Here is a 57,671-nt window from a genome sequence, read left to right as displayed (position 1 = left end):
TCTTGCCAGTATTTCCAGAAGGAACAACCGCTAGATGCGGTAGCTGTAGTAGGTGATGCTTATCTATCCCAGGATGATATCGCAAACTTATTACCAGAAGATTATACTAAACAAGATTCTACACTCATCGTTTCTAGATACATAAACAACTGGGCTACGGAGCGTTTATTAATGCAAAATGCCCGCAAAAACATCCCTCTAGATAAACAAGATCAAATGGATGTGCTTATTGAGAAATATAAAGTAGAGCTGTATTCACAAGCCTATAAGCAAGAACTCACTAAACAAAATTTAGATACCTTAATTCCAGAGCAAAGTATTCTAACCTACTTTAAAGAACATAAAAAGGACTTTAAACTTAATGAAGATTTAGTGCAGTTCCGTTATATACAGCTGGATCCATCTTATACCAGTTTTGATGAAGTTAACAGTCTATTTAAGAAAGGTGACTCCATATCTTTGAGGCAACTCGATAGTCTTCACCTGGGTTTTAAAAACATGTTTCTTAATGATAACATTTGGGTAAAAAAGAAAACCGTATTTGATCGGGTGACTGCCATAACTCCTGGAAATGAAAACTGGTATATAAAAGATAAGAAATATTGGAAATTAGAAGATAGCGTTGGTGTATATTTGGTGCGATTCAATAATGTATTGCGTCGTGGTGATAACGCACCATTATCTTACATAAGGCCTACTATTAAACAAATATTGCTTAACAGGCGCAAGCTCAATTACATAAAGAAATTAGAAAAAGAATTATTAGATGATGCTATCAAGAGTAAAAAATTTCAAGTTAAATCATAAATACCTGTTGGTTATTTTGTGTTGCGCTTTCGCGAAAGCGTCTCTGGCACAAACAGATACACTTCAAGTAACAGATGAGCAAGTAAAAGAAGAGGTTTTGCTAGCCATGAAAAAACAAGACTCTGTAAAACCAGTGGTTCAGGTAAGAGAATTAATAGATGGAGTCTCAGGAGTTGTGGGAGATTATGTAATTCTTAATTCTGATATTAAGAAACAATTACTAGATATTCAAGGAGATCAAGATCTAGGTGAACTAACAGACTGTCAGTTAATAGAAAGTATTTTACGTGAGAAAATGTTTGCTCATCATGCTGTTCAAGACAGTATTACAGTTAGTGATCAAGAAGTATCTGGAGAGGCTGAACAGCGTCTGGCATATTTAAGAACCGGTTTTGAATCTGAAGAGGCATTACTTACAAAATATCAAAAAAGCAGCATAGCAGAATTACGCACAGCACTAGAAAGAATTACTAGAGATATAAAACTAGCGCAGCGCATGCAACAGCGCATTACAGAAGGTGTAGAGATCACACCAGAAGAAGTTCGTGCTTTTTTCTATGGTTTACCTGAAGAGGCAAGACCTCTTTTTAATACAGAAGTTGAAATAGCGCAAATAGTAGTGAAACCTAAGCCTAGTGAAGACGCAGTAGCTGAAGTAGTAAACAAGCTTAATGAGTATAGAACAGATGTGTTAGAAAACGGAGCAAGTTTTGCCGCAAAAGCAGCTCTTTTTTCTGAAGATATTGCCACTGAAAGACAAGGTGGAGTTATAAGCTTAAAAAGAGGAGACTCATTTGTAAAAGAGTTTAAAGAAGCAGCTTTTTCACTTACAGAAGGTGAAGTAAGTGAGCCTTTTGAAACCCTATTTGGATGGCATATCTTACAGGTAGATAAAATTAGAGGTCAGGTGAGAGATGTAAGACATATATTATTATATCCTTATATATCAGTTGCGCAAGTAAATAAAGCAAAAGCTGATCTCGATGAAATGAGAGATAAGATTATTATGGGAGAAATAACCTTTGATCAAGCAGCCAGAGAAATGAGTGATGAAGAAGAAACTGCAAAAAATGGTGGTAAACTCATTAACCCTAATACTGGTGAGGCACGACTAGATCTTACCAGACTATCAGAAGATTTAACAAGACAAATTGTGTTCCTAGAAAAAGGAGATGTGAGCGGTATTATAGATGAAAAGGATCAAGTAGGTCGTACCACTTTTAAAATCATTCATGTGATTAATAAAATTAAGGATCACAAAGCAGATTATGCACTCGATTTTCTTAAGATTAAGGACATCGCCTTAAAAGATAAACAAGTAAAAGCCATTAGAGAATGGCAAGCTGAAAAACTGAAAGATACCTATATAAAAATAGGACCTGAGTTTAAAGATTGCGATTTTGAGAATCAATGGAATAAATAATAAAACAACAACATGTCTGATGTAGCTGCTATAGATAACTTGGTGAAAAAAAACCAAGAACTTAAAAAAGAAATTGCCAAAGTAATCATAGGCCAAGAAGATGTCATAGATCAGATTTTAATCTCTGTTTTTGCTGGAGGACACGCACTTTTAGTAGGAGTTCCTGGACTTGCTAAAACCCTTATGGTAAACACCATTTCACAAGCTTTGGGGTTACAGTTTAAACGTATTCAGTTTACACCAGATTTAATGCCTAGTGATATTTTAGGAAGTGAAATACTAGATGAAAATAGAACCTTTAAGTTTTTAAAAGGACCTATCTTCTCAAACATCATCCTAGCTGATGAGATTAACCGTACTCCACCTAAAACTCAAGCAGCTTTACTAGAAGCTATGCAAGAGAAATCTGTTACCGTTGCAGGACATAATTATCAACTAGAGAAACCTTACTTTGTACTAGCAACACAGAACCCTATTGAACAAGAAGGAACCTATCCTTTACCAGAGGCACAACTGGATCGCTTTATGTTCTCCATAAACTTACAGTATCCATCTTTTCAGGAAGAAGTAGATGTGGTAAAATCTACCACTAGTGACCATAAACCAGTGATCAACTCATTATTTACAGCCCAAGAAATTGTAGATTTTCAGCAGTTAGTACGTCGCATTCCAGTAGCAGATAATGTGATAGAATATGCCGTAGCACTAGTAGGTAAAACCAGACCTAAGACTGACGCTGCACCTGATATCGTTAAAGAATATATCGATTGGGGCGCAGGACCACGTGCCTCTCAAAATCTAATATTAGCTGCCAAAACTCACGCTGCAGTAAATGGTAAGTATAGTCCAGATATTGAGGACGTTAAAGCCGTTGCGACTGGAATATTACGTCATCGTATTATTAAAAATTATAAGGCAGAGGCTGAAGGTTATACTGAGGATAATATTATCGCAAAAATTTTGTAATTAACAGCCGTTAATTTTCCATTAATAAGTGCTCAATTTTTCTTTTAAAGATATTCTTTAGGGAATCTCTACTATAGATGTATCTATCAATCATCCCTTAAGTGATAAATGTTTTATACCGATTTACATTCCTAATGTCGCATATGATTCGTTTCTTTTTTGCCTATATTTCAAAATAAAATGAAACTGTAGCGTAGGCTATGCTTTAATTTTCTTTATCATCTAGTCAAAAAATAATTTAAATTAAGAATACGGCATTAGAAACATAAATTGGTATTATAATGAGCTGTGATGCGATTATAGCTGCTCTGTATGTTGATAAAATGCTCAAAAATGTAATTATAAAAGAGTTTTAAGTCATTTCTTCTTAGCTTTCGCGAAAGCGTGATTATTAAATCGATAATTTTAACATAATAATTTTATCAATTCCATATATTTTTATAGTTGTTTTACTCTTTTTACAGAGAATATGGCAAAGAACTAGATGGTTTACTGCTTATTTTAAAAAATGACTGCTTTTTCGTAACTTCGCAATCCTTAAAAACAAACATTATATAGACTATGGCTTTTGATATAGAGATGATTAAAAAGGTGTATGCTGAGATGCCAGCTCGTGTGAATAAAGCACGTGAGCTTACTGGTAAACCACTTACGCTTGCTGAGAAGATTTTATACTCACACCTTTGGGATGGAACACCTGGTAAAACTTTTACTAGAGGTAAAGACTATGTAGATTTTGCACCAGATCGTGTGGCGTGTCAGGATGCAACTGCTCAAATGGCGCTTTTACAATTCATGCAAGCTGGAAAAGATAAGGTTGCAGTTCCTACTACAGTGCACTGTGATCACTTGATCCAGGCTAAGACTGGAGCTTCAGCGGATTTACAAAGTGCATTAAACACCAGTAATGAGGTGTTTAACTTCTTAGAATCTGTGTCAAATAAATATGGTATCGGTTTCTGGAAACCAGGAGCTGGTATTATTCACCAAGTAGTTCTTGAAAATTATGCCTTCCCAGGAGGAATGATGATAGGAACTGATTCTCACACTGTAAATGCCGGTGGATTAGGAATGGTTGCCATAGGAGTAGGTGGAGCAGATGCTGTAGATGTCATGGCAGGAATGGCTTGGGAATTAAAATTCCCTAAATTAATAGGTGTAAAATTAACAGGTAAACTATCAGGATGGACAGCACCTAAAGACGTGATCCTTAAAGTAGCAGAGATCCTTACCGTAAAAGGTGGAACTGGAGCGATTGTAGAGTATTTTGGTGATGGAGCCTTAAACTTATCTTGTACCGGTAAAGGAACTATTTGTAACATGGGAGCAGAGATAGGAGCTACGACTTCTACATTTGGGTATGATGACGCTATGGAGCGTTATTTACGTGCTACAGAAAGAGCTGATATTGCTGATGCTGCAAACGAAGTGCGCGAGCACTTAACTGGTGATGCTGAGGTTTATGCAAATCCTGAACAGTACTTTGATCAAGTTATTGAAATAAACTTAGATACATTAATGCCTCACATAAACGGACCTTTTACTCCAGATCTAGCGACTGAAGTAGGTTCTATGAATGAAAAGGCGACTAGTAACGACTGGCCACTTAAGGTAGAATGGGGACTTATAGGTTCTTGTACAAACTCTTCTTATGAAGATCTTTCTCGTGCAAGTTCTATTGCTCAACAGGCGATTGATAAGAAATTAAAAACTAAAGCAGAGTTTGGTATCAATCCAGGTTCTGAAAAAGTACGTTATACTACAGAACGCGATGGAATTCTAGGCGTATTTGAAGATGTAAATGCTAAAATCTTTACTAATGCTTGTGGACCTTGTATAGGTCAGTGGGCACGTTATAGCGATCCTAAAAACGCACCTAAGAATTCAATCATTCACTCTTTTAATAGAAACTTTGCAAAACGTGCTGATGGTAACCCTAACACGCACGCCTTTGTAGCATCACCAGAAATGGTTGCCGCGATAGCCATTGCTGGTCGTCTAGATTTCAACCCTATTACTGATAAGTTGATAAATGAAGATGGTGAAGAAGTAATGCTGGACGAGCCTACAGGATGGGAATTACCTCCTAAAGGTTTTGAAGTAAAAGATGATGGTTACCTAGCTCCAGAGGCTGATGGTAGTCATGTTCAAGTTAAAGTTTCAGATGAGTCTGAACGTTTACAGTTATTAAGTCCGTTTACTCCTATAGGTAGAGAAATTAAAGGTGCTAAGTTGTTAGTTAAAGCTTTTGGTAAGTGTACAACAGATCACATATCTATGGCTGGACCATGGTTGCGCTATAGAGGTCACTTAGATAATATTGCAAATAATACCTTAATAGGTGCGGTTAATGCCTTTAATAAGCAAACTAACTTTGTTAAGAACCAGTTAGATAGTGAGTATGGAGCAGTTCCAGATACGGCTAGAGCTTATAAAGCAGCTGGAATCCCATCTATAGTAATAGGAGATCATAACTATGGAGAAGGTTCTTCTCGTGAGCATGCGGCAATGCAGCCACGTCACCTTGGAGTAGTTGCTGTGATTGTAAAATCATTTGCTCGTATTCATGAAACTAATTTAAAGAAGCAAGGTATGCTAGGTCTTACATTTGCTAATGAGGCAGATTATGACTTAATACAAGAAGATGATACTTTCAACTTTTTAGACCTAGATCAATTTGCGGCAGATAAGCCTCTAACTATAGAAGCTGTTCATGCAGATGGTTCTAAAGATACCTTTAAAGTAAACCACACTTATAATGATGCTCAAATCAAGTGGTATGATAAAGGTAGTGCCTTAAACTTAATTAAAGAAGAAAGCGCTAAGAACGCATAGCCTTCAGTTTAAATACATTTCACAAAAACCTCTTGATATTTCAAGAGGTTTTTTTGTGGGTTTAAAAAAAGTGGTTTAAAGAATATGTTTCGTTATTTTTAATAAATCGTGATCGCTGGAATATAATCCATACCAGTTTGGATTTATGAAGATTTTATAAATTCAATTTGGTTTAAATGATGAATTGGTATAACCAAACAAAGTAAGTATTTCAACTGGACCGATATTCTCAAAAAGCTCATAAGCCTCTTTAACTATGATGCTTTTAGAAAAGTTTTTTGCCACTTCTTTCTAGACTGTAATATTTGAAAAATAAAAAACGTCTTAGTTATTGCTAAGACGTTTTAGAATACTACAAGTATGATGCTTAAAAGTTAATGACTTCTAAGATCCTGGAGTTGACTCAGATTCTTTAGGTTTATCAATCTTTATTTTTAATTCTCCAGACTCTTTATCTAAATCCATGAATATAGCATCTCCTTCTTTAAGTTCACTATTCACTATAGCTTCTGCGAGAGCGTCTTCTATATATTTTTGAATAGCTCTGTTTAAAGGTCTAGCCCCATATTGCTTATCAAAACCTTTGTCTGCTATATAGTCTTTGGCTTTTTCACTTAATGTAAGGTCGTATCCTAGACCATTAATGCGTTCATATAGTTTAACAAGTTCAATATCAATGATTTTATGGATATCTTCTCTTTCAAGAGCGTTAAAAACAATAACGTCATCTATTCTATTTAAGAATTCTGGAGCAAAGGTTTTCTTTAATGCTGCTTCAATAACACCGCGAGCATTATCATCTTCGGCATTTTTACGTGCTGCGGTTCCAAACCCTACACCTGAGCCAAAATCTTTTAATTTACGCGCTCCTACATTAGAAGTCATAATAATTATCGTGTTTCTAAAGTCTATTTTACGTCCTAGACTGTCTGTTAGATAACCATCATCCAGCACTTGAAGTAACATATTAAAAACATCTGGATGCGCTTTTTCAATTTCATCGAGTAAAATCACAGCATAAGGTTTACGTCTCACTTTTTCAGTGAGCTGTCCACCTTCTTCATAGCCTACGTAGCCTGGAGGCGCACCTATCAATCTTGAAATCGCAAATTTCTCCATGTACTCACTCATATCTATACGTATCAATGAGTTTGTAGAGTCAAAGAGTTCACTTGCAATAACCTTTGCTAGTTGTGTTTTACCTACACCGGTCTGTCCTAAGAATATAAAAGAACCGATTGGTTTGTTAGGATCTTTTAATCCAGCACGGTTACGTTGAATAGCTTTGACTACTTGTTTTACCGCTTTATCTTGACCTATGACTCTGTTTTTAATGGAGTCTCCTAGATTAAAAAGTTTCTTCATTTCCTTGGTAGCGATACGATTTACAGGTATCCCTGTCATCATACTTACCACTTCGGCTACGTTTTCTTCAGTTACGGTGTCTTTATGTAGTTTGGAAGATTCTTCCCAAGTTTCTTGAGCTTCAGTGAGTGCTTTTTCTAGTTTTTTCTCATCATCACGCAGTTTAGCAGCTTGTTCATACTTCTGTTTTTTAACTACGGCCGTTTTTTCTTCCTTAACTTCTTCAAGTTGTTTTTCTAAGTCTAGAATTTGTTGAGGAACTTCTATGTTAGTAATATGAATACGAGAACCAGCCTCATCCAGTGCATCAATAGCTTTGTCTGGTAGGAAACGGTCTGTCATATATCTATTAGTAAGCTTCACACAAGCTTCTATAGCACCATCTGTATAAGATACATTATGGTGTTCTTCATATTTTTCTTTAATATTATTAAGAATGGTGATGGTTTCTTCTACGCTCGTAGGTTCTACCATAACTTTCTGGAAACGACGTTCTAGCGCACCATCTTTTTCTATACTATTGCGGTATTCATCTAGTGTTGTTGCTCCTATACATTGAATTTCGCCTCGAGCGAGAGCAGGCTTGAACATATTACTCGCATCTAACGATCCTGCAGCGCCACCAGCACCTACTATGGTATGAATTTCATCTATGAAAAGTATAATGTTATCATTCTTCTCTAATTCATTCATGACCGCTTTCATGCGTTCTTCAAACTGACCTCTGTATTTTGTTCCTGCCACTAGACTAGCTAGGTCTAGGGTAATGACTCTTTTATCATAGAGTATACGAGATACCTTGCGTTCTACTATGCGTAGGGCAAGACCTTCGGCTATAGCGCTTTTACCTACTCCAGCTTCTCCTATTAATAATGGGTTATTCTTTTTACGGCGGCTCAAAATTTGAGAGACACGCTGTATCTCTTCTACACGGCCTACCACTGGATCTAGTTTTCCATCTTCAGCAGCTTTAGTTAAATCTCTACCGAAGTTATCCAGAACAGGCGTTTTACTTTTTTTATTACCTTTTGAGCTACTACTGCTACTAGGAGAGAATAAATTCTCTTTATCATCTCCAGCAAGATCATCTCCAGAGTCATTACCATCATTAAAAGCGCCTTCTATAGGATCTTCAGTAAAGCCATCTTCTTGAGATAATAAGCTCTTAAATTCTTCTTTAACGCCGTCATAATCTACTTTAAGTTTATTAAGTAATTTAGTGGTAGGGTCATTTTCATTACGCAAAATGCATAATAATAAATGAGCGGTATTAATCGAGGAGCTTTGAAAAAGTTTTGCTTCTAGAAAAGTAGTTTTTAATGCGCGCTCAGCCTGTCTGGTGAGGTGCAGGTTTTTCTTTTCGTTTGCAGCTACTTGTGTATTAGGGTTTGCGGGGCTTAGAATTTCCACCTTGCGGCGCAAGTGATCTAAGTCTACCGTTAAATTATTAAGAATATCGATTGCTTTACCATCTCCATCTCTCAACAATCCCAGCATTAAATGTTCTGTTCCTATAAAATCGTGTCCTAGCCTTAGCGCTTCTTCTTTGCTGTAAGCTATCACGTCTTTGACTCTCGGTGAAAAATTATCGTCCATATTACTTCTTTGAGTTAAATGTAATGAATTCTATGTGTTCAATAGGTATACCATTTTGTTAAATGATGGTTTTTTAGATCTCGCTTTCGCGAAAGCGAGTCATAAACAGTCACTTAGTCATCTATTTAATACAGCATTAAACTTATCCACATAATAGTAGAAGATATGTTAATAAAAACAACTCAAAATGGCTGTCAAAGCCTTATTAAGACTAGGTTTTTCATTAAATTGCTTGCATATTATTAAAAAAGATAAATTAAACGATATTTTATATGGCAGATGGAGAAAAGTTAATCCCGATTAATATCGAGGATGAAATGAAGTCAGCATACATCGATTACTCGATGTCAGTCATAGTGTCACGAGCACTGCCAGATGTGCGAGATGGATTAAAACCAGTACATAGACGTGTTCTTTATGGAATGTATGAATTAGGCGTACTGTCTAATAGAGGTTATAAAAAGAGTGCAAGAATCGTAGGAGAGGTACTCGGTAAGTATCACCCACATGGTGATACATCTGTATATGATACTATGGTGCGTATGGCTCAAGAGTGGTCTCTGCGTTATATGCTCGTGGATGGTCAAGGGAATTTTGGTAGTGTAGATGGTGATCCACCTGCTGCCATGCGTTATACAGAGGCTAGAATGCGTAAAATCTCTGAAGAAATCCTTGCCGATATTGATAAAGAAACTGTAGATACACAACTCAACTTTGACGATACGTTAAATGAGCCTACTGTTATGCCTACTCGTATTCCTAACTTGCTTGTTAATGGAGCTTCAGGGATTGCTGTAGGTATGGCGACTAATATGCCTCCACATAACTTAACAGAAGTTATAGATGGAACGGTTGCCTATATAGATAATAATGACATAGAGATTGATGAGTTAATGACTCATGTAAAAGCTCCAGATTTCCCTACAGGTGGAATTATTTATGGGTATGATGGCGTTAAAGATGCCATGCATACTGGTCGTGGTCGTGTAAAAATACGTGGTCGCGTTAGATTAGAAGAGGTGAAAGGTCGTGAGTGTATTATCGTAGATGAATTACCGTATCAGGTAAATAAAGCCGATATGATTAAGAAAACGGCAGACCTTATTAACGAGAAAAAGTTAGAAGGGATCTCTATGATCAGAGATGAGTCTGACCGTAAGGGAATGCGTATTGTTTATATTCTCAAGAGAGATGCAATCCCTAACATTGTTATTAATAAACTCTATAAGCATACAGCTTTACAGTCTTCTTTTAGCGTTAATAATATTGCTTTAGTAGATGGTCGCCCTCAACTACTTAATGTTAAGGAGATGATTCACTACTTTGTGGAACACAGACATGATGTAGTCGTAAGACGTACTAATTTTGAATTGCGCAAAGCAGAGGAAAGAGCACATATATTAGAAGGTTTAATTATCGCATCAGATAATATTGATGAGGTAATCGCCTTAATAAGAAGTAGTAAAAATGGAGAGGAAGCTCGTCAGAAATTAATTGAGCGTTTTGAGCTTTCTGAAATTCAGGCTCGTGCGATCGTAGAAATGCGATTGAGACAGCTTACAGGACTAGAGCAAGATAAACTGCGTTCTGAATATGAAGACCTCGTTGCTACTATTGCAGACCTAAAAGACATTCTTGCAAAGAAAGAACGTCGTATGGAAATCATCAAAGAAGAACTTGTAGAAATTAAAGAGAAATATGGCGATGAGCGAAGATCTCAAATAGAATATGCTGGTGGTGATCTTTCTATTGAAGACATGATTGCTGATGAGCAAGTGGTGATTACCATATCTCATGCAGGTTATATTAAAAGAACACCTATAACTGAGTATAAAACACAGAATAGAGGTGGAGTAGGACAGAAGGCAAGTACTACAAGAGATGAAGATTTCCTAGAAGACATATTTGTAGGTACTAATCACCAGTATATGCTATTCTTTACAGAAAAAGGAAAATGTTTCTGGATGCGTGTTTATGAAATTCCTGAAGGAAGTCGTACCTCTAAAGGACGTGCTATCCAAAACTTAATTAACATTGAGCCAGATGATAAAGTAAAAGCGGTTATTTGTACGCAAGATATTAAGGATGAGGAATATATTAATAGTCACTATGTGATTATGTGTACTAAGAAAGGTGTAGTTAAGAAAACATCTTTAGAACAATATTCTAGACCACGTACTAATGGTATTAACGCGATTACCGTGCGTCAAGGAGATACGCTGTTAGAGGCAAAACTAACAACGGGTGATAGCCACGTGATGCTCGGACTTAAGAGTGGAAAAGCGATACGTTTTGACGAAGCTAAAACTCGTGCTATGGGTAGAAATGCCAGTGGTGTACGTGGAATAAGACTTGCCGATGATAATGATGAAGTAATAGGAATGGTAGCCGTAAATGATATGGAATCTAACATTCTTGTAGTATCTGAAAAAGGATATGGTAAACGCTCCAGTCTTGAGGACTATAGAGAAACCAATCGTGGTGGAAAAGGTGTAAAAACCATTTCGGTTACAGAAAAGACAGGTGGACTAGTAGCTCTTAAAAATGTTACTGATGATGATGGATTGATGATTATTAATAAATCAGGAGTTGCTATACGTATAGATGTAAAGGACTTAAGAGTTATGGGACGTGCTACGCAAGGTGTACGTTTAATTAACTTAAAAGGAAACGATTCTATTGCCGCTGTTGCTAAGGTTGCTCAAGAAGATGATGCTGACGATGAAACTTTAATTGAAGGTGAAGATGCTGGCGCGACTGTTGCAAATGATGATAGCGAAGAATAATTTTTTAAAAATATATAACAATGAAAATTAGATTAACAATTCTATTTCTTGCTATAACTGCTTTAGGTTTTGCGCAGAAAAGAGAAATGAAGAAAATAGAAAAAGCTGTAGAGGTAGGAGACATACCTAAGGCTATGGAGATTTTTAAATCTATTAATGAAAGCGACTTAGAAGAAAAGTATAAAGGTCAATATAGTTTCTATAAAGCTGCATATTTGATAGATGTTACTGGAGCCCAGAAGCCTAGTTTAGAAGACGCTTATTCAGCCCGCGAAGAATTTAATAAGGCTATGGATTTAGGGTATAAAAATCCTATATTAACGGAACAGGTTAGTAATTATATCAATCAAAGTTTTTTACAAATTGCAAATGAAAAACTTGTAGAAGATCCTGGTATCGCTTTAGATATAGTAAAAACATTAGTAAAAGACTCGCCAGAGGATATGGCTATGTTGTATAGCTTAGCTGTTCTGTCATATCAAACAGGTAATTTTGATATCGCCAAGGATTCATTTCAAAAGCTTCTAGATAAAGGTTACACAGGTCAGAAAACTACTTTTATTGCTGTTAATAAAGAAACAAATCAAGAGGAAGTTTTTCCTTCTGAAACACTTAGAAATGTTTCTATTCAAACAGGTAGTCATTTGAAACCTACACAATCTAAAACTCCTTCTTTATTAGGAATGGTAGTGTCAAATTTAGTTTGGCTTCAAAAAGAGTCTGGTAACTTAGAAAAAGCGAAAGAAACTTACAATGGTGCGATTTCAAAATATCCTAATGACATGTCTTTAATAGCTGCTAAGGCTGATATTTTTTTAACCTTAGGTATGATGGACGATTATGAGAAAGCTGTTAGAAGTTTATCAGAAGATATAGACGATCCTAAGGTGTTAAATAACCTCGCCCAGGCTGCCATTGATAAAAAGGAATATGATAAAGCGATCCGTTACTATAAATCAAGTATTGAATTAGATCCTAATAACTTTGTATCTAAAGCAAACTTAGGATTGGCTTACATTGAGAAAGGTAACGCCAAAGAAATAACTTATGACGAGCAGCAGTCTTTTTATAACAAAGCTACAGAGTCTTATGAAGGTGCTCATGAATTAAAACCTGAAAATAAACCTATAATAAATACTTTAATTAGTTTATATGGAGCTTTAAATATGGATGAAAAGCTAGCTGCTATGAAGGCTAAGCTCTAAGTTAAAATGATGAACGAAACAAAAAAAAACCTGCAATCTGCAGGTTTTTTTTGTTACATAATCTTCTTAATCACTCTCAATTTATGGGTGTGTAAATGTCTTTCTACATTAAAAATACCACTTTGATCGAGTCGATCAATTCTAACTTTACCATGAGCGTGAATGATGTAGTTATCTCTCATGATTAGACCTACATGAGTGATGATACCTTCATTGTTGTCAAAAAAAGCAAGATCACCTTCTTCTGCCTCTTCTATGAAGCTTAATACTTCACCTTGAGTAGCCTGTTGACTAGCATCTCTTAGAAGTTTAAATCCACTTAATCTATAGATTAATTGTGTAAAACCACTACAATCTATCCCTAATGGAGTTCTTCCTCCCCATAAATAAGGAGTGTTAAGTAACAATAAAGCATTATTAATCAAGTCAGCTTTATCTGTTCCTGAAGTACTCTCTAGCTGATAAGTGTCTGCTATAACTCGTGCTGTAGAAACTTGAGCACCCAGAGTTATGGTACTTAATGATTCGTTGTGATGAGTAATATGACTTATTAAATCTTTAGCATAATGCTGTTCAGACTCATCAATTTGATGATATAACTCAGATTCAATTTCAAAAACCTGTTTAACATCTACCCAGCCTTCATAGGAATCATGTGCAAGTCTGATTTTGACCCATTTTTTACGTTCTTCGATGATTTTAAAATATTCACCATAAAGAACTTGAGAAACCATTTCACTGGTATCCTTAGCCTCTAGACGCATTGGCGCCACCGAAATAGGGCAAATCCCGTACTTCATTTAATTGAGTTATACTTTTTTAATTATTATCGCACTAGCTCCACCGCCACCATTACAAATAGCTGCAGCGCCTATAGTTCCATTCTCTTGATCTAAGACACTTAATAATGTGGTTACAATTCTGGCACCACTACAACCTAAAGGATGACCCAATGAAACAGCACCACCATAAACGTTAACATTATCATCTTGAAGCCCTAAGATTTTCATATTTGCTAGCCCCACCACAGAGAAAGCTTCGTTAAACTCAAAATAATCAACATCATCTTGAGAAATTCCAGCTTTACTTAATGCAAGTGGAAGAGCTTTTGCAGGAGCTGTAGTAAACCATTTAGGTTCTTGAGCTGCATCTGCATAACCTATGATTTCTGCGATTGGATTTAATCCTAATTCTTTGGCTTTATTTTCGCTCATGAGTACGAGGGCAGCAGCTCCATCATTTATTGTAGAGGCATTTGCAGCAGTAACAGTACCATCTTTAGTAAAAGCAGCCCTAAGAGAAGGGATTTTTTCCATTCTTACATTAGAATACTCCTCATCATGATCCACTATGATTGCCTCACCACGTCTTTGTGGTACAGCAACCGGCACAACTTCTTTATGGAACTTTCCATCCTTCCAAGCTTGAGCAGATCGTTCGTACGATTGCACCGCAAAAGCATCTTGATCTTCTCTGCTAAACTCATACTCTTTAGCACACATATCTGCGCAAACTCCCATAGCATTTTGGTCATAAGCATCTACAAGGCCATCTTTTTGCATGCCGTCGATTAGTTCAGCGGGACCAAATTTCTGTCCAGTTCTCATGTGCACGTAATGTGGAATCATGCTCATGTTTTCCATTCCTCCAGCAACCACGATGTCTTTATCATCACAAGCTATTGCCTGAGCAGCCATCATGATCGTTTTCATACCACTAGCACAAACTTTATTAACGGTTGTACAAGGAACGTTTTCTGATAACCCAGCGCCTAGTGCCGCTTGTCTTGCCGGAGCTTGGCCAGTTCCTGCTTGAACTACGTTACCCATAAGAACTTCCTCCACTAAAGATGGATTTAATGAGATTCTCTCTAACGCTCCTTTAATAGCAGTACTTCCTAATGTAGTGGCAGGAACTGTTGATAATTTACCCATAAAACTTCCTATGGGCGTTCTTGCATATGAAACGATTACTACTTTCTTCATCAAATTCTATTTGGCAGCGAAAATAAACAATAATCAGCGTATAAAATCCACAGAAACATACAATGTTGAGATGTCTATCATGGTTCTTCTTAAATTTATAGTTTACTTTTATGGTAACTCATTAGTAAATTGTTAATTTGTAATTAATGCAAAAAAAGCTATTTCTTTATAAGAATCAAGACGTTCTAATTCGCATACTATTTGTCCTCTTAGCAACTATTCTTACCATATATCTCTTTCCTAAAAATGATCGTTTCAAATACGATTTTAAGCAGGGTGAGCCGTGGCAGTATGAAACGTTATATGCTCCGTTTCCCTTTCCCATTAAAAAAAGTCAGCAAGCCATTAATGTTGAAATTCAGGCCATTAAAAATAATGCGGCTAATTATTTCGATTTTGATTCTGATATTTCTTCTCGTGTTTATGAATCTATTGTCCTTGAATATACCTCAGTTTCAAAGGACTCTGTAAATAAAGTTGCGCAAGAAAAAGATCTGTTGATTATAAATAAGGTAATAAATGATTTTTACAAGAAATTTTACACAGAAAGTCGATTAAATATTAGCTCTTCACAGCAAATCTTCATTCAGATGGATGATGGGTTTCAAGAAGTCTCTTATCAGGATGTATTGTTCCCTAAGAATCTTAATAGCTATATCACTGAGCTAGTTGATTATTCTTCATTCAGTAATACTTATTGGCTGGAAAAAACACTACTTAAAAATCTTAAACCTAACATTTCCTATAATGAAATACTTACTAGTAATATTATAGATGATGAGGTGAGTAAAGTGCTTCCTACAAGAGGATTTGTGCCATTAGGTTCTAGGATTATAGCTCAAGGCGAAATCGTGGAAGGAGAAAGTTATCAGGTATTAATGACTCTAAATGAAACATATCAGTCTCAAACATGGACAGATTCTCAGTACTACTGGAGATTGATGGGGTACACAATTCTGGTGGCGTTAAGCTTTTTAATTTTATCCTTATTTTTATATAGATATCGTCCAAGTATTTATCATAATAACAGAAAATTACTTTTTGTATTCTTTAATGTTTTGTCGATCATTCTATTAACCACTCTGTTAATCAATTTAGACACTTCTTACACTTATATAGTTCCTGTTTGTATGCTTCCATTAATTTTGAAAGCTTTTTTTGATGCTAGGGTAGGTTTGTTCACTCATGTAATTACTGTTTTAATTTTAAGCTTCATTGTTCCTTATGCAGAGGAATACTTATTCCTTCAAATAATTGCTGGAATTGTAACTATTCTTTCCAGTTCTGAAATTTATAAAAGAGCTAATTTATTTATAACAGTAGGTCAGATAGTACTCATATATATAATTGCATACTTCGCTTTTTATGCGATCAATCAAGGAGGAGTCACAGGTTGGGAATGGCAAAAAATTAGTTACTTTATTCTATGTGGATTAGCCATGCTATTTGTTTGGCCTTTAATATATTTATATGAAAAGGTTTTTGGTTTAGTTAGTGATGTGTCTTTATTGGAACTGTCAGACACAAATTCTAAACTTCTTAAAGAACTTTCAAACAAAGCTCCTGGTACATTTCATCATTCTCTCAATGTTGCAAATATTGCTGAATCAGCTGCAAATGCTATTGGTGCAAATGCGATGTTAACAAGAGTAGGAGCCTTGTATCATGATGTTGGTAAAATGGTGAATCCTACTTACTTTACAGAAAATCAAGGTAGCGGTATTAATCCTCATGATGATTTAGATCCTGAAGAAAGTGCAGCTATTATAATCAACCACACTATCAAAGGGATTGAAATAGCAAAAAAAAATAAAATACCAGATAGAATAATTGATTTTATAAGAACGCATCATGGTAACTCGGTAGTTTATTTTTTTTATAAGAAAGCTCAACTTAATAATCCAGATATAGATATTGTAAATTATCAATATCCTGGTCCTAAACCATTTAGTCCAGAAACTGCCATTCTTATGATTGCAGATAGTGTAGAAGCAGCCTCAAAAAGCTTAAAATCGCCTACCTCCATTACTATAGATAATTTAGTGGATAAAATTATAAACAAACAAGTTGATGAAAAGCAATTCATTAATGCTGATATTACTTTTAAACAAATTGAAATCATCAAGTCCGTGATTAAAAAGAAGTTAGCAAGTATATATCATTTGAGGATAGAATACCCTGAATAAAAGATGGAAAAAACAGTAAATTTTGTTTGTAGTAATTAAAAGAAGGTTTACATTTGCATCCGCTTTTGGAAACAAGGGCTCAGTTCTTTTTATTTAGGAGAGGTGCCAGAGTGGTAATGGAGCAGATTGCTAATCTGTCGACGGGCAACCGTCGCCAGGGTTCGAGTCCCTGTCTCTCCGCAATTTTCTAAATAATAGATGATCTATTTCGGGGTGTAGCGTAGCCCGGTCATCGCGCCTGCTTTGGGAGCAGGAGGTCGCAGGTTCGAATCCTGCCACCCCGACAAAAAGCCTTACTACTTTTGTAGTGAGGCTTTTTTTATTAAATTTCAACTATGAAAATAGGGTTAGCGCTTTCAGGTGGCGGTGCAAAAGGAATTGCTCACGCTGGAGTTATTAAAGCATTAAAGGAAAGGAATATTCAAATTTCTAAAATCTCTGGAACAAGTGCCGGCGCTTTAATAGGTGTGCTTTATGCAGCTGGTTTAGAAGATGAGGTTATTTATGATTTTTTTAAATCTTCAAACCTTTTTTCGCCTAGTAAATTTGCTTTTGGTCAGCCAGGATTTATAAAATCAAATGTTTTTATGAATCATTTGAATTCCTTTATTCCACAGGATTCTTTTGAGTCACTAAGTATTCCACTAGTAGTTACCGCAACAGATCTAAATAATGCTAGCTCTAAAGTGTTTGATAAAGGTGAGCTATATCTACCTATTCTGGCCAGTGCTGCTTTTCCTGGAGTTTTTACTCCTGTGAACATTGGTAATAACACTTATGTAGATGGTGGAGTGCTTAATAATTTCCCTATAGATTTATTAGACGATTGTGATTTTAAAATAGGTAGCTATGTGAATAAAATAGAAATCTTAGATAGAAAAATGAAGCACTCTTATGATGTGGCAGGACGTGCTTATTCTATTAATCAGTATCATCGCGATGCTGCAAAGTTTCATCAAGCTGACCTGTTGATCGAACCTGATAATCTCCATAAATACGGCTTATTTAGTCTAAGGTCTCTTCGTGAAATATTTACTATTGGGTATGACACCGCTTGTAAAGTTTTAGATCAAAGCTCTTTGATAAAATAGGTTTTCCATTTCAATGTAATTGATACCTGATTTTTGACATATCTTTAATCTTTATCATTTAAATGTAATTTCATTTTGCCGTAAATTGCAGTAAACATTTTATATGCAAAGGGATTTACATTATTTAAGGAAAAACTACGAAAAAGGAGCTCTGGATAAAGAGCAACTTCCTTCTAACCCTTATGAATTGTTCGATATATGGTTTACAGAGGCTAGAGAACATGTGTCAGTTGATGAAGTAAATGCAATGGGGATTTCTGCGATAGGTACAGACGGCTTTCCTAAAACTCTAATCGTTTTACTCAAAGAGATAGATCATGGCAGTTTTATTTTCTATTCTAATTATAATTCTGAAAAGGGTAAGGCCATGGAGATGAATAATAAAGTTTCATTACATTTCTTCTGGCCAGCTTTAGAAAGGCAAGTTATAATTAAAGGTTTAGTCTCTAAGGTCTCCAGAGAAAAATCTTTAGCTTATTTTAAACAGCGCCCCAGAGGTAGCCAGTTAGGAGCTTGGGCAAGTGACCAGAGTTCATCTGTGCCTTCTAGAGCTTATTTAGAACAGCGATTGAAGTCTTTTGAAGAAAAGTTCAAGGATCAAGAAATTCCTTTGCCAGATCATTGGGGTGGATATAGCGTATCACCGGTTTCCGTAGAGTTTTGGCAAGGCAGGCCTAATAGGTTACATGACAGGTACACTTATGAAATAAAGGATAGTGCATGGAAGATAACTAGACTAGCACCTTAATCCATGAAAAAATTACTTTTAGTTAGACATGGTAAATCTAGTTGGGATTTAAAAGTAAGAGATCACGATCGTGTGCTACTGGAACGCGGTATAAATGATGCTCATTTAATAGGTTGTGCATTAAGTGAAATGGGATTGTCTTATGATGCAATATGGTCCAGCACCGCTGCCCGAGCCTTACAGACGGCCACTATTATTTCAGAATATGTAGATTATTCTTTATCAAATTTTCAACTTAAACGCGAGTTATATACATTTGATGGAGATGATCTTCTTCAATCTATTATTAATTGTCCTAATGAAGTGGATACATTAATGCTTTTTTCACATAACCATGGTCTTACGGATCTAGTAAATAAACTAGGTAATCAGTATTTTAATAATGTACCTACCACAGGAGTAGTTATCATAGAGTTTAATTCAGATAACTGGATGGATATTAAAAAAGGGCAAACAATTTCTCACTTATTTCCTAAAAAATTAAAATGAGTCAAAAATATTTCAATAGAGAATTAAGCTGGTTAAGGTTTAATAATAGAGTTTTACAAGAAGCTTCAGATAAGAACGTACCATTAATTGAACGACTTAGGTTTCTCGGTATTTTTTCAAACAATCTAGATGAATTCTTTAGAGTACGCTATGCGACTATAAAACGTATTTTAAGAGCTGGAAAAAATGCAAAAAAATCTCTAGGAGGAATAGCAGCAGCAAATTTACTTGAAAAAATTACCGCTGAGGTGATTGTGGATCAAGGAAGAAGTTTTGAAATCTTGAACCAATTAGAAGAAGAGCTTAAAAATGAGAATATTATTATAGTAGATGAAACAGAAATTCTACCAGAACATGAAGATTTTATAAGAAGCTATTTTAACCACGAAGTAAGTCCTGCACTAGCTACTATAATGCTTAATGAAGATACTGAATTTCCTAGCTTAAGAGATGGACTAGGTTACCTAGCAGTGCGCATGGTGATGAAAGATAAAACCTTACCTGTAAAACATGCCCTTATAGAAATTCCTAAATCACTTAGTAGATTTATAGAATTACCAGCAATAGAAAATGACCATAAACAGTATATTATCCTCTTAGATGATCTGATCAGGGATAGAATGCATTACATCTTTAACATCTTTGACTATGATCATCTTGAAGCTCACATGATTAAGGTGACACTAGATGCTGAACTAGATATAGATATAGATCTTAAAAAGAGCCTAATAGAAAAGATAAGTAGAAGTGTTAAAGACCGTAAAGACGGTGATCCCGTAAGATTTGTTTATGATAAATCTATTCATCAAGATACACTTCGTTTTATAATGAGTAAAGTAGAAATAGACGACTCAGACTCTATAATCCCTGGTGGAAGATATCATAATAGAAGAGACTATTTAAAATTCCCATCTTTAGGTAGAAAAGATCTACTTTATGAAAAGAAAACACCGCTTCCTATTAAGGGAATTTCCATGAGAGGTAGTTTACTGGAGATGATTTCTCGACAAGATATTCTACAATATGCTCCATACCATACTTTTTCAAATACTATTAAATTTTTGAGAGAAGCTGCTCTTGACCCTAAAGTGCAGGATATAAAAATTACTATTTATAGACTTGCTGAAGTTTCCCAAATAGCTGCCTCACTCATTAATGCAGCAAAAAACGGTAAGAAAGTCACAGTCTCTATTGAATTACAAGCACGTTTTGACGAGCAAGCAAATATCAATTATGCAGAGTTAATGCAAGAAGAAGGCGTTAAGCTCATATTTGGCGTTCCAGGTCTTAAAGTACACTGTAAAGCCTGCTTAATTTCTAGAGAAGAGAAAGGTAAAATGATACGGTACGGCTTCATTTCTACGGGTAATTTTAATGAAGCAACAGCAGGAATCTACACAGACTATACCTTGTTTACAGCAAATAAAAAGATCCTTAAAGAAGTCGATAAGGTATTTGATTTCTTTGAGGTGAACTATAAAATATATAGATATAAACATTTATTAGTTTCTCCTCATACCTTGAGAAATGGTATTGAGAGTAGGGTTCGTCGTGAGATCGCTTTCGCGAAAGCGGGCAAAAAAGCACATCTAAGAATGAAACTGAATAGCTTTTCTGACTTTAAAATGATTGATCTATTTTATCAGGCCTCAAACGCAGGTGTACAAATAGAACTTATAGTGCGTGGAATATGCTGTCTTATTCCTGGAGTAGAAGGAATGAGTGAAAATATAAGAGTCATAAGTATAGACGATAAATATTTAGAACACCCTAGAGTTTATCAATTTAATAACGGTGGAGCTATTGAAGTTTTTATTTCCAGTGCAGATATGATGGGACGTAATCTAGATAATCGTGTGGAGGTTGCCTGTCCTATTTATGATGAAAACGTAAAGAAAGAGATTCTGGAAACACTAGATATATGCTGGGCTGATAATGTAAAAGCTCGCGAAATTTGTTCAAATCAACTTAATAATTATGTACCTAAAACTAAGGAACAAATCAGGTCTCAATTTGCTACTTATGAGTACTATAAAAATCAATTATAAGTATGAGCTTTAAAATTCATAAATATGCCGCTATTGATATAGGTTCTAATGCTATAAGACTATTAGTAGCCTCTGTAAAATTATTTGAAAATGAACCACCGGTTTTTAAAAAAACGAGTTTAGTTAGAGTGCCTATACGGTTAGGTCAGGACGTTTTTACTACCCAGAACATAGGTCAAGTAAATATAGACCGTATGTTACAAAGTATGCAATCTTACTCCTTATTAATGGATGTGCATAAGGTAGAGAAGTATAAAGCTTATGCAACAAGTGCCATGAGAGAAGCACAAAACGGTAAAGAAGTAGCGCAACTCATTAGGAAGAAAACAGGAATAGAAATTGAAATCATAGACGGCTCTCATGAAGCAGCTATAATAGCTATGACTAACTTACACTCTATCATAGATGATCGTAAGGTGTACTTATATGTAGATGTAGGTGGTGGTAGTACAGAGTTCACTCTTTTTGCAAATGGAGTTGAGCAAGCATCGCGTTCCTTTAAAATAGGAACAGTAAGATTGCTTAATGATATGGTAAGTAAAAAATTATGGTCAGGGGCTGAAAACTGGATTAAAGAAATTAGCGCACCTTTTACTAAAATTGAACTTATAGGTTCTGGTGGTAACATTAATAACATCTATAAATCAAGTGAAAAGTCATCTGGTAAACCATTATCTTATCTATACCTTTCTAGTTATTATGAAAAGTTACAATCATATACTTATGAAGAACGTATTTATCATTTAAACTTAAATCAAGATCGGGCAGATGTTATTATACCAGCTTGTCGCATTTATCTGAGTGCCATGAAATGGAGTCGAGCAAAGAATATTTATGTTCCTAAAATAGGGCTCGCTGATGGTATCATTAAATCTATATTTAATGCTGATCATCGATAATAATAGAAGTCTGATTAACTTTTGAATAAGATATGAATGAGTAATTTAAATTTGTATAATTAATTATAATGAAAATGAAAAAACTTATACTTTTAGTTGCCTTAATAGCAATGCCATTATTGTCTTATGCACAATCACCTGTTAATTACGGTTTTAGAATAGGTATGAACTATTCTTCTTTAGAAGGTGATGATATAGATCTTGATAATCGTTTTGGTTTTCATGCAAACTTCTTTGCAGACATACAGTTGAATAATACATTTAGCCTTTCTCCAGAAATTGGTCTTTCTGCACTTGGTGCAAAGGCTGATGACATAGAGCTTGAATCTGGTGATTATGTAGAAATAAAAACAAACTGGTTACAGGTAGGTCTTCTTACAAAAATTAATCTAGGTGAAAAATTGTTTTTAAAATTAGGACCACAGGTAGGTGTTAATGTAGGTCAAAAAGATAATAATGATTATTATAACTATGACTTTGCAGCAGTAGGTGGTTTAGGGTATAACTTTTCACAGAATTTTTCTGTAGACGTGAGATATGGTTATGGATTATCTAACGTTTTTGATAGAGCATTTGGTGAAAATAATGAGGCTAATAATAGATATTTTCAGCTAGGTGTAGCTTACAAGATGTAACTTGAAGTTCATAGCATAAAAAAAAGACCTCAAATGAGGTTTTTTTTTATGGTGTGCTATTTTGTTTTTTTAATCCTGTAGATAAATTCAATTTGGTATTACATGTGTTACTTGAATGATAAGTAGGTATTATAACTCTAAATCAAAGCTCCTACGTAATAGATCTATCGCAGGATTTTTGTCCACTAGTTTTAGGAACTTCTCATGATCTGTATAGGCATATTTTTTTTCAACTGTCTTATCTACATGAATTTCTAATTCAATATTATAGTTGTTCAGCGCTGCTTTAACATATTCTAAGACTTGACCTTGTGCTTTTTCTAAATCTTCCTTCATCGATAGGTTAGGGTAGCGCAATACTAGTTTGTTACCTTTTAATTTAGGAGTGTCTGCCTCCATTATTGAAGCTAGGATAAGCTGACCACGTTCCTGTAAATGCACTGCATAAGAAGCCCATGTTTCTTGAGCACTTTCTTCTGTAAACGGTTCTTCAGGTAAAGCATCTTCTTGCACCTGATCTGGAGTAGTTTTTATTACATGAGCTTTTTTTGCACTAATAGCTTTTAAAGAAAGACCACTTACTTTATTCTTGTTGCGATCTAGTAACTTCTTACGAGCTTCTTCTAATGATTTCTTTGGAGCATTCGTTGCATCCATAGGGTTGCCACCTTCCTTTGTGGATTCTTGAGTGACATTAGATGGTGCTGTCACTTCTGGTGTTTCTTCAACCTGTATGAATTTAACCTTTTCTTTTACAGGTGGTTGGTTGAGTTCAGTAGCTGTGGTCTCAGGTTCTACAGATTTGGGTTCTGGTGTAGTAACTTTTTGAGGTTTGTGGTCTAGAGACTGTTGTTCAGTAGTTGTAGCTTGCTTAGTAAACTGCGCAGCTGGAATGATGTAGTTTACATCATTTTTTTTTTCTCCATCTGTTAAGATGGAGGCTAGTTGCATGAGACATAACTCTATATGAAGTCGTGGATTGCGACTGCTACGATATTTAAAATCTGCATCATTACTTAGGTTGATAGCTTCTCTTAAAAACTTTAAGTCTACTTTGCGAGATTGCTCTGCATATTTCACCTTAACCTTATCAGACACGTCCAGTAAATGCAATGTACGTTCATCTTTACACACCATTAAATCTCTTAAATGAGAGGCAAGACCAGCTATAAAATGATGACCGTCAAAACCCTTAGACATAATCACATCATAATCTACCAGTAACTGTGGTATGTTGCTTTCTATGATAAGATCAGTCATCTTAAAATAAGTATCTCTATCGAGCACATTTAAATTTTCTGTTACCGCTTGAACGGTTAGATTCTTACCAGAAAAACTGACCACTCTATCAAAAATAGAAAGGGAATCTCTTAAAGCACCATCTGCCTTTTGAGCTATAATGTGAAGTGCTTCATCATCAGCAGTGATACCTTCTATTTCAGCAATACGTTTTAAGTGGTTGCGCATATCAGAAATAGTAATGCGCTTAAAGTCAAAAATCTGACACCTAGATAAAATAGTAGGTATGATTTTATGTTTTTCAGTAGTGGCTAGTATAAAAATAGCATGAGCAGGTGGCTCTTCAAGCGTTTTAAGAAAAGCGTTAAATGCAGCAGTAGACAGCATGTGAACCTCATCTATAATATACACCTTAAAACTTCCTACTTGCGGTGGTATGCGCACCTGTTCTGTAAGACTACGTATATCATCTACAGAGTTGTTTGAGGCCGCATCTAGTTCAAAAATATTAAAAGCAAAATCCTCATTAGGGTCTACTTCTTCATTTTGTTGATTGATTTTTTTGGCTAGAATACGAGCACAAGTCGTTTTACCTACACCACGAGGACCAGTAAATAGTAAGGCTTGTGCCAGGTGATTACTCGCTATAGCGTTCTCAAGTGTTTTAGTAATAGAGCTTTGTCCTACTACGTCTTCAAAAGTCTCGGGTCTATATTTTCTTGCAGATACTATAAATGGCTCCATTGATTCAAAGATAATAGCCTGTCATATTTTGACTCATCATTATAAGAGATTATTTCACAGATTTATCAACAGCTATCTCATAAAATAAAGTAATTTTGTGGTAGCAGGTCGCTCTATCGCCTCGATAAAGTCGAGGAGGAAAGTCCGGACACCATAGGATAGTATAACGGTTAACGACCGTCGTTGTGTTTTCGCTTTCGCGAAAGCGTAATAGGACTAGTGCAACAGAAAGAATGTACAGGTTAAGCTGTAGTGAAACCAGGTAAACTCTATACGGTGAAATGTTGCGTATATCAGAGCTTGAGTGCGATCCGTGCGATTCTGAAGGGTAAACAGATAGAGGTTACAAGCAATTGTAATCCTAGATAAATGATAGAGAATCTCGATAATATCGGGTGAACAGAATCCGGCTTATAGACCTGCTTTTTTTTAATTCCAATCAAAAATCAAAAATCGCTATAAGTCACAAACTATTTATGAAGACTTTATAAATTCAATATGTAATAATCTCTTTCATATGATGTCTCGGAGCATAGTGGTCTTATTCCTATGTAATTTTTTCATATTCACTTTAGATTTTAATCCATTAGTGTCCGATTAAAGTTTTATCTATACTATAAGATCTACTGATAGCATCGCTTCATAAGATTTTTTAAAAAGTACACCTTGCTATTGAAAAGCAAAAATGATACGTTATATATGAAATTTTAAAACTTATAAAGCACTGCAATTCAAACTCCTTAATAATGTCTTTCTTCTTTAGTCTATCAGCGACAGCGATCTTTTGTCTTAGTCGGGCACGACTAATTTTAATCTATAATTAATTTAAAATTGTAATTAACCCTACTTTTGCCACCGCAAAAACAATATCATGATTACCGTAGAAAATATAGCCGTAGAATTTAGTGGAACTACACTTTTTAGTGACGTTTCATTTGTCATTAACCCAACAGATAAAATAGCACTAATGGGTAAAAATGGAGCTGGTAAATCTACCATGATGAAAATTATCGCTGGTGAGCAAAAAGCCACTCGTGGTCATGTAAGAACTCCTGGAGATACGGTCATAGCATACTTACCACAACACTTGCTTACTGAAGATGATTGTACCGTTTTTGAAGAAACGGCCAAAGCTTTCAAACACATCACTTCCATGAAACAAGAAATGGATGAGTTGAATGAAGCATTAACTACTCGCACAGATTATGAAAGTGCTGAGTATATGGGCATCATAGAAAAGGTGACAGAACTAGGAGAAAAATTCTATGCGCTAGAAGAGGTAAATTATGATGCCGAAGTAGAGAAAGCGCTTAAAGGTCTAGGTTTTAAACAAGAAGATTTTACCAGACAGACCAGTGAATTCAGTGGTGGATGGCGCATGAGAATCGAACTAGCAAAAATTCTACTTCAAAAACCAGATTTAATATTACTTGATGAGCCTACGAATCATATCGATATAGAATCTGTGATTTGGTTAGAAGATTTCCTTGTTAATAAGGCAAATGCTGTAATGGTCATCTCACATGATAAAGCCTTTATAGATAATATTACAAACCGTACCATAGAAGTAACCATGGGACAAATCCATGATTATAAAGCTACTTATTCTCATTACCTAGTCTTGAGAGCAGACCGCCGTGCGCATCAAATAAAAGCTTATCAAGAGCAACAAAAGTTCATTGCAGACACTAAAGCATTTATTGAACGTTTTAAGGGAACTTATTCTAAGACTAATCAAGTAAATTCTCGTGAGAAGATGCTTGAAAAATTACAAATTATTGAAATTGATGAGGTAGATACATCTGCCTTAAAATTACGTTTCCCACCATCACCACGTTCTGGTGATTATCCTGTAACGGTAAAAGAGGTGTCTAAATCTTATGGGGATAAGGTGGTTTTTGAAAATGCTAGTATGTCTATCGCTCGAGGCGAAAAGGTATCCTTTGTAGGTCGTAATGGTGAGGGAAAATCTACCATGATTAAAGCAATTCTAGGAGAAATAGATGTAGAAGGAAACTGTCAACTAGGTCACAATGTTAAAGTAGGTTACTTTGCTCAAAACCAAGCGGCCTTACTAGATAATGAGTTAACGATATGGCAAACTGTTGATGAAGTAGCCCAAGGTGATGTGCGCACGCAGCTTAAAAATATTTTAGGTAGGTTTATGTTTAGCGGTGATGATCTGGAGAAAAAAGTAGGTGTACTTTCTGGTGGAGAGAAAACCAGACTTGCCATGGTGAAGTTACTGCTGGAACCTGTAAACTTATTGATTCTAGATGAACCTACTAATCACCTTGATATTAAATCTAAAGATGTCTTAAAAGAAGCACTTTCTACTTATGACGGAACACTTATTCTCGTTTCTCACGATAGAGATTTCTTGCAAGGCTTATCTGAGAAAGTATTTGAGTTTAAAGATCAGCGTGTGATTGAACACTTTGAAACCATTGATGCCTTCCTAGAAAGAAATAGAATTAAAAATATTGCCGATATTAATTTGATGGGGTAGAGTATATATTAACTATAAATTTTACTTTTTAATAAAGTCTATTTTCTAGAGTCTTTAAACGTAGCGATCTATTTTCTCAACTTATTCCTCTTCATCTGGGTTTTCAAAGAAACTAAAAACAGTACCACCATATCTACGAGAACTTTCTAACCATGAATGGCTTGAAAGATCTGTGTGCTTAGAATGTTCCATGATGAATATTCCACCTGGAGCAAGTAATTCTTGCTCTTGCACCATAGTGGCTATAGTATGGAACTGTGCTTCATCTAGTCCGTAAGGTGGATCTGCAAAGATGAGATCATAGTTACCTTTGTGTTTTTCTAGGAAACTAAAAACATCGGCTTTATTAGTGTCTATAGGTAACTCTAATGAAGAAGCTGTTTTTTTTATAAAGTCTAAACAAGCTTTGTGCTGGTCTACCGCCAGAATACTTGCGGCACCACGACTACCAAATTCATAACTCATATTCCCGCTACCAGCAAATAACTCTAGTACTCGAGAACCTGGAATGTGTGTGCGATGTCTCAATATATTGAATAAGGCTTCTTTAGACATATCTGTAGTAGGTCTTACGGGAAGATTTTTAGGCGCTTGGATGCGTCTGCCTTTGTGTATTCCTGATATTATACGCATAAGATTTTTTCTAGATATGAAGTAGCATCTGTGACATAGCTTACCTGGCGCACATAAGTATATAGCAAATCGTAGAGTGTTTTTTCTTTTGTGTTTGCAAGGATTTTAAGCTCCATGGTTTCAGGATCTAATTGATTATGCTGTGCAGTAAACAAGGTGTAGTATAGTATGTCTTCAATAGCTTGTTGAGGATAGCAGTTATGTAATCTTAAATTGCCATTTACAAAGATGCTTATGTAAAAATGAGACTCTTTAAGGTCTAGGATGATGATTGAGTTATTTTTTTGCGCAAGCGATATATGTTGCTTTAATGCTAAAGTGGTGTAGTGGTAATAATCAAAGTCACCATATTTATCAAAGAAGTAATTATTAATATTACTGTATGCGATGTAAATCGTTTTATAATCTAGAGATTGTACAGCATCATCATTACTAATGATATCTGTCTCTAGGATTCTGGTATTATACTTTAAATAATCTGATTCATGATCTTCATGATAAATGGATACCGGAACTCCTGTAAAAATAGGGTGATGATAGATTAAGCTTACTTGTTCAAATAGTTGATTGAGTAACTCTTCATTTTGATAAGCTGTTTCTATTTCTCGTAGTATTTCTATGGGATTAGACTCGTGTTTAAAAGATTTAGAAATTAAATCTTGTACACCACTTGAGGAATAGATATAAAAAGAAAGTCCATCTTGATGAATCAAGACGGACATTTTTTTAAGTTCTTCAGACATGTTACTTTTCGTTTGAAGCATATTGTCTAGGCCAGTTACCACTGGTAGTAACTTCTGTTAAACTACCTACTACTATATTCTCACCTGTAACACCTTCTACAGCTTTGGTTCTTAGTTCTTGTTCTAAAAGTCTTTCTGGCTGGTCAAATAAGATATCTTTCTTTTGAGCAATAGCTTCAAAAACACTAATAGGATTATCATCATCAAAGAAAATACCCGTTTCTAAAGATATTTTTCCTGGAGCATCTACTTTTTTACCTTCAACAGAGAAATCATAATCTAATAATGTTGTTATTTCTACATTTTGGAATAAAGAGTCTTTTACTGATTTATATCCTAAGGTATCTGTGATCACAATTTCTTTATAGTAACCACCGCTATCTGCATCTAAACCAAATCTTTTGTTCTTCTCGCGGTCTGCTACAGAACTATCTCTGCGCTCTAAAAGAGCAAATTGAGCGGTGTCTACAAACTGGGCTAACTTATTAATGTCATCTGTGTATTTACCAGTGATGGTTTTATGAGCGTTTTGTGCCTCACGTAATTTTATGAGTTGTGAGATGACTTGCTTGTATCGTTCTTCTTTAACTTTTTCAAACTTTACAGGTGCTGCAATAGAATTATAAAGCTTGTAACCAAAAAAAGCAATAAGGACTAATAGTACACCTACAATAATGATATGGAATTTTCGTGGAATTTTATTGATTAATATGGCAAGGCCTATTAAAACGATTATTCCTAATATAATTGCAACGATCATGTGAAATAAATTATTAAATGAGTTTTCAAAGCTAACAAATCTACAATATTTTTTGGCTCTTCCTAATGTCAGATTTTAAATTTGCCTTAAGTTTATCATCAGGTTTTCACCAATGATTCATGACGGCAGCAGCATATTATAAAATTATACTCAAAGATTTTCCTTTTCAACCTACGGTTGAGCAAGATAGAGCGCTGGAAAAGCTCTCTTCTTTTGTAATAGATAAAGATAAGAACACCTTGTTTTTATTAAAGGGATATGCTGGGACAGGTAAAACCACGCTCATAAGCGCTATCGTTAAGAATATATGGAAGGCAAAAATGACTTGTGTTCTTCTGGCGCCTACTGGTAGAGCCGCAAAAGTAATAAGCAGTTATAGTAATAAAACGGCTAGTACCATTCATAGAGAAATCTATTATCCTAAGGCTCAGGGAAAAGGTGGTAACGTAGAATTTACCTTAAAACAAAACAAACGGCGCAACGCACTGTTTATAGTAGATGAATCTTCTATGATACCTGATGTGGCGAGTGAGAATAAAATGTTTGGTGGTAATGGTTCTTTACTAGATGATTTAATAGAATTTGTTTATTCTGGTGTGAATTGTGTGCTTTTAATAGTAGGTGATACGGCACAATTACCACCAGTAAAATTAGATGTTTCACCAGCACTGGAGCCAGATCTACTTGAGAGACGTTATTTAAAACAGGTTACTTGTGTAGAGCTTGATGAAGTAAAAAGACAGGAAAAAGATTCTGGAATTTTATTAAATGCTACACGCATCAGAAATCATATTGAGGAACTGGATTATGATTTTAAATTTGATGTAGATCCATTTATTGATATTAATAGATTGATCGATGGGCATGAGATTATGGAAGCGATTCAAACGGCTTATGATACTCAAGGTCACGAGGAAACGGCTATCATAGTAAGGTCTAATAAACGAGCAAATTTATATAACCAGCAAATTAGGTCGCGTATTCTTTTTCGCGAAAGCGAGCTTGCCTCAGGAGATTATCTCATGGTGGTAAAAAATAATTATCACTGGTTAAAACCTAATAGTGCCGCTGGTTTTATAGCAAATGGTGATATCGTAGAAATCCTAGAGATTTTTAATTTTAAAAATATTTATGGCTTTAAATTTGCTGAGGTTAAGGTGCGTATGGTAGATTATCCAAAAGAAAAACCCTTTGAAACAGTATTATTGCTAGACACGCTCGAGTCTGAGTCGCCGTCACTTACTTATGAGGAGTCTAATAAACTCTATCAAGAAGTGCGCATGGATTATCTTAAATTGCCTAAGTGGAAACAGTACAAGGAGATTAAAGCAAATCCGTTTTTTAACGCACTACAGGTTAAGTTTTCTTATGCTATTACCTGTCATAAATCACAAGGTGGACAGTGGGAAAATGTGATTGTAGAGCAACCTTACCTGCCAGATGGACCTTCTAAAGATTATTTGAGATGGCTGTACACAGCGGTAACGCGTGCCAAAACAAATTTGTATCTTATAGGCTTCAATAAAGACTTTTTTATAGAATAATATGGAATGGATCACTTCAAATTTTGAAATATTTGTCAGTATTTGTCTAGGGATAGGCCTCTCAGCCAGTGCTGGTTTTAGAGTCTTTGTTCCTTTACTTTTCTTGAGTATAGCAGCTTATATAGGTGTGGTGCCACTTAATGCAGACTGGGCATGGGCAGGTAGCTTAACAGCTGTTATTATTTTAGGTGTGGCTGCGTTTGTAGAACTGGTCGCATACTATATTCCTTATGTAGATAATTTACTGGACACGATTACAGTTCCTCTAGCAGCCATAGCTGGAACAGCAGTTATGGTAAGTGTGGTGGGTGATTTAGATCCAGTTTACACATGGACACTCGCTATTATTGCTGGTGGAGGAACAGCTGCAGGCGTAGCGAGTACCGCTGGTGCAGCTCGATTAACCAGTACAACAACTACTGGCGGTCTTGCAAACCCAGTCATAAGTACTGCTGAGGCTGGTGTGAGCAGTATTTTAAGTATTCTTTCTTTAATTGCGCCTGTTTTTGCGGCCATAATCGTGGTCATGATTTTTCTGGCGATTAGGAAATTATATAAAAAGCTGTTTAAGAAAAAAACGCTTTCGCGAAAGCAGATAGAGTAAAACCAAGAGGTTATGTCATTCTTTCCAGGTAGAAAAACATCGCAATTATCTATAGATGATGCCACAAATGAGTTGGTGATTATAGATAATGCTTCATATTATCGATTGATACAAATGTTTATAGTTGTAGTAGCTCCATTATCGTCGGTTTTATTATTGCAAACATCTTTTGAAACGCAAGGCTGGATTTCTATTCTTAAAGGATTTTTGATTGGATCTTTTAGTGTTGCGGTGCCGTTTCTTCTTTTTTGCTACTTTTTTAAAAGTAGTGCAGCCTATAGAATTAGGCTAAATTCTATTGAAGAATTACTCGTTTTTAAAACGCTAGTCACTAAAGAAGACCGATTAAGTGTAAAGCTTAAAAACGGAAAATACCGCAACCTCATTCTTAATCCATATGAAACTTCTGATTCTATGATTGCATATTTTGAAGGACTAAATGTTCCCGTAAATCGAAGAGAGAACTATAGTTTTTTACCACTCAATTATTAAGAGATTATGAGTAGTTTTTCATTTAAAAAACGTTTTGAAAATAAGAGCTCTGTTGTTACTTATGACGAGCAGGAAAACATGTTTTTAATAGATGATAATGCAAAGTCTCAAGTATGGCTTTTGAATATTATTATGTTTTGCAATTTCATTATTATGACTGTTTTTTATTTAAAATCAGATAAGGATGGATTTGCGTTTTTCTTTTTAGTTTTTGGAATACTATGTTTGGTGGTTTTTTTCCTGAGTTTATATAAAGGAACGGCAATTCCACAAATTAATAAAGATAATATTAAGGAAGTAAATGCAAAAGTCAGTCGCAACTCTATAGTCATCAAATTAAAAAACGGTAAACGTAGAAATCTGTATCTTTTTCAAAGACCAGCGGCTCAGGTGATTGTAGATTTATTTAAAGAAAAACAGGTCACAGTACTAGAGAATTGATTAATCTTGTAACTAATTCTTAAAACAACCCTATTGAAAGTAATAGCCGTCATTCCTGCACGATATGAAGCCAGTCGTTTTCCTGCAAAACTCCTGCAAGATCTTTGTGGTAAACCAGTTATTGTGAGAACTTATGAAGCCACTGTAGAAACGGGCCTGTTTGATCAAGTTCTAGTGGCTACAGATAGTGAGATTATTTATAAAGAAATAGTCGCTCATGGTGGTGAAGCTGTTATGAGTAAAAAAGAACACGACTGTGGCAGTGATCGCATTGCAGAGGCTGTGGAACATATAGAAGCAGATATCATAATTAATGTACAAGGAGATGAACCTTTTACAAATCAAGTAGACTTAGAGAAATTACTAGAGGTCTTTAAGAATGATACCAAAGAATCTATTGCGCTAGCATCACTCATGCATGAGATAAAACAAGAACAAGAAATACAAAACCCTAATAATGTTAAGGTCATTACAGATTTAAGAGGAAATGCTATTTATTTTTCTCGCAGTCCGCTACCTTATAGAAGATCACAAGAAGTAGCGGTACCTATTTATAAGCACATAGGGATCTACGCTTTTAGAAAAGAAGCTTTACTCGATTTTTATAACTCTGATGCTACTCCACTAGAATTAAAGGAGAAAATAGAATGTTTACGTTACATAGAACATGGTAAAAAAATAAGCATGATCGTTACAGATCAGGCTAGTATAGGTATAGATACTCCAGCAGACTTAGATGCTGCTCGAGAACTGTGGAATAAGAATAATTAAATATTAAATACTGATTCCTACGGGAAGTAACTCTTTGAATTCGTTTCGGTTTTTGCGCACAAAACCAGCGATCTTAGGATGCGTGGGAACAACTTTAATTTCTTTTTCGTCTCTTATGTTGATAAAGACAGCTCTTAAGAATTTGTTTTTAAAATCAGCATCATCCTCTAGAGATTCAGGGATAATAAATTTAGTTAAAAATATTTTGCGTTCTTGTTGTGAATATTCAATTTTTGCAAGCTGACCATCTTTTACACACTCATACTGGCGTAAAAAAGTATTATCAGTAATTTCAATTGTTGTCGTTGTTTCCATGTCCATTCTTTTTAACACCTAAAAATGCATTAGGTTCCTTCACTAAAGGTTTAAGTTTGTTACAACTTTGAGGTTAATTAGTGAAAGCGTAAAAATTACTCTTTATAACTTTGCAAATATAACTTATTATTATTTTCATTAGAATATGTCATTTGTTAAAACATTGATACTAAATATATTCTTGAAATGACTCCTGTTTATTTCATGCCTGGAATGGCAGCCTCTGATTTAATTTTTGAACATATAAAATTAAATGAAGAGCTGTTTGAAGTTCATTATATGCACTGGCTTATTCCAGAAAAAAAAGAGCCATTACCTGTTTATGTATCGCGTTTAATTACTCAAATACACCATGAAAACCCAGTGATTATAGGCGTTTCCTTCGGTGGTGTTATCGTTCAAGAAATTGCAAAGCAAATCTCTGTTCAAAAAACTATTATTATTTCAAGTGTGAAAAATAATAAAGAGTTCCCTAGAAGAATGCACTTTAGTAGAAAAACGGGAATTCATAAAATATTACCTACTCGTCTATTTGAGAACATAGAAACTTTAATGAAGTACAGTTTTGGGCTTGCTCCTAAAAGGCTGGATCTTTATAAAAAATACCTAGATGTAAATGATAGTAGATATTTAGATTGGGCACTACACACTATTGTGAACTGGGATCAAGAAGAAACCCCAGAAAACATTATACATATACACGGTGATAGCGATCTTATTTTTCCCATAAAATATATTAATGATGCCATCATTGTTCCTGGCGGCACACATATTATGATTATTAATAGATTCCGCTGGTTTAATGATAACTTAGCTCAAATCATTTCAGAATAACCCTTATAGAATCAGTACTATTCCTTTATATTTAACCCAAATATAAAACGCATGAAAAAGATATTAATAGGAGCAGGAATTGTAGTCGTTTTATTGCTAGGCGTGAGTGCTGTGCAACAAAGTTCAGGACCTTCAGAGGTTGAACCACAATCTGTTTCAGAGCTTAAAGAATCTTCTCGAGTAGGTGATTATGGAGTATATGCCTTACAGTTACCTAAAACCCTAGACTTTGCAGGAGAAACAGTACCACTTCACAATCCAGATATTAAAGAACGAGCAGATCGTGAGTTCTTAGTAAATACCTACTGGCAATCTAATGGGATTATGCTCATTAAAAAGTCTAAAAAGTACTTTCCCATCATAGAACCGATTCTCGCAGAAGAAGGAATTCCAGACGATTTTAAATACCTCGCTGTTATAGAAAGTGGTTTGAATAATGTCGTGTCACCAGCAGGCGCTAGTGGTTTCTGGCAAATTATGAGTACTACGGGAAAGGAACTCGGTCTAGAAGTAAACTCAAATGTAGATGAGCGTTACCACCTTGAAAAAGCTACACGTGCTGCTTGTAAATATCTTAAAGATAGTAAAGAACGCATGGGATCATGGACACTAGCTGCAGCAGCTTATAATGCAGGAAATGCTGGAGTTAATAGAGAGCTGGAACGCCAGCAGGTTACAGACTACTACGACTTATTACTCAATCAAGAAACGGGTCGTTATATGTTTAGAATTCTAGCCTTAAAAGAAATTTTAAAAGCTCCACAGAGTTTTGGTTTCCATATAGAGCCAGAGCAGTACTATTATCAAGTGCCTACTAGAAAGATTAAAGTAGATTATGAGATTGATGATTTAGCCGCTTTCGCGAAAGCGAATAACATCAACTATAAGATATTAAAAATCCATAATCCGTGGTTAAGAGAGAGTCAACTTAATAATAAGTCTAAAAAACTCTATGAAATTGAAATTCCCGAAGCTGGTTACTACGATTAAATATGCTGGACTGGATACTCAATAACTGGTTTTTGAGTTTACTTATCGCAAATTATATAGTTGCCATAAGTGCCGCATTTTTCTTGATACGTAGTAATCAAAATCCGCGTAAAACGGTATCATCATTACTGTTTCTGGTGGCTTTACCTTTTTTAGGTTTAGGGATTTATTACTTTTTTGGTCTGGATTACCGCAAGTCCAAAATTTTTAAACGCAAAGATCTCAATGCAAACGAGCTGATCCATAACTGGAACAAGCGCCTGCACATCTCAGATGATGATCTGGATAAATATGAAGAAACCTTCCTGATAGACCGGCTTAAAATGGTCAAGCTCCTGCGACATAATCAAGCAGCGCCACTCACGCTGAGCAATAATTTACAAGTGCTTATTAATGGTCGAGCAAAATTCAACCAGTTATTTAAAGACATAAAAAAAGCTAAGCATCATATCCATCTCGAGTACTTTATTATATGTGACGACCATATAGGAAATGAAGTCATAGACGCATTAATAAAGGCGTCTCATAGAGGAGTAGAAGTTAAAATGATCTATGATTCTGTAGGAAGTGATATTTCCCGTGCGGCTAGGAATAAAATGACTGCTGCTGGTATTGAGCATGCGGCTTTTATGCCAGTGCTTTTCTCAAAATTCACAAGAAAAGCAAACTACCGTAACCATCGCAAAATTTTTATTATAGATGGTAGTATAGGCTATATAGGTGGCGTGAATATAAGTGATGATTATGTAAATGAACCTATTAATTATAACGGTAACTACTGGCGCGACACGCATTTGCGCATAGAAGGGCATGCAGTTAAAAGTTTACAAGCCCAGTGGTTGCTTAATTGGTTTTTTATTAAAGAACAAGAAGATCAGTACCATATTCACAAAGATTATTTTCCTGAGATAACTTTACCAGAGAATAAAGCCGTTCAAATAGCCGCTAGTGGTCCAGACACAGACTGGGCAAATATCATGGAAGCACTCTTCATAGCCATTAATACTGCAGAGGAAACGGTATATATTACAACTCCATATTTTATTCCTAATGAGGCGATACTCACCAGTTTAAAAAGCGCGGCGCGTAGTGGTGTAGAAATTCATATTATGGTTCCTAAAAAAGGAGACAGCTGGGCAGCACGATATGCGTCACGATCTTATTTTGAAGATTTGCTAGAAAGCGGTATACACGTTCACTGGTACCATCGCGGCATGTTACATGCTAAAACGATGGTCGTAGATGGGCTGTTTGCTACCATAGGAACATCAAATATGGATTATCGCAGTTTTGATATTAATTTTGAGATTAATGCATTAATCTATGATCATGAAATCGCTGAGCAACTTAATAATCAGTTCTTAATCGATCTTGAATATTGTGAAGAAGTACATTTAGATCTTTGGATTAAACGAGATAAAATGAACAAATTTAAAGAGTCTTTTTGTAGATTGTGGGCTCCTTTATTATAACTATGAAATCTAAGAAAATGACTTTAGAAACTATAATTCTTTTAGTAATATTAGGACTACTTGCTGGATTTTTGAGTGGTAGTATAGGAATAGGCGGTGGCGTGATTATGGTGCCACTAGCCATATGGTTTCTAGGCTATAGTCAGCATCAAGCACAAGGAATGAGCCTAGCTGTGCTGGCTGTTCCAGTTACTTTACTTGCGGCATATACCTATCACAAGAATGGACATGAGCTAGACTGGCGTTACGTTCCTTTTATTGCTATAGCTTTTATTATAGGTGGTTACTTTGGCTCTAAAGTAGCTATAAGTTTGAATCAACAGTTGCTTAAGAAAGTTTTTGGTATCATACTTATAATTGTTGCTGTTAAAATGATTTTCTTCTCTAGTGCCAAAGCTTAATTCCTTTTTTAACAGTCTTCAGTTATTATGAAAATGATAACAAATAGAGTCTCTGAAAAGCTGTTATTTTACCATTCATAAATTAAATTCTATATCATGAAATACACATTACTTGCATTTATGTCATTATTTGTAACTACAATAGTTGCAGCACAAATAGACGCTCCACAACCTAGCCCAAGCGCAATGGTGAAACAAACCGTAGGACTTACAGAGGTTACTCTAGAGTATTCAAGACCTGCGATGAGAGATCGCGATATTTTTGGAAACCTTGTCCCTTTTGATAAAATGTGGAGAACTGGTGCAAATGCAAACTCTACCATTACATTTTCTGATGATGTTCAATTTGCGGGAACAGATGTTAAAGCTGGTTCTTATGCGGTTTTTACAAAACCTGGAAAAAAAGACTGGAAGATCATGCTTTATAATGATACGTCTAATTGGGGAACACCTAGAAACTGGGATGATTCTAAAGTAGTAGTAACAGCAACAGTGCCGGTTAACAAACTTAAAAACGCTCAAGAAAGCTTTACTATGGCAATTAATGAGCTAACTATGGACAGTGCACATTTACAAATCATGTGGGAGAATACAATGGTAGCGATTCCGTTTACGGTTCCTACAGAGACTAAGACCCAAGCCAGTATAGATAAAGTAATGGCAGGTCCTGGTGCAAACGATTATTACCAGGCGGCTTCTTTTTACTTAGACGCAGGAAAAGACCTTGAAAAAGCACACGACTGGATTACTAAGGCTACAGAAATGAACCCTAAAGCGTTCTGGATGTTCCGCAAGAAATCATTGATAGAGGCAAAAATGGGAAATACAACAGCAGCCATAACAACAGCTAAACAATCTCTAGAAAAAGCTAAAGCAGCTGGTAATGATGACTATGTTAAAATGAACATGGATAGCCTTAAAGAATGGGGCGTTAAGATGTAATGATCTCTTTATATTAACGCTTTCGCAGAAGCGTAACTATCAAAACCACTTAGGAAACTAGGTGGTTTTTTGTGCACTAAAACGAAAAAGTCATCAATTGAACAGCACCATAAACAAAACGTAAGGTGAGAATTGCAGCTATAATAATACCGATAATTTTTAAAGTTCTATTTTGAATAGACAGCGCAATCATTACAGGCAAAACAGCAGTTAATAAATTGATAACGCCCATAATAACATATTCTGTTTTTATACCAGATGAAATGGAATCTCTAAAAATGAAACTTACTATTAAGTTTAAAACAAGACTGGTAACCCAAATGATTAGAACGGTAAGAAGTAATTGATCGCGTTTTGAATTTTCAGGGGCTTCTTTTTTATAATAATGGGTTTGCTGGTATTTAGTCTTTTGAACAGGTGCAGGAGCTTTGAATAACGATTCTAATTCAGGTATATTGGACGCTAATTCAGTAAATGAAATGGCGTCAACTCTTATTTTAAAATCAGGACGCAGTCTTTTAGTCTTTAACTCCGTTAAGGTAAATGGACCAAACTCACTAATGCCGTCTGAGTAATAATAATGTTTCATTAAAAAAATTATTTTATAAACCTCTGTTATACGAGACCTCTTTGTTAGGAGATGATTTATTTCCAGTCTCAATCAACCAAGATAGCCCAACCGTCAACAAAGCACCTAATGGATTCAACCATAAAAATGGTAATGTACTCACGCCAGGAACAAATTCATCTACGCAATAACAAATGATCACAACCGCTTCTGAAATACAAGCTGCAATAAATATCGCACGACCTTTTACCTTCTTAAAGTAGAATGCTACTAGGAATATTCCTAGAATAGTCCCATAGAAAAGTGATCCTATAATATTTACCAGTTGGATCAAGTTGTCAAATAATGATACCACACTGGCAAATCCTATCGCGATAATTCCCCACATCAACGTGAACCATTTACTCATACGCACATAATGATCATCATCCTTATCAGGTGAATGTTTAAAACGCTTGTAGATATCTACTGCTGTAGTGCTGGAAAGCGCATTGAGTTCACTAGCGGTAGAACTCATCGCGGCGCTTAAAATGACGGCAAGTAGTAATCCTATTAATCCTTTGGGTAAATGATGGAGTATAAAATGAATGAAGACAAAGTCCTTATCATTAGTCTCAATACCATCATCTGCTTTTTGAATTAACTGGCGTGCTGCTTCTCGATTTTGCTCTTCATTGATTCTAAAAAAGGCTAAACGACGTTCTAGTTTATCTTCAGGAGCGATGAATTGACCGTTAAGTTTCTTAGCATAATCTCGTTGCATGGCTTGCTTTTCAGCAAGAATAGAGTAGTGTTGTTCTTGTAATTCTTGATATTCTGCGGCATATTGACTTTCTAGTACGGCCTTTTCTGCCGCAGGATTAAAGTTTAATGGTGTGTTGTTAAATTGATAGAATACAAAAACCATCACACCTACCATAAGAATAAAGAACTGCATAGGCACTTTTAGCAATCCATTAAATAATAAACCGATGCGCATTTGGGAAACAGATTTCCCAGACAAGTAACGCTGTACTTGTGATTGATCTGTTCCAAAATAACTTAACATTAAAAACGTAGCTCCAAAAATCGCACTCCATACATTATAACGATCCTCTAGCGAGAAGTCAAAATCTAAAATCTGCATCTTATCTGCACTACCAGCCATGGTTAAGGCATTGTCAAAGGTCACATTATCTGGCAACTGTGTTACGATCAATACAAATGCAGTAATCATTCCCGCCATGATCACGATCATTTGTTGTTTTTGGGTAACGTTTACCGCTTTAGTACCACCAGAAACCGTATAAATAATTACTAAAACTCCTATGATAATATTCAAGTATTTCAATTCCCAATCCAGTACAGCACTCAGTATAATTGCTGGTGCATAAATGGTGATTCCTGCGGCTAGTCCACGCTGAATTAAAAATAATATAGCGGCTAGTGATCTGGTTTTTAAGTCAAACCGTTTTTCTAGAAATTCATAAGCGGTATAAACTTTCAGCTTATGATAAATAGGAATAAAGGTCACACAAATGATGATGATTGCTATAGGCAACCCAAAATAAAACTGAACAAATTCTAATCCATCGGTGTACGCTTGTCCTGGCGTACTTAAAAACGTAATCGCGCTGGCTTGCGTTGCCATTACAGATAATCCTACGGTCCACCAGCGTGCATCGCCACCTTTTATATATTGTTCACTAGATTGTTTACCACGTGTTTTATACACACCGTAAAGTACGATGAATGCTAGTGTAGAGCTCAGTATGAGCCAATCAATGAGTTCCATAAACGGCAGTTATGATGTAAAAAATGACTGCAAACATTAGATTTGCAGCTATAACGATGATGTACCACTTATTCCAGCGTTTAGAATCGCTGTTCTTCTGTGGTGTTGATTCTTGTTCCATGCGATCCTAAACTTATCATATTAGCCAGTAAACGGTAAGCACCGCTTACTCCAGCTGGTAATTCTCTAAATAGTGATAATCCTGTGTAAACTACGTGACCTTTCCCGTAATTTGCGACGATTAAACTTCCTTTGGTCATTTCTTCGCCTTTATCGTTCATTCCTAACAGCGGTGTGAAGGCGCTGTCCCATTCCGTAGGGAAATACAATCCACGTTCTTGTACCCAATTTTCAAAATCAGCAGCTGTGATTTGATTAGGTGTGCTCAATAGTGGATGTTTAGGATTTAGGATGGTTACAGCAGCGTTTTCATCGGTAACTCGCTTTCGCGAAAGCGTAATAGACAATGGCCCTAATGCATCTGGGCTTATCCTGCGATTGGTATTGTACTGCATGATGAGTGTACCGCCATTTTTTACGTATCCATCTAGCGATTGTTGCAGTGCTGCCATTGCTGTAGGAGCGACGTTATAGGCTCTGATTCCTACCATTACAGCATCGTATTTAGATAAATCTGCAGGAACTTCGTCAGGATTAAAACGGAATACCTTGCTGCCTATCGCCTCAATGGCAGTGGCAACATCATCACCTGCGCCGTTGATATACGCAACGGTTTGGGCAGTATTTTCTAATCCAGGTTGGACGACTTGCGCTTCATTATTACGCACCAGTTGCTGGTCTGGAATATGATCGTAATCTATAGAAATTACTTCTTTTGTATAGCTTTCACCACCTATTTTAACCAGTCCAGAAACTAAACCACGAGCAGCACCATCTGGTGGCGTTACTTTAAAGTTATAGGTTGCGACTTCGCCCTTTTTCATAGCAGGCAAGTTCATAGTTGTAGGTGTGATGTTCCATTCGTTAGGACCACATAATTCAACCGTTCCAGCAGTCGTATTCTCATTTGCCTTTACAGTTACAGGAATTTTTTGTGATTCACTATTCTTAAAAATATATACTGGATTTTGAACACTTACCGCAACCGCAGGAACAATATGGAGCGGTTCGTGAATCTCACCACGTACTGGATCTGTGGTTTTAAAATGTACCGTAAATTCCTTTTGAATTACTAATCCGTCGCCTACATCAATACGAGCATAACCGCCAAACTGTAAAGGCAGTTCAGGATAACCTATTTGCATATGATCGCTCACGGCATACATTCCTAAAGTTCCTTTCTTGACTAGGTAATATGGAGTAGTGGCATAAGCTTCTTCAGGAATACTAAATGGAGTGTTGATCTGTTCAGATGTTTTAGCATCTATGGTACGTTTTGTTTTTTCTACATGAAGATTTGCGTTCCAGACAAATTCTACATCCATATCTATGCAGGATCTGTTTGTAAATTCTATACTCACAGGAACCGATTGACCAGCAGTTACTTGTTGTGAATTTGTAGTTGCTGATAAGTAAACTCCATTGATGTCTAAAATAATTTGTTCAAGCTCTGCCAGTTTAATAGGTTTCCAATGCTTGTCATCCAGTGCGCTGATCATTTTATGCAGTTTGATCAACTGTGGTAAGCTAGCTTCTGGATCATAAAAATCATACTGACTAATTACTTTAGTGAGTTGGTCTTGAATTTTATCACCACCTTTTACGCGTGACCATGTCGTATTGATTCCAGAGAATAGGTCTTCTTTATCATCTGGAAATGATCCTTTTAAGTATTCTAAGTATTCCGTTTGTGAATCGCGAGAACCACTACTACCAAAACCTTGTGATTTATGCTCACTACGACTCAACGCTGCAATTTCACCATTAGATTTCCCAATCCATGAATAAAATTCGCCGCTTGTTATTTCTAAAAGGTTTGTTTTGTCCGCTTTCGCGAAAGCGTCACGACTACCATAAAACCACCAACTCGTATTAAAGAATAAACGATCTGTTTTCCATGGTGCTAAGTTTAAACCAGGAACTTTATAATTAGAAGCCGCTTTATCAAATGCTTCCATGCTGATCATCGCGCTTCCCGTGTGGTGGCCATGAGTGGTTCCAGGTGTGCGGTGATTAAATCTATTGATAATTACATCAGGTTTAAACTCACGAATGACTTTAATGACATCATCCAGTAGGGCATCTTTATTCCAGATTTCAAAAGTTTCATCTGGATGTTTTGAGTAGCCAAAATCATTTGCTCTAGTAAAAAACTGCTGTCCACCATCGATATTTCTAGCTTCTAACAATTCTTGCGTACGTATCATTCCGAGTTGTTCCCGCAATTGCGGTCCTATTAAATTCTGACCACCATCGCCACGAGTTAGCGATAAGTAAGCTGTACGCGCCATGCGATGATTAGACAAATAGGAGATAAGCCTTGTGTTCTCATCATCTGGATGTGCAGCGATGTACAGTGCGGTTCCTAGAAAACCTAGTCGTTCTATGTTGTGATAGATTTCGGCTGTATTAGGCTGTTTAGGGAATAATCTATTTTCTTGAGCTGTTGCCTGTTGTATGATAAGTAGAACAACTAAAGATGTAAAAATAAGTTTCTTCATATCGTGTGTGAAGATAGAATTTTCAATTCTTAATTATAGGTAAAGATTTGTTTTTGTAAATGCGAGGTTTTATTCCATAGCCTCCATGAGCTTAGACCACATCTCATCATGAAATAAAACAGGAACAGGCTCTTGTGCAGAGCTACCGCCCATGCGTATCACCACCATGTCTAAACTAGGAACTACATCTATAAACTGACCATCTTTACCTAGAGCACTTATCATATCTGAAGGACCTGATGGTGTTACCGCAGATGGAATGGTGGCTGTAGAGCCTGGAAATCTTAAGGAGTTTTTTCCATTCAACCACCAGAGGTAACCATAGGATTCATTAATAGGTTGTGAGGTGTTGATCATGGCGTTAAAATAGTTACTGTCTCCTAAAACAGCAGTTCCATCCCATGTCCCTTCATTTAAGGTAAGTAACCCAAAACGTGCTGCGCTTCTTGCATTGCTAAAGAATAAATTACTGGATTGAGCGGTATTAACCCAAAGTCCCGACATGCCTATTTTATCTTTTATTGCAGTAGTTGTAAATTCATTATTAGTAACTCCTGTAGCTGCTTCCAGAATATCATGCGTGATTAAGTAGGTTCCATTGTGGTAATACCATTCATTTCCTGCATCTACAAGATAATTAAAACAAGATGGATCATAACAATCTTCATTAGTTACATTAAAATCTATTCCTGTAGTTAATGTCAAATGATTTTTTATGGTGATTAAATCTTCTTGAGCCTGTGGCATGCTGGTCCATCCAGTTCCTAAATAGTCTGATGTTTTATCATTTATATTTAAAAAACCTTCTTCTTGCGCTATTCCTATTAAAGTAGCGGTAAGTGATTTTCCAGCACTAGCCCAGTACCATGTGCTGTTCACATCAAAGGATTGTCCTAGTAAATCATTATTCCAGTATTCCTCAACCACGACCTTACCATCTACTAAGACTATAAAAGCTCTCGTTTCATTAGTTTCTAGAAAGGTATGGAGTTCATTGAGTTTTTGAGTGTTCCACCCTAAAGTAGATGGAGTAGTGGTTTCCCAGTTTGTTCCTGTGATAGGTGGGAAATAGGTGAATTCATTTAGGTCTTCTATATTATCAGAATTGTCTGGCGATGTGCAAGAGGAAAGGAGAATAATCCATACAGTTATGGGGAAATACAAATACTTCATCGGGCTTGCTTTTAAGATTACAATGATAATGATTTGACTATAAATAAATGTAAAAGTTTATAGAGGTCTGCTAGAACTACGTTATCGTTTTCGTAATTTTGCAAACTATAAAATGAGAATATCATAATGCAAGATCAGACTCCATACGTTCCAGTTAACAAAGTAAGAATAGTAACGGCTGCCAGCCTTTTTGATGGGCATGATGCTGCTATTAACATCATGCGCCGTATCATACAGGCTACTGGTTGTGAGGTGATTCACTTAGGTCACGATCGTAGTGTAGAAGAAGTGGTAAATACTGCTATTCAAGAAGATGCAAACGGTATCGCCATGACCTCTTATCAAGGTGGACACAACGAGTATTTTAAATACATGCGTGATTTGCTAGTGGAGAAAGGTGCTGGACATATCAAGATCTTTGGTGGTGGTGGTGGAGTAATTCTTCCTTCAGAGATCAAAGAACTTATGGATTACGGGATTACACGTATTTACAGTCCAGATGATGGACGCTCTATGGGACTTCAAGGAATGATCAATGACCTTGTGAAGACCTGTGATGTTCCTGTTCCCGCTTTCGCGAAAGCGGAATTAAACGGAGAATTGCTCAAAAATGACGTTCCTACCATAGCAAGATTGATCTCGCTAGCTGAGAATAGACATGAAGATTTTGTAAAACACTTTGCAGAAGCTGATAAAACAGAAAAGCAAGCACCTGTCCTAGGAATTACGGGAACTGGTGGTGCAGGAAAATCATCATTGGTTGATGAATTAATCCGCAGATTTTTAATTGACTTTCCAGAGAAAAACATAGGTATCATATCAGTAGATCCATCTAAACGTAAAACTGGTGGTGCTTTATTAGGAGATAGAATACGCATGAATGCGATTAACAACGATCGTGTGTATATGCGATCGCTTGCGACCAGACAGTCCAATCTAGCACTTTCTAAGCATGTGCAAGAAGCCGTAGATGTGTTGAAAGCTGCTAACTATGATTTAATCATTTTAGAAACCAGCGGAATAGGGCAGAGCGATACTGAAATTTTAGAACACAGTGATGTTTCTTTATACGTCATGACACCAGAATTTGGTGCGGCAACGCAGTTAGAAAAAATCGATATGCTGGACTTTGCAGATGTGGTGGCGATCAACAAATTTGACAAACGTGGTTCTCTCGATGCATTGCGTGATGTAAAGAAACAATACCAGCGCAATCACAACCTTTGGGAAGTAGATCCTGAAACCTTACCAGTTCATGGAACCATTGCAAGTCAGTTTAATGATCCAGGAATGAATGCTTTGTACGAGGCGTTAATGGCTGAGGTGACTAAGAAAACAGGTGTTGATTTAAGCTCTAAAAATGAACTTAATAAAGCGCAAAGTGAGAAAATATTTGTCATTCCGCCAGCGAGAACTCGATACTTAAGCGAGATAGCAGAAAGTAATCGTGCTTATGATAATACCGCAACCGTACAGTCTGAAGTTGCTCAAAAGTTGTATGGTGTTTATAAAACTATTCAGACTGTTTTAAGTTCAGAGTTCGGAGTTAAGAGTGCAGAATTGATGGATGAAAAGGGTCTGAATGAAGAGTTACTATTAACTCATAACTCTGAACTCATAACTTTATTACTCGCCCAATTCAATAAATCCCTAAAAGATCTCGATCCATACAATTGGGAAATCATTACCACATGGGATGATAAAGTAAATAAATACAAACAACCTATTTACGAATTCCAAGTACGCGATAAAGTCATCAAAATTGAAACGCATACAGAATCACTTTCTCATAAAATGATTCCTAAAGTGGCGCTACCTAAGTACAGCGCATGGGGCGATATATTGAAATGGTGTTTGAAAGAAAATGTGCCAGGAGAATTTCCATATACTGCAGGACTGTATCCGTTTAAGCGTACTGGAGAAGATCCTACCAGAATGTTTGCCGGTGAAGGTGGACCAGAACGTACCAATAAGCGATTCCATTATGTGAGTTTGGGAATGCCTGCAAAGCGTTTATCAACGGCGTTTGATTCTGTTACGTTATACGGTAATGATCCAGGATTGCGACCAGATATTTATGGTAAAATCGGTAATGCAGGTGTAAGTATTTGCTGTTTAGATGATGCTAAAAAACTCTATTCAGGATTTGATTTATCACATCCTATGACTTCGGTATCGATGACTATTAACGGTCCGGCGCCTATGTTGTTAGGATTCTTTATGAATGCCGCAATCGATCAAAACTGTGAGCGATTCATAACAGAAAACGATCTGGGCGATAAAGTAGAGGCAAAGCTCAAAGAAGTTTATGATGATAATAATGTAGAACGTCCTTCTTATTTAAACGCTCAAGGCGAAAAAGTATATTCTAAAAATGGTGCGGTAGATACCAGCAAATTGCCTGAAGGAAATGACGGTCTAGGTTTAATGCTTCTCGGCCTTACAGGAGATCAAATTCTTGATCCAGCAGATTATGCACGTATCAAGATGGAAACTCTTGCACAAGTGCGTGGAACCGTTCAGGCCGATATTCTAAAAGAAGATCAGGCACAAAACACTTGTATTTTCTCCACAGAATTTGCCCTACGTTTAATGGGTGATGTTCAGCAATATTTCATAGAAGAAAAAGTGCGCAACTTTTACAGTGTATCCATATCTGGATATCACATTGCAGAGGCTGGAGCAAATCCTATCACGCAACTCGCCTTTACACTGGCAAACGGATTTACTTATGTAGAATACTACCTAAGTCGTGGTATGGACATCAATAAATTTGGTCCTAACTTAAGTTTCTTCTTCTCAAACGGTATTGATCCAGAATATTCTGTAATTGGTCGTGTGGCAAGAAAGATTTGGGCTAAAGCGATGAAGAACAAATACGGCGCCAATTCTCGTGCACAAATGTTGAAATACCACATTCAGACTAGTGGTCGCTCACTACATGCACAAGAAATAGACTTTAACGATATACGTACGACATTGCAAGCGCTGTATGCGATTAATGATAACTGTAACTCGTTACATACTAATGCTTATGACGAGGCGATCACCACACCTACAGAAGAATCTGTAAGACGTGCGATGGCCATCCAGTTGATTATCAATAAAGAATTAGGTCTTGCCAAAAATGAGAACCCTATCCAAGGAGCATTCATCATTGAAGAACTTACAGATCTTGTAGAAGCAGCAGTTTTAGAAGAATTTGACCGCATTACAGAACGTGGTGGTGTTCTAGGAGCGATGGAAACCATGTACCAGCGCAGTAAGATTCAAGAAGAATCCATGCACTATGAGATGTTGAAACACACGGGCGAATTCCCGATTATAGGTGTAAATACCTTCTTAAGTTCAAAAGGTAGTCCTACGGTCTTGCCAGCTGAAGTAATCCGTGCGACTGAAGAGGAGAAACAAGCTCAAATTGCTACTAAGGATAATTTGCATTCCGCTTTCGCGAAAGCGCAACAAGAACAATTATCAAAGATTCAAAAAGCCGCCGTAGAACAAGGCAACATCTTTGAACATCTTATGGAAGCCACCAAGGTTTGTACATTAGGACAAATCACAGAAGCCTTGTTTGAAGTAGGTGGGCAGTACCGCCGTAACATGTAAGCAGACTCTAAGGTTTTGCCCAGTAAAACCTTAGAGCTCGCTTACAACGAATATTCTAATTTATTAGCTGTCATTCCGAACAACGTGAAGGAATCTAGGGTCGATTTCTATAAAAGCAGATTGCCGCGCTACTCTCGCAATGACGTTTTCAAAGTCAATCCGCTGAAGAGCGGATTCGCTTTATGGTGACTGTAGACGTTGATCAATTCAATGATCTTTTGAAATCTCATACAGTGAAGTACCTATATTTTTTTACCTCAGGTCATTAATCTTAATAGTTATTGAAACTTTAAACTGCCACCTTTTGTAATTTGATCATAGGTTATAATTTCTTTTAATTCTGTATCGTTTAATTTAATATTCAGAATTTTATTCAAATCATCAGTTGTTTTATCAATGTAAAGAACATTCTCTTTATTAAGAATAACTTTAGCCTTGTTAACTTGTGGTATTCCTAATACAAACTCTGCATTGGCAGGATTTACGGGATAAAAACCTAAAGTAGAAAAAATATACCAAGCACTCATTTGTCCACAATCATCGTTTCCAGTTATTCCATCTGGTTTATCGCTGTAAAACCTATTATATATTTCTGTTATGAGTTGATTTCCTTTTTCTGGGGTATTTGAAAAAGCATATAAATATGCAATGTGATGACTAGGTTCATTACCGTGTGCATATTGACCTATAAGACCTTCTTGACCAAGGTGTTTGTCTGCATCGTCATTAGATAGCCTAAAGAATTTATTTAATTGATTTGTGAAATTATCTTTCCCACCTAAAAGCTCAATGTAGTTCTTTACATCATAATGACTTGGTGTCCAGGTGTATTGCCATGCATTTGCTTCTGTGTAATCTCCTGGATTATTCATAGGCGAGGTGGCTTCCAAAGGTTTAAAAGGGTTTCTAAAATTACCTTTTGAGTCTTTTCCACGCATTAAACCTGTTTCGCTATCAAATAAATTTTCGTAGTATTTTGACCTTTTGCTGAAAATTTCAGCGATACTATCTCTACCCATTTTTTTTGCCATTTTCGCAATAGCGTAATCATCAAATCCACTCTCGAGTGTTCTAGAAACAGATTCATTATCTAAAAAGTCAAATGGATAATAGCCGTATTTGTTATACATTTCCCAGTCAGAATTTAAATGATTTTCTGTACTGGATTTTACCATGGCGCTCATGGCCTCATCATAACTAAAACCTTTAAATCCTTTATGATATGCGTCAACAATAACTGGAATAGAGTGATTACCAATCATACAATGGTTTTCTTGTCCCCAAGCCGTCCAAATAGGAAGATAACCTTGGGCTTTGTAATGTGCTAAAAACGTATTAATAAAACCATCTACACGTTCAGGTACAAGAATGGTGTATAAGGGATGTGCTGCTCTATACGTATCCCAAAGCGATAAGGTTGAATAGTATTCTCCATTTTTGGCCATCGCAATTTTATCATCAGCACCTCTATACTGCCCATCTACATCTGCAATATTTGAAGGTTGTAAAAACAAATGATACATAGCCGTGTAAAAAATGGTTTTTTGTGTATCATCAGCTTCAATTTCAATCTTTTTTAAATAGGTATTCCAAATTTGTTTTCCTTCGTTTTTAACTTTTTCAAATTCCCAATGGTCTAATTCTGTTTTAAGATTGTTTTTTGCACCATTAACACTAACAGTAGATAAGGCGACTTTGCATTTTAAGATGTTGTTTTTAAGATTGAAATCTAAAACATATTTTGGTGCATTTTCTTTAGGGTCAGCTGGTAATTCTTTAATTGCTGCATATTTTTGGTCGAACGTGAGTGTAAAAAAGTACTTTCGTTCTACCCAATTTTTAGTGTGGCAATAACCAGAGATTGTTTTCTTATCAGCTTCTAATTTAATAGCACTATCCAACACCAAACTATCTGTTAAAAACCGCAAACCGTGTTGAAGGTTGACCAATAGTTTTGCCTTGTTATTTGGATATGTATAACGATGAAATGATACACGCTCGGTTGAGGTAAGTTCAGCTTTTATGTTGTTAGAAAGTTCAACTGAATAATAAGATACCTCTGCATGTTCTTTTATTTTTTTTGCGGAATACTTGCTAGAATTACCGTTAAATGGATATAACAGAATATCTCCAAACTCACTTATTCCAGTGCCACTAGCTCTTGTGTTTGAGAATCCAATGATGGTTGAGTCCTTTAATTGGTAACCGCTTGTGTAATCCCAACCTTGGTCTGTATTATCTGGTCCAGGTTGTACCATTGCAAAAGGTCTGCTTGGTCCAGGAAAGGTGTGTCCAGTTCCGTCTGTTCCAATAAAAGGATCTACATATTTGGTGTAATCAGCAGATCTCAATTCAACTTTATTATTGTCAGTACAACTTAAAAAAGTTGAAAACGCTAAAATTATGAATAGGTATTTCTGCATTTGGTTTTAATTATTGTCAACGGCAAAGGTATAAGGCGAGTGAGGCGTTTTAGCTGGTATTCGCTATAACTTTTGTTATTAAATTGTCTTAGTAAAAATACAGAATTTTTCTTACATCACAGCCTCACAATAAGCCTTTAAAACGTCTTATTCGCTTTATATGATGTTCTTGCCAGTTTTCTAGAACTAGAAGATTATAGTAATAAAAAAGGCTCCAGAATCTAATTAACGAATCTACGAGTCTAGAATTATAGTGTCTCAAATTAATGAAGAAAAGTGTTGTTTTTTACCTCAGTTCTTTGATGTACGCTGGCCTTTTTCAAATCTTTTTTAGACGTATTGCTTTTTGAAAATAATATTTTTAATTCGTCCGTTCTCTAAATTTAACCCTTGTACATCTCCATTTTCATCTCTAATAACTTTAATTTTGTAAGAACTCATCATTCTTAGATAGTCTTTTGTGATGAGTTTTCCATCTCGTTTTCTTCCATTTTTGATAATGTTGTAATTAGCATTTTTGACGTGTTCAATTACAATCTCTGTATCGGTTTCTTCATTGAAATAGGTTCCGTTTAAGCTCGTATCATAACCATTTTCTATTTCTTCAGTTGGTATTTTATGATAAACGCTTGGTTCTTGGGTCGCTAAATATAAAGTCAACTTTTGTTGCTCTTTCCCAATATTAGAAAAATTCATTTTAAGTTTATCGTTTGTCTCATAATGAAACAAGCTTTGTTTTTCGTTTATAATTTTTACTGGTTCTCGTTGATAAATCTCTCGAAATAAAGAACCATCGTTTTCACTTATTTTCATTATAGTCCCATCAACGTTTTGATAATTGCCTATAATTCTTTTGATATTTTTCAGTCTTTCCGTTTTCTTGGGAACTGATGGGTATTTATCATTATTTATGTCTAATTCAAAAACAATATCTGTCAATTGTTGTGCTAAATAGTTTGTAGGTACGTTGCTATTATTTGACATTATGACTATTGATAGGTTTTTATCTGTGAATCTAAAAAATGTCGCATTATATGCTCCTGTGCTACCATCGTGATAGGTGTAATCTAAACCTTCATATTTGCCGAACATCAATCCATATCCGTAGTTGTCAAAATTTACATTTTCTATTGTCGATTGGCTTTTGTCGATTATTGAAGTTGATAGGTATTTACCATTATTTTGTTGAATAATTTGCTCCCATTTTAATTGGTCTTCTAAAGTTGTGAATAAACCACCATCTCCATTTAATTCTGTTACTATTGGATATTCTCGCCAACCATTCCAATTACCGTAAGGTCTTGCCTTATTTGGAATTACGGCCATATAATTGGTGAGAAATGATGAATTTTCCATTCCTAATTCTGTAAACAATGAATTAGAAAAATCTTTGAACTTAATGCCGGTTACTTTTTCAATGATTTCTGTAAGAAGTATATAGTTAGAGTTGCTGTACAGATACTCTTTTCCTGGCTCAAAATTCAAGTCTGTCTGGGACTGTAAAAGTTCGATTGCATCATCGTTAACTATAAAAAGTTCATACCAATCTTTACCTTTCAATGCCCATAAACCGTAAACGTCTCTAATTCCACTTGTATGCGTCAATAGATTGGATATTGTAATTTTATATTCGATTTCTTCATATAATTCGGGTAAATATTTTCTGATATCATCATCTAAGGCTAATTTGTCCTGCTCAATTAATCTCAAAATGCACAAAGCGGTAAATTGTTTGGCATTTGAGGCTATATTAAAACTTGTATTTTTGTCTATTTTTATTTCGTGTTCTAGGTTTGAATAACCAATATACTTTTCGAATACAGTTGTTCCATCCTTTACAATTCCGACTGCCATTCCGGGCGAAATCCCATCTATATATTTCTCAATCTGACTGTCGAGCTTGTCAATTATTGGCTTTTCCAATTCTTGGGAATATGCATTTATACTAAGAAATAAGAATGTTAATATTAATGTTTGTTTCATTATAGAATGTTTGTTTTGGATTGCGTACAACGTCAAGTATAAGAATAGTAGCCGATTGCGTGGTACTTTCCTGTCAAAATACAAAAAAATGATACGGGCTACAACTCCTGAATTTACTACTATCTCGGCTATTATTCTTGTAAATTTTTACCAACTGCCTTTTCTCAGGTTTATATTTTTTCTAAATATTCCATTAACCTTATTTTCGCATCTTTCTTAGCTTTTTCATCTCCTTCAGATGTCCCCCCGAATTCAAATTCGTAGTCTTTACCATTAATATTCATGTGTCCAATTCTATTATTCGAATTTATTTCTGGATGACTTGATATTAAGTGTCCAGCTTTTTCATATTTAATATTCTGAAAAGAGTGTTTAAAGTTATTTTCTTCTATTCTCTGTTCAATCATATCTGCCATAAATGAGGATGGCCAAACCTTATCATCTTTCCCGGAAAAAAGTATAATGGGACCATTGATTTTTTCTACTTTAATTGTTGCTTCAGTTACATAATCAGTTTTTACCAAACCACTTTTCCAATATTCCAAAGTTCCGATTTTATTTGAGTCGTTTCCCGAAATTTTATCCATTGGTATGTATGGAATATCTTCTCCAAGATATTTCCAACTGGGTTTAAGGTCATCTGAATTATAAGGAAGAACTGTATTAGACCAGGAAACCGAACTTGGTGCATAAGCTATAACGCCAGCAACATATTTAGGAAATAGAGAAGCAATTAATAGTGATAATTCAGCATTTCTCGATGCTCCCATCACAATTATTTTATCTGGGTGAACTTCTGGCTGTTTTCCCAACCATGTCAAAGCTTTTTCAAAATATTCTAAATTAATTTCTTCAGTTAATTTTGGCAAACCTTCTTTTCCAGTATATGGTAGGGATACGCCAATAAATCCCTTATTGGCAAATTCCTGTCCCCAGTAATCGCCCCATTGTCCACCACCTAATAGAACTATCGCAGCTTTCTTCTCCGAAATATTTTTCGCAAAATAATTTGCCTGAAATCCATTCTCATTAATGGTTCTAGATTTAACTCCATCGAATAGTAAACTGTCTGCAATAAAGTACCCGACAATCAGCAAGGCGATTGCTCCAATCCAAATAATAAGTATTCTATTTTTTCTCATTTTTCAAGGTTGTTGGTAACGGCAAAGGTATAAGGCGAGTGAGGCGTTTTAGCTGGTACTCGCTTTATCTTTGGGTATTAAATTGTCTGAGTAAAAATACAGATATTTTCTTACATCACAGCCTCACAATAAGCCTTTAAAACGTCTTATTCGCTTTATATGATGTTCTTGCCAGTTGTCCAGAACTATAGGATTATAGTAATAAAAAAGGCTCGAGAATCTAATTGATGTATCTACGAGACTAGAATTATAGTGTCTCAAATTAATGAAGAAAAGTGTTGTTTTTTACCTCAGTTCTTTGTTACCAGCAGGTTTTTTAGTCACTTAATTGCCTTTGTATAGGTTCTAATTCTTTCAATTCTTCTTCAGTAAAAAGTCTATAATGGATTTTAAATGTTTTGTTAAGTGATGTCTCTAATGAAAAACCACCAGCACCAAAACCATCTAAGACATCAAGAGTGAAATGGCTGTATTTCCAATATTCAAATAAATCTCTATCTACCCAAAACTCACAACCATCTATTGAACCAATCAATACATCGTTGGTTCTCAAATAAAACCCACCTTTTTCAAAGCATTGTGGTTGTGTACCTTCACAACAACCACCAGCTTGATAAAACATAAGTTCACCGTGAGTCCTCTTTAATTTGGAAATCAAGTTTAATGCTTTATTTGTTGCTGATAATCTATTAATCATGATTACAAATATTTGTTAAACAAATTAAAAACAGGGGCATACAGCCAAAAGTGTTATGCCCCTATTTATTAAGGGTTAAAAGAATCCTAATTTATTTTTGTTATAATTAATTAGCATATTCTTTTCTTGTCTGTAATGTCCAAGCATCATTTTATGATTTTCACGACCAATACCTGATTGTTTATAACCGCCAAATGGGGCACCAGCTGGGTAGTCGTGGTAACAATTCACCCAAACTCTACCTGCTTGAATAGCACGCGGAACTTGATATAATTCGTGTGCATCTCTTGTCCAAACCCCAGCACCTAAACCGTATAGTGTATCGTTAGCTATTTCAATAGCTTCTTCTGTATTTTTAAATGTTGTTACAGATACAACTGGTCCAAAAATTTCTTCTTGAAATATACGCATTTTGTTATGTCCTTTAAATATAGTTGGTTGAATATAGTAGCCATCGCTTAATTCACCATCCATATTTTTTATATCACCTCCTGCTAATACTTCTGCGCCTTCTTCTTTACCAAGTTTTAGGTAGGAGGCTATTTTTTCTTTCTGAATTTTTGAGGCTTGTGCACCCATCATTACATCAGTATCTAAAGGATTTCCCATTTTTATAGCATTGGTTCTTTCCACTACCTTTTTCAAAAATTCATCCGCTATGCTTTCGTGTACCAAAATACGAGAAGGACAGGTACAAACTTCTCCTTGATTAAGGGCGAATAATACGGCTCCTTCTATGGCTTTGTCTAAAAATTCATCATCACTATCCATTACCGATGGGAAGAAAACATTTGGTGATTTTCCACCCAATTCGAGCGTAACAGGAATGATATTCTCTGTTGCATACTGCATTACTAAACGACCAGTAGCGGTAGAACCTGTAAAGGCAGCTTTAGAGACTTTAGGATTTGTAACCAATCCTCTTCCGAGTTCTGCACCAAATCCATTGACGATGTTGATAACCCCATCTGGCACAAGGTCTGCAATGAGTTCCATCAATACTAATATTGAAGTAGGTGTACTTTCTGCAGGTTTCAATACTACACTACAGCCAGCCGCCAATGCAGGAGCAAGTTTCCATACCGCCATTAAAATTGGAAAATTCCATGGAATGATTTGTGCTACTACACCAATGGGTTCATAGACAATCATAGAAACGGTATGTTCATTTAACTCTACCACTGAACCTTCCTCGGCACGTATCACACTTGCAAAGTAACGGAAATGGTCTATTGCCAAAGGTATGTCTGCATTTAGTGTTTCTCTAACTGCCTTGCCATTGTCAATGGTTTCAACGATGGATAGATACTCCAAATTCGCCTCCATTCTATCTGCAATTTTGTTTAAAATGATACTCCGTTCTGTTGCTGAAGTTTTACTCCAATTCGCAAAAGCATTATGCGCTGCATTTACTGCTAATTCAATATCTTCTTTTGAAGAGTGGGCGACCTTGGTAAACACTTTTCCGTCAATAGGAGAAATATTATCAAAATATTTTCCAAGTACTGGAGCAGTCCATTTGCCATCAATGAAATTGTCATAATGGTTTTTAAATTCTGGTCTCTTTAATGTTGCCATATTTATTATTATTTAAATTATCACAAAATACTATTTTTTTTTGACTTGCTGGTAACGGTCTTGTATATGAAAAGTACCAGATTTTATACACTAACTTTTTCGGATTATAACAGACCTTTAAATTGTTCATTTTCTTATGATTAAGCGACTAAACCGCTATTATTTTTATACAACTTAAGTTTGATTCTCAATAAATTTGGATAATAAACAGAAAGAACAAAAGAGAGAATTAAGGTTATGATATACGGTGAAGCTTAAGACTTCGACAACATTGATAATCCTCTCTCTTTTACTACTCAATCACGTTCAGTTCTATGAGACATTTAGATCTCGTTTTTAAGTTGTTGTGAGTAAAGTAGATGGTTCTTTCCTAAAACATTTAATATGAATAAATATAAAGAAACTTTTGGAGTAGACATTAGTAAAGATGTATTTGATGTACACGGTAGTGAATCTGGTCATGAGCAGTATAAAAACGATGAGACTGGATTCAAGAAATTATTAAAATCTTTACCTAAAGATAGTTTAGTAGCCATGGAAGCCACAGGCTATTACCATTATCGACTCGCACAGTTTCTTTACAAAAATGGGGTAGAGGTATCGGTAATCAATCCATTATCTATAAAGCGATTTATCCAGATGAAGTTATCCAAAGTAAAAACAGATAAGAGCGATTCAAAAGCCATTTGTGAGTATGCCTTAATCAATGAGGTACCTATTTACAATGCCTTGACAGATGTTCAAAGTGAATGCTTACAGCTGTTCAGATTACTAGATACCTATTTGAAACAACGAACAGCGACTAAGAACAAAATGCACGGCGAGGAAGCATTAGGACTTCCATCTATGTTTGTTTATCGATCGCTAAGGCGTAATAAAAAGCAGTTAGATAAAGAGATCATAGCTATTGAGGCAAGGATACTATCCTTGGTTAAAGAAGACCAGCAACACCAGTTAACCTTGCTGACATCTATACCAGGAATAGGACAGAAAACCGCTTTATTTCTAATAGTAGTTACCGATGGCTTTTCAAAGTTTGAGAACGCAAGTCAGCTATGCAGTTATGTAGGTATCACACCTACAATACGAGATTCAGGCAGTAGCGTGAGAGGACGATCGAGGATAAGTAAAGTAGGTAATAGAAAGCTTCGGAATCTCTTGTTTCTATGTTCGTTTAACGCATGTAAACACAATAAAGCATGTCGTGAACTGTATGAGCGAATCGTTAACAAAGGAAAGAGTAAAAAACTAGCATTAATAGCAGTAGCAAATAAACTCCTGAAACAATGTTTTTCTATCGCAACATCGGGCAGGCCTTATGATGAAACTCACGTTTCAGTGTTGCCTCGATAACTAGAAGATTATACTAATAAAAAAGGCTCCAGAATCTAATTCATGAATCTACGGGCCTAGAATTATAGTGTCTCAAATTAATGAAGAAAAGTGTTGTTTTTTACCTCAGTTCTTTGTTGGCAACTGGCTTTTCAAATTGCTTTAAATAGTGATTCAACTATTAATCATCTGGTCTTTCAGGAATATAAACAACATCAATTTCCACTTCATTTCCATATGTTACTATGATGGAACATAAAACAGAAACACTTT

The 57,671-nt window shown here is 35.7% G+C and carries 44 protein-coding genes, 2 tRNA genes and 1 other RNA gene (1 of these 47 running past the window's edge); 29 read left to right on the top strand and 18 right to left on the bottom strand.

The genetic code is table 11. The features are described 5' to 3' along the window. The 4 genes from ACTF48_RS04415 to ACTF48_RS04400 form a co-directional block, all read left to right on the top strand. On the top strand, positions 1-807 hold the 3' portion of the coding sequence (locus ACTF48_RS04415) for a hypothetical protein (RefSeq protein WP_438961929.1). The gene continues 45 nt to the left of window position 1, outside the view; 807 of the gene's 852 nt are visible here — the last part of the coding sequence; its start codon lies beyond the left edge, outside the window; it ends in the stop codon at positions 805-807. Beyond that, positions 767-2,230 (top strand): peptidylprolyl isomerase, encoded by a 1,464-nt coding sequence (locus ACTF48_RS04410; RefSeq protein WP_438961928.1) that lies wholly within the window; start codon positions 767-769, stop codon positions 2,228-2,230. Before ACTF48_RS04415 ends, ACTF48_RS04410 begins: the two co-directional genes overlap by 41 nt. A 12-nt stretch (positions 2,231-2,242) precedes the next feature. After that, positions 2,243-3,196: an AAA family ATPase gene (locus ACTF48_RS04405; RefSeq protein WP_438961927.1), complete on the top strand. Its 954-nt coding sequence runs from the start codon at positions 2,243-2,245 to the stop codon at positions 3,194-3,196. Positions 3,197-3,757: 561 nt separating this feature from the next. After that, on the top strand, positions 3,758-6,031 hold the full coding sequence (locus tag ACTF48_RS04400; protein ID WP_438961926.1) for an aconitate hydratase: 2,274 nt from the start codon (positions 3,758-3,760) through the stop codon (positions 6,029-6,031). A gap of 384 nt (positions 6,032-6,415) precedes the next feature. Here the strand turns inward: ACTF48_RS04400 and ACTF48_RS04395 are convergent, their stop codons facing one another. Continuing rightward, entirely contained in the window at positions 6,416-8,992 is a 2,577-nt protein-coding gene (locus tag ACTF48_RS04395) for an ATP-dependent Clp protease ATP-binding subunit (protein WP_438961925.1), read from the bottom strand. Between the two features lie 272 nt (positions 8,993-9,264). Here ACTF48_RS04395 and gyrA point away from each other — a divergent pair, with 272 nt between their 5' ends. Beyond that, positions 9,265-11,778 carry a DNA gyrase subunit A gene (gene gyrA / locus ACTF48_RS04390; protein ID WP_438961924.1) on the top strand — a complete coding sequence of 838 codons (2,514 nt, stop codon included), beginning with the start codon at positions 9,265-9,267 and terminating at the stop codon, positions 11,776-11,778. A 20-nt stretch (positions 11,779-11,798) separates the two neighbouring features. Continuing rightward, positions 11,799-12,983 carry a tetratricopeptide repeat protein gene (locus tag ACTF48_RS04385; protein WP_438961923.1) on the top strand — a complete coding sequence of 395 codons (1,185 nt, stop codon included), beginning with the start codon at positions 11,799-11,801 and terminating at the stop codon, positions 12,981-12,983. Positions 12,984-13,036: 53 nt separating this feature from the next. Here the strand turns inward: ACTF48_RS04385 and ACTF48_RS04380 are convergent, their stop codons facing one another. Together ACTF48_RS04380 and ACTF48_RS04375 are read right to left on the bottom strand one after the other, a co-directional pair. Continuing rightward, on the bottom strand, positions 13,037-13,783 hold the full coding sequence (locus ACTF48_RS04380; RefSeq protein WP_438961922.1) for a C40 family peptidase: 747 nt from the start codon (positions 13,781-13,783) through the stop codon (positions 13,037-13,039). Positions 13,784-13,792: 9 nt separating this feature from the next. Then, complete coding sequence (locus ACTF48_RS04375; protein WP_438961921.1) at positions 13,793-14,968, bottom strand: acetyl-CoA C-acyltransferase; 1,176 nt, start codon at positions 14,966-14,968, stop codon at positions 13,793-13,795. Positions 14,969-15,114: 146 nt separating this feature from the next. On the opposite strand from ACTF48_RS04375, the gene ACTF48_RS04370 reads away from it, so the two are divergent. From ACTF48_RS04370 to ACTF48_RS04330, 9 genes are all read left to right on the top strand, one after another. Continuing rightward, positions 15,115-17,154 (top strand): HD family phosphohydrolase, encoded by a 2,040-nt coding sequence (locus tag ACTF48_RS04370; protein WP_438961920.1) that lies wholly within the window; start codon positions 15,115-15,117, stop codon positions 17,152-17,154. A 96-nt stretch (positions 17,155-17,250) separates the two neighbouring features. Continuing rightward, positions 17,251-17,334 (top strand) — tRNA-Ser (locus ACTF48_RS04365). A gap of 29 nt (positions 17,335-17,363) precedes the next feature. Continuing rightward, a tRNA-Pro gene (locus ACTF48_RS04360) sits at positions 17,364-17,438 on the top strand. A gap of 51 nt (positions 17,439-17,489) precedes the next feature. Further along, entirely contained in the window at positions 17,490-18,245 is a 756-nt protein-coding gene (locus ACTF48_RS04355; RefSeq protein ID WP_438961919.1) for a patatin-like phospholipase family protein, read from the top strand. A 103-nt stretch (positions 18,246-18,348) separates the two neighbouring features. Further along, complete coding sequence (pdxH, locus tag ACTF48_RS04350; RefSeq protein WP_438961918.1) at positions 18,349-18,993, top strand: pyridoxamine 5'-phosphate oxidase; 645 nt, start codon at positions 18,349-18,351, stop codon at positions 18,991-18,993. 3 nt (positions 18,994-18,996) lie between these two features. Continuing rightward, positions 18,997-19,482, top strand: a complete 486-nt coding sequence (locus ACTF48_RS04345; RefSeq protein WP_438961917.1) for a SixA phosphatase family protein — start codon at positions 18,997-18,999, stop codon at positions 19,480-19,482. Continuing rightward, positions 19,479-21,530 carry a polyphosphate kinase 1 gene (ppk1, locus tag ACTF48_RS04340; protein ID WP_438961916.1) on the top strand — a complete coding sequence of 684 codons (2,052 nt, stop codon included), beginning with the start codon at positions 19,479-19,481 and terminating at the stop codon, positions 21,528-21,530. Before ACTF48_RS04345 ends, ppk1 begins: the two co-directional genes overlap by 4 nt. Before the next feature lie 2 nt (positions 21,531-21,532). Continuing rightward, on the top strand, positions 21,533-22,429 hold the full coding sequence (locus tag ACTF48_RS04335) for a Ppx/GppA phosphatase family protein (RefSeq protein ID WP_438961915.1): 897 nt from the start codon (positions 21,533-21,535) through the stop codon (positions 22,427-22,429). Positions 22,430-22,503: 74 nt separating this feature from the next. Continuing rightward, positions 22,504-23,064 (top strand): porin family protein, encoded by a 561-nt coding sequence (locus ACTF48_RS04330; protein WP_438961914.1) that lies wholly within the window; start codon positions 22,504-22,506, stop codon positions 23,062-23,064. A gap of 129 nt (positions 23,065-23,193) precedes the next feature. On the opposite strand, the gene dnaX is transcribed toward ACTF48_RS04330, so the two are convergent. Continuing rightward, positions 23,194-25,047, bottom strand: coding sequence for a DNA polymerase III subunit gamma/tau (gene dnaX, locus ACTF48_RS04325; protein WP_438961913.1), 1,854 nt, complete (start codon positions 25,045-25,047; stop codon positions 23,194-23,196). 100 nt (positions 25,048-25,147) lie between these two features. Here dnaX and rnpB point away from each other — a divergent pair. Beyond that, an RNA gene (rnpB, locus tag ACTF48_RS04320) (RNase P RNA component class A) lies at positions 25,148-25,477 on the top strand. 441 nt (positions 25,478-25,918) lie between these two features. Beyond that, positions 25,919-27,556 carry an ABC-F family ATP-binding cassette domain-containing protein gene (locus ACTF48_RS04315; protein ID WP_438961912.1) on the top strand — a complete coding sequence of 546 codons (1,638 nt, stop codon included), beginning with the start codon at positions 25,919-25,921 and terminating at the stop codon, positions 27,554-27,556. Positions 27,557-27,637: 81 nt separating this feature from the next. Here the strand turns inward: ACTF48_RS04315 and rsmD are convergent, their stop codons facing one another. From rsmD to ACTF48_RS04300, 3 genes are read right to left on the bottom strand one after another with little or no spacing between them, the layout of a single operon-like run. Continuing rightward, on the bottom strand, positions 27,638-28,189 hold the full coding sequence (gene rsmD, locus ACTF48_RS04310) for a 16S rRNA (guanine(966)-N(2))-methyltransferase RsmD (RefSeq protein WP_438961911.1): 552 nt from the start codon (positions 28,187-28,189) through the stop codon (positions 27,638-27,640). Continuing rightward, on the bottom strand, positions 28,180-28,932 hold the full coding sequence (locus ACTF48_RS04305) for a DUF3822 family protein (protein ID WP_438961910.1): 753 nt from the start codon (positions 28,930-28,932) through the stop codon (positions 28,180-28,182). Before ACTF48_RS04305 ends, rsmD begins: the two co-directional genes overlap by 10 nt. Position 28,933: 1 nt before the next feature. Further along, positions 28,934-29,692 carry a hypothetical protein gene (locus ACTF48_RS04300; protein WP_438961909.1) on the bottom strand — a complete coding sequence of 253 codons (759 nt, stop codon included), beginning with the start codon at positions 29,690-29,692 and terminating at the stop codon, positions 28,934-28,936. Between the two features lie 119 nt (positions 29,693-29,811). Between ACTF48_RS04300 and ACTF48_RS04295 the strand changes: the two genes are divergently transcribed. From ACTF48_RS04295 to kdsB, 5 genes are read left to right on the top strand one after another with little or no spacing between them, the layout of a single operon-like run. Further along, positions 29,812-31,236, top strand: a complete 1,425-nt coding sequence (locus ACTF48_RS04295; protein ID WP_438961908.1) for an ATP-dependent DNA helicase — start codon at positions 29,812-29,814, stop codon at positions 31,234-31,236. Between the two features lies 1 nt (position 31,237). Beyond that, positions 31,238-31,840 (top strand): DUF4126 domain-containing protein, encoded by a 603-nt coding sequence (locus tag ACTF48_RS04290; RefSeq protein WP_438961907.1) that lies wholly within the window; start codon positions 31,238-31,240, stop codon positions 31,838-31,840. Between the two features lie 12 nt (positions 31,841-31,852). Further along, positions 31,853-32,332, top strand: coding sequence for a hypothetical protein (locus ACTF48_RS04285; protein ID WP_438961906.1), 480 nt, complete (start codon positions 31,853-31,855; stop codon positions 32,330-32,332). Positions 32,333-32,338: 6 nt separating this feature from the next. Next, positions 32,339-32,773, top strand: coding sequence for a hypothetical protein (locus ACTF48_RS04280; RefSeq protein WP_438961905.1), 435 nt, complete (start codon positions 32,339-32,341; stop codon positions 32,771-32,773). Between the two features lie 33 nt (positions 32,774-32,806). Next, positions 32,807-33,544: a 3-deoxy-manno-octulosonate cytidylyltransferase gene (gene kdsB / locus ACTF48_RS04275; RefSeq protein WP_438961904.1), complete on the top strand. Its 738-nt coding sequence runs from the start codon at positions 32,807-32,809 to the stop codon at positions 33,542-33,544. A gap of 3 nt (positions 33,545-33,547) precedes the next feature. On the opposite strand, the gene ACTF48_RS04270 is transcribed toward kdsB, so the two are convergent. Next, entirely contained in the window at positions 33,548-33,859 is a 312-nt protein-coding gene (locus tag ACTF48_RS04270) for an N-acetyltransferase (protein WP_438961903.1), read from the bottom strand. 186 nt (positions 33,860-34,045) lie between these two features. Here ACTF48_RS04270 and ACTF48_RS04265 point away from each other — a divergent pair, with 186 nt between their 5' ends. From ACTF48_RS04265 to ACTF48_RS04245, 5 genes are all read left to right on the top strand, one after another. Beyond that, positions 34,046-34,693: an alpha/beta hydrolase gene (locus ACTF48_RS04265; protein ID WP_438961902.1), complete on the top strand. Its 648-nt coding sequence runs from the start codon at positions 34,046-34,048 to the stop codon at positions 34,691-34,693. Between the two features lie 42 nt (positions 34,694-34,735). Further along, positions 34,736-35,683 (top strand): transglycosylase SLT domain-containing protein, encoded by a 948-nt coding sequence (locus ACTF48_RS04260; RefSeq protein ID WP_438961937.1) that lies wholly within the window; start codon positions 34,736-34,738, stop codon positions 35,681-35,683. 2 nt (positions 35,684-35,685) lie between these two features. Then, positions 35,686-37,155, top strand: coding sequence for a cardiolipin synthase (gene cls / locus ACTF48_RS04255; RefSeq protein WP_438961901.1), 1,470 nt, complete (start codon positions 35,686-35,688; stop codon positions 37,153-37,155). 17 nt (positions 37,156-37,172) lie between these two features. Next, complete coding sequence (locus ACTF48_RS04250; protein WP_438961936.1) at positions 37,173-37,556, top strand: TSUP family transporter; 384 nt, start codon at positions 37,173-37,175, stop codon at positions 37,554-37,556. Between the two features lie 96 nt (positions 37,557-37,652). Beyond that, complete coding sequence (locus ACTF48_RS04245) at positions 37,653-38,498, top strand: DUF2911 domain-containing protein (protein ID WP_438961900.1); 846 nt, start codon at positions 37,653-37,655, stop codon at positions 38,496-38,498. A gap of 76 nt (positions 38,499-38,574) precedes the next feature. On the opposite strand, the gene ACTF48_RS04240 is transcribed toward ACTF48_RS04245, so the two are convergent. The 5 genes from ACTF48_RS04240 to ACTF48_RS04220 all read right to left on the bottom strand — a co-directional run bounded on the left by ACTF48_RS04240 (position 38,575) and on the right by ACTF48_RS04220 (position 44,634). Further along, positions 38,575-39,087, bottom strand: coding sequence for a hypothetical protein (locus ACTF48_RS04240; protein ID WP_438961899.1), 513 nt, complete (start codon positions 39,085-39,087; stop codon positions 38,575-38,577). A 13-nt stretch (positions 39,088-39,100) separates the two neighbouring features. After that, the gene (locus ACTF48_RS04235) at positions 39,101-40,840 is read right to left on the bottom strand and encodes a sodium:solute symporter (protein WP_438961898.1); all 1,740 of its coding nucleotides are present in this window, start codon (positions 40,838-40,840) and stop codon (positions 39,101-39,103) included. Continuing rightward, positions 40,827-40,961 (bottom strand): hypothetical protein, encoded by a 135-nt coding sequence (locus tag ACTF48_RS04230; protein WP_438961897.1) that lies wholly within the window; start codon positions 40,959-40,961, stop codon positions 40,827-40,829. The genes ACTF48_RS04235 and ACTF48_RS04230 overlap by 14 nt, the downstream gene beginning before the upstream one ends. Beyond that, a complete protein-coding gene (locus ACTF48_RS04225; RefSeq protein ID WP_438961896.1) occupies positions 40,921-43,461 on the bottom strand; it encodes a PIG-L family deacetylase in 2,541 nt (846 codons plus the stop codon). Before ACTF48_RS04225 ends, ACTF48_RS04230 begins: the two co-directional genes overlap by 41 nt. 69 nt (positions 43,462-43,530) lie before the next feature. Beyond that, the gene (locus tag ACTF48_RS04220) at positions 43,531-44,634 is read right to left on the bottom strand and encodes a serine hydrolase domain-containing protein (protein ID WP_438961895.1); all 1,104 of its coding nucleotides are present in this window, start codon (positions 44,632-44,634) and stop codon (positions 43,531-43,533) included. 126 nt (positions 44,635-44,760) lie between these two features. Here ACTF48_RS04220 and ACTF48_RS04215 point away from each other — a divergent pair, with 126 nt between their 5' ends. Then, the gene (locus tag ACTF48_RS04215; protein WP_438961894.1) at positions 44,761-48,243 is read left to right on the top strand and encodes a methylmalonyl-CoA mutase family protein; all 3,483 of its coding nucleotides are present in this window, start codon (positions 44,761-44,763) and stop codon (positions 48,241-48,243) included. Between the two features lie 278 nt (positions 48,244-48,521). Here ACTF48_RS04215 and ACTF48_RS04210 read toward each other — a convergent pair whose 3' ends face one another. From ACTF48_RS04210 to ACTF48_RS04190, 5 genes are all read right to left on the bottom strand, one after another. Next, entirely contained in the window at positions 48,522-50,666 is a 2,145-nt protein-coding gene (locus tag ACTF48_RS04210; protein ID WP_438961893.1) for a GH92 family glycosyl hydrolase, read from the bottom strand. A 330-nt stretch (positions 50,667-50,996) separates the two neighbouring features. Then, positions 50,997-52,649, bottom strand: a complete 1,653-nt coding sequence (locus ACTF48_RS04205) for a serine hydrolase domain-containing protein (protein WP_438961892.1) — start codon at positions 52,647-52,649, stop codon at positions 50,997-50,999. A gap of 170 nt (positions 52,650-52,819) precedes the next feature. Next, entirely contained in the window at positions 52,820-53,791 is a 972-nt protein-coding gene (locus ACTF48_RS04200; protein WP_438961891.1) for an acyl-CoA thioester hydrolase/BAAT C-terminal domain-containing protein, read from the bottom strand. 316 nt (positions 53,792-54,107) lie between these two features. Further along, complete coding sequence (locus tag ACTF48_RS04195) at positions 54,108-54,488, bottom strand: DUF779 domain-containing protein (RefSeq protein WP_438961890.1); 381 nt, start codon at positions 54,486-54,488, stop codon at positions 54,108-54,110. A 75-nt stretch (positions 54,489-54,563) separates the two neighbouring features. Beyond that, entirely contained in the window at positions 54,564-56,066 is a 1,503-nt protein-coding gene (locus ACTF48_RS04190; protein ID WP_438961889.1) for an aldehyde dehydrogenase family protein, read from the bottom strand. A gap of 384 nt (positions 56,067-56,450) precedes the next feature. Here ACTF48_RS04190 and ACTF48_RS04185 point away from each other — a divergent pair, with 384 nt between their 5' ends. Next, positions 56,451-57,419, top strand: coding sequence for an IS110 family transposase (locus ACTF48_RS04185; protein WP_438961888.1), 969 nt, complete (start codon positions 56,451-56,453; stop codon positions 57,417-57,419). Positions 57,420-57,671 lie beyond the last annotated feature (252 nt).

Origin of the sequence: Nonlabens sp., assembly GCF_965660805.1 — a bacterium.
Taxonomy (GTDB): domain Bacteria; phylum Bacteroidota; class Bacteroidia; order Flavobacteriales; family Flavobacteriaceae; genus Nonlabens.
This window is presented reverse-complemented; position numbering and strand designations above follow the sequence as displayed.

What these genes read in the sequence shown, in the direction of transcription:
- ACTF48_RS04410 (WP_438961928.1), top strand. Translation starts at nt 767, where the DNA reads ATGATGCTATCAAGAGTAAAAAATTTCAAGTTAAATCATAAATACCTG.
- ACTF48_RS04405 (WP_438961927.1), top strand. Translation starts at nt 2,243, where the DNA reads ATGTCTGATGTAGCTGCTATAGATAACTTGGTGAAAAAAAACCAAGAA.
- ACTF48_RS04400 (WP_438961926.1), top strand. Translation starts at nt 3,758, where the DNA reads ATGGCTTTTGATATAGAGATGATTAAAAAGGTGTATGCTGAGATGCCA.
- ACTF48_RS04395 (WP_438961925.1), bottom strand. Translation starts at nt 8,992, where the DNA reads ATGGACGATAATTTTTCACCGAGAGTCAAAGACGTGATAGCTTACAGC.
- gyrA (WP_438961924.1), top strand. Translation starts at nt 9,265, where the DNA reads ATGGCAGATGGAGAAAAGTTAATCCCGATTAATATCGAGGATGAAATG.
- ACTF48_RS04385 (WP_438961923.1), top strand. Translation starts at nt 11,799, where the DNA reads ATGAAAATTAGATTAACAATTCTATTTCTTGCTATAACTGCTTTAGGT.
- ACTF48_RS04380 (WP_438961922.1), bottom strand. Translation starts at nt 13,783, where the DNA reads ATGAAGTACGGGATTTGCCCTATTTCGGTGGCGCCAATGCGTCTAGAG.
- ACTF48_RS04375 (WP_438961921.1), bottom strand. Translation starts at nt 14,968, where the DNA reads ATGAAGAAAGTAGTAATCGTTTCATATGCAAGAACGCCCATAGGAAGT.
- ACTF48_RS04370 (WP_438961920.1), top strand. Translation starts at nt 15,115, where the DNA reads ATGCAAAAAAAGCTATTTCTTTATAAGAATCAAGACGTTCTAATTCGC.
- ACTF48_RS04355 (WP_438961919.1), top strand. Translation starts at nt 17,490, where the DNA reads ATGAAAATAGGGTTAGCGCTTTCAGGTGGCGGTGCAAAAGGAATTGCT.
- pdxH (WP_438961918.1), top strand. Translation starts at nt 18,349, where the DNA reads ATGCAAAGGGATTTACATTATTTAAGGAAAAACTACGAAAAAGGAGCT.
- ACTF48_RS04345 (WP_438961917.1), top strand. Translation starts at nt 18,997, where the DNA reads ATGAAAAAATTACTTTTAGTTAGACATGGTAAATCTAGTTGGGATTTA.
- ppk1 (WP_438961916.1), top strand. Translation starts at nt 19,479, where the DNA reads ATGAGTCAAAAATATTTCAATAGAGAATTAAGCTGGTTAAGGTTTAAT.
- ACTF48_RS04335 (WP_438961915.1), top strand. Translation starts at nt 21,533, where the DNA reads ATGAGCTTTAAAATTCATAAATATGCCGCTATTGATATAGGTTCTAAT.
- ACTF48_RS04330 (WP_438961914.1), top strand. Translation starts at nt 22,504, where the DNA reads ATGAAAAAACTTATACTTTTAGTTGCCTTAATAGCAATGCCATTATTG.
- dnaX (WP_438961913.1), bottom strand. Translation starts at nt 25,047, where the DNA reads ATGGAGCCATTTATAGTATCTGCAAGAAAATATAGACCCGAGACTTTT.
- ACTF48_RS04315 (WP_438961912.1), top strand. Translation starts at nt 25,919, where the DNA reads ATGATTACCGTAGAAAATATAGCCGTAGAATTTAGTGGAACTACACTT.
- rsmD (WP_438961911.1), bottom strand. Translation starts at nt 28,189, where the DNA reads ATGCGTATAATATCAGGAATACACAAAGGCAGACGCATCCAAGCGCCT.
- ACTF48_RS04305 (WP_438961910.1), bottom strand. Translation starts at nt 28,932, where the DNA reads ATGTCTGAAGAACTTAAAAAAATGTCCGTCTTGATTCATCAAGATGGA.
- ACTF48_RS04300 (WP_438961909.1), bottom strand. Translation starts at nt 29,692, where the DNA reads ATGATCGTTGCAATTATATTAGGAATAATCGTTTTAATAGGCCTTGCC.
- ACTF48_RS04295 (WP_438961908.1), top strand. Translation starts at nt 29,812, where the DNA reads ATGACGGCAGCAGCATATTATAAAATTATACTCAAAGATTTTCCTTTT.
- ACTF48_RS04290 (WP_438961907.1), top strand. Translation starts at nt 31,238, where the DNA reads ATGGAATGGATCACTTCAAATTTTGAAATATTTGTCAGTATTTGTCTA.
- ACTF48_RS04285 (WP_438961906.1), top strand. Translation starts at nt 31,853, where the DNA reads ATGTCATTCTTTCCAGGTAGAAAAACATCGCAATTATCTATAGATGAT.
- ACTF48_RS04280 (WP_438961905.1), top strand. Translation starts at nt 32,339, where the DNA reads ATGAGTAGTTTTTCATTTAAAAAACGTTTTGAAAATAAGAGCTCTGTT.
- ACTF48_RS04270 (WP_438961903.1), bottom strand. Translation starts at nt 33,859, where the DNA reads ATGGAAACAACGACAACAATTGAAATTACTGATAATACTTTTTTACGC.
- ACTF48_RS04265 (WP_438961902.1), top strand. Translation starts at nt 34,046, where the DNA reads ATGACTCCTGTTTATTTCATGCCTGGAATGGCAGCCTCTGATTTAATT.
- cls (WP_438961901.1), top strand. Translation starts at nt 35,686, where the DNA reads ATGCTGGACTGGATACTCAATAACTGGTTTTTGAGTTTACTTATCGCA.
- ACTF48_RS04250 (WP_438961936.1), top strand. Translation starts at nt 37,173, where the DNA reads ATGACTTTAGAAACTATAATTCTTTTAGTAATATTAGGACTACTTGCT.
- ACTF48_RS04245 (WP_438961900.1), top strand. Translation starts at nt 37,653, where the DNA reads ATGAAATACACATTACTTGCATTTATGTCATTATTTGTAACTACAATA.
- ACTF48_RS04240 (WP_438961899.1), bottom strand. Translation starts at nt 39,087, where the DNA reads ATGAAACATTATTATTACTCAGACGGCATTAGTGAGTTTGGTCCATTT.
- ACTF48_RS04235 (WP_438961898.1), bottom strand. Translation starts at nt 40,840, where the DNA reads ATGGAACTCATTGATTGGCTCATACTGAGCTCTACACTAGCATTCATC.
- ACTF48_RS04230 (WP_438961897.1), bottom strand. Translation starts at nt 40,961, where the DNA reads ATGGAACAAGAATCAACACCACAGAAGAACAGCGATTCTAAACGCTGG.
- ACTF48_RS04225 (WP_438961896.1), bottom strand. Translation starts at nt 43,461, where the DNA reads ATGAAGAAACTTATTTTTACATCTTTAGTTGTTCTACTTATCATACAA.
- ACTF48_RS04220 (WP_438961895.1), bottom strand. Translation starts at nt 44,634, where the DNA reads ATGAAGTATTTGTATTTCCCCATAACTGTATGGATTATTCTCCTTTCC.
- ACTF48_RS04215 (WP_438961894.1), top strand. Translation starts at nt 44,761, where the DNA reads ATGCAAGATCAGACTCCATACGTTCCAGTTAACAAAGTAAGAATAGTA.
- ACTF48_RS04210 (WP_438961893.1), bottom strand. Translation starts at nt 50,666, where the DNA reads ATGCAGAAATACCTATTCATAATTTTAGCGTTTTCAACTTTTTTAAGT.
- ACTF48_RS04205 (WP_438961892.1), bottom strand. Translation starts at nt 52,649, where the DNA reads ATGAAACAAACATTAATATTAACATTCTTATTTCTTAGTATAAATGCA.
- ACTF48_RS04200 (WP_438961891.1), bottom strand. Translation starts at nt 53,791, where the DNA reads ATGAGAAAAAATAGAATACTTATTATTTGGATTGGAGCAATCGCCTTG.
- ACTF48_RS04195 (WP_438961890.1), bottom strand. Translation starts at nt 54,488, where the DNA reads ATGATTAATAGATTATCAGCAACAAATAAAGCATTAAACTTGATTTCC.
- ACTF48_RS04190 (WP_438961889.1), bottom strand. Translation starts at nt 56,066, where the DNA reads ATGGCAACATTAAAGAGACCAGAATTTAAAAACCATTATGACAATTTC.
- ACTF48_RS04185 (WP_438961888.1), top strand. Translation starts at nt 56,451, where the DNA reads ATGAATAAATATAAAGAAACTTTTGGAGTAGACATTAGTAAAGATGTA.